The 40718-nt window shown below is 47.9% G+C and carries 29 protein-coding genes and 1 tRNA gene; 26 read left to right on the forward strand and 4 right to left on the reverse strand.

Annotated elements, in window-relative coordinates; all coding sequences use genetic code 11:
* The first annotated feature begins 229 nt into the window (after positions 1-229).
* The 5 genes from ACFRAM_RS28125 (at position 230) to nspC (ending at position 8735) form a co-directional block, all read left to right on the forward strand.
* The gene (locus ACFRAM_RS28125; protein WP_379470311.1) at positions 230-3817 is read left to right on the forward strand and encodes a M14 family metallopeptidase; all 3588 of its coding nucleotides are present in this window, start codon (positions 230-232) and stop codon (positions 3815-3817) included.
* 495 nt (positions 3818-4312) lie between these two features.
* The gene (locus tag ACFRAM_RS28130) at positions 4313-4708 is read left to right on the forward strand and encodes a GntR family transcriptional regulator (RefSeq protein ID WP_175370422.1); all 396 of its coding nucleotides are present in this window, start codon (positions 4313-4315) and stop codon (positions 4706-4708) included.
* 10 nt (positions 4709-4718) lie between these two features.
* On the forward strand, positions 4719-6092 hold the full coding sequence (locus ACFRAM_RS28135; RefSeq protein ID WP_379470313.1) for a DUF5808 domain-containing protein: 1374 nt from the start codon (positions 4719-4721) through the stop codon (positions 6090-6092).
* A 292-nt stretch (positions 6093-6384) separates the two neighbouring features.
* Entirely contained in the window at positions 6385-7584 is a 1200-nt protein-coding gene (locus ACFRAM_RS28140) for a saccharopine dehydrogenase family protein (RefSeq protein ID WP_175370424.1), read from the forward strand.
* Positions 7585-7598: 14 nt separating this feature from the next.
* Positions 7599-8735 (forward strand): carboxynorspermidine decarboxylase, encoded by a 1137-nt coding sequence (gene nspC / locus ACFRAM_RS28145; protein WP_175370468.1) that lies wholly within the window; start codon positions 7599-7601, stop codon positions 8733-8735.
* A 197-nt stretch (positions 8736-8932) separates the two neighbouring features.
* Here nspC and ACFRAM_RS28150 read toward each other — a convergent pair whose 3' ends face one another.
* Positions 8933-10414 carry a stalk domain-containing protein gene (locus ACFRAM_RS28150; RefSeq protein WP_379470317.1) on the reverse strand — a complete coding sequence of 494 codons (1482 nt, stop codon included), beginning with the start codon at positions 10412-10414 and terminating at the stop codon, positions 8933-8935.
* Between the two features lie 256 nt (positions 10415-10670).
* On the opposite strand from ACFRAM_RS28150, the gene ACFRAM_RS28155 reads away from it, so the two are divergent.
* The 9 genes from ACFRAM_RS28155 to ACFRAM_RS28195 all read left to right on the forward strand — a co-directional run bounded on the left by ACFRAM_RS28155 (position 10671) and on the right by ACFRAM_RS28195 (position 22405).
* Positions 10671-11294, forward strand: a complete 624-nt coding sequence (locus tag ACFRAM_RS28155; protein WP_379470319.1) for a deoxynucleoside kinase — start codon at positions 10671-10673, stop codon at positions 11292-11294.
* Positions 11291-11944, forward strand: coding sequence for a deoxynucleoside kinase (locus tag ACFRAM_RS28160; RefSeq protein ID WP_175370427.1), 654 nt, complete (start codon positions 11291-11293; stop codon positions 11942-11944). The genes ACFRAM_RS28155 and ACFRAM_RS28160 overlap by 4 nt, the downstream gene beginning before the upstream one ends.
* A gap of 119 nt (positions 11945-12063) precedes the next feature.
* Complete coding sequence (locus ACFRAM_RS28165; protein ID WP_379470323.1) at positions 12064-13245, forward strand: MalY/PatB family protein; 1182 nt, start codon at positions 12064-12066, stop codon at positions 13243-13245.
* Between the two features lie 30 nt (positions 13246-13275).
* Positions 13276-14226, forward strand: coding sequence for a nucleoside hydrolase (locus tag ACFRAM_RS28170; RefSeq protein WP_379470325.1), 951 nt, complete (start codon positions 13276-13278; stop codon positions 14224-14226).
* 113 nt (positions 14227-14339) lie between these two features.
* Entirely contained in the window at positions 14340-15590 is a 1251-nt protein-coding gene (locus ACFRAM_RS28175) for a stalk domain-containing protein (RefSeq protein ID WP_379470327.1), read from the forward strand.
* Between the two features lie 71 nt (positions 15591-15661).
* Complete coding sequence (locus ACFRAM_RS28180; protein ID WP_379470329.1) at positions 15662-16513, forward strand: MBL fold metallo-hydrolase; 852 nt, start codon at positions 15662-15664, stop codon at positions 16511-16513.
* 277 nt (positions 16514-16790) lie between these two features.
* Positions 16791-17738: a radical SAM protein gene (locus tag ACFRAM_RS28185; RefSeq protein ID WP_379470331.1), complete on the forward strand. Its 948-nt coding sequence runs from the start codon at positions 16791-16793 to the stop codon at positions 17736-17738.
* 264 nt (positions 17739-18002) lie between these two features.
* Positions 18003-20036: a methyl-accepting chemotaxis protein gene (locus ACFRAM_RS28190; RefSeq protein ID WP_379470333.1), complete on the forward strand. Its 2034-nt coding sequence runs from the start codon at positions 18003-18005 to the stop codon at positions 20034-20036.
* 740 nt (positions 20037-20776) lie between these two features.
* Positions 20777-22405: a response regulator transcription factor gene (locus ACFRAM_RS28195; RefSeq protein ID WP_379470335.1), complete on the forward strand. Its 1629-nt coding sequence runs from the start codon at positions 20777-20779 to the stop codon at positions 22403-22405.
* A 282-nt stretch (positions 22406-22687) separates the two neighbouring features.
* Here the strand turns inward: ACFRAM_RS28195 and ACFRAM_RS28200 are convergent, their stop codons facing one another.
* The gene (locus ACFRAM_RS28200) at positions 22688-23965 is read right to left on the reverse strand and encodes a histidine--tRNA ligase (RefSeq protein ID WP_379470337.1); all 1278 of its coding nucleotides are present in this window, start codon (positions 23963-23965) and stop codon (positions 22688-22690) included.
* Between the two features lie 445 nt (positions 23966-24410).
* On the opposite strand from ACFRAM_RS28200, the gene ACFRAM_RS28205 reads away from it, so the two are divergent.
* Together ACFRAM_RS28205 and ACFRAM_RS28210 are read left to right on the forward strand one after the other, a co-directional pair.
* Positions 24411-25061, forward strand: coding sequence for an HD domain-containing protein (locus ACFRAM_RS28205; RefSeq protein ID WP_379470339.1), 651 nt, complete (start codon positions 24411-24413; stop codon positions 25059-25061).
* A 30-nt stretch (positions 25062-25091) separates the two neighbouring features.
* Positions 25092-26537 (forward strand): DEAD/DEAH box helicase, encoded by a 1446-nt coding sequence (locus ACFRAM_RS28210; RefSeq protein ID WP_379470341.1) that lies wholly within the window; start codon positions 25092-25094, stop codon positions 26535-26537.
* 239 nt (positions 26538-26776) lie between these two features.
* On the opposite strand, the gene ACFRAM_RS28215 is transcribed toward ACFRAM_RS28210, so the two are convergent.
* Complete coding sequence (locus tag ACFRAM_RS28215; RefSeq protein ID WP_379470343.1) at positions 26777-28492, reverse strand: ABC transporter ATP-binding protein; 1716 nt, start codon at positions 28490-28492, stop codon at positions 26777-26779.
* A 431-nt stretch (positions 28493-28923) separates the two neighbouring features.
* Here ACFRAM_RS28215 and ACFRAM_RS28220 point away from each other — a divergent pair, with 431 nt between their 5' ends.
* Entirely contained in the window at positions 28924-30174 is a 1251-nt protein-coding gene (locus ACFRAM_RS28220; RefSeq protein WP_379470345.1) for a CynX/NimT family MFS transporter, read from the forward strand.
* Between the two features lie 210 nt (positions 30175-30384).
* Here the strand turns inward: ACFRAM_RS28220 and ACFRAM_RS28225 are convergent, their stop codons facing one another.
* Positions 30385-31143, reverse strand: coding sequence for a class I SAM-dependent methyltransferase (locus tag ACFRAM_RS28225; protein WP_379470348.1), 759 nt, complete (start codon positions 31141-31143; stop codon positions 30385-30387).
* Positions 31144-31387: 244 nt separating this feature from the next.
* Here ACFRAM_RS28225 and ACFRAM_RS28230 point away from each other — a divergent pair.
* The 9 genes from ACFRAM_RS28230 to ACFRAM_RS28270 all read left to right on the forward strand — a co-directional run bounded on the left by ACFRAM_RS28230 (position 31388) and on the right by ACFRAM_RS28270 (position 40578).
* Positions 31388-31471 (forward strand) — tRNA-Leu (locus ACFRAM_RS28230).
* A 195-nt stretch (positions 31472-31666) separates the two neighbouring features.
* A complete protein-coding gene (locus ACFRAM_RS28235; RefSeq protein ID WP_379470353.1) occupies positions 31667-32902 on the forward strand; it encodes an MFS transporter in 1236 nt (411 codons plus the stop codon).
* 61 nt (positions 32903-32963) lie between these two features.
* Positions 32964-34286: an LLM class flavin-dependent oxidoreductase gene (locus ACFRAM_RS28240; protein ID WP_379470355.1), complete on the forward strand. Its 1323-nt coding sequence runs from the start codon at positions 32964-32966 to the stop codon at positions 34284-34286.
* Positions 34287-34429: 143 nt separating this feature from the next.
* A complete protein-coding gene (locus ACFRAM_RS28245; protein ID WP_175370443.1) occupies positions 34430-35134 on the forward strand; it encodes a response regulator transcription factor in 705 nt (234 codons plus the stop codon).
* Between the two features lie 4 nt (positions 35135-35138).
* On the forward strand, positions 35139-36515 hold the full coding sequence (locus ACFRAM_RS28250; protein WP_379470358.1) for a sensor histidine kinase: 1377 nt from the start codon (positions 35139-35141) through the stop codon (positions 36513-36515).
* A 93-nt stretch (positions 36516-36608) separates the two neighbouring features.
* On the forward strand, positions 36609-37142 hold the full coding sequence (locus tag ACFRAM_RS28255; protein ID WP_175370445.1) for a hypothetical protein: 534 nt from the start codon (positions 36609-36611) through the stop codon (positions 37140-37142).
* 31 nt (positions 37143-37173) lie between these two features.
* Positions 37174-38316, forward strand: a complete 1143-nt coding sequence (gene ftsW, locus ACFRAM_RS28260; RefSeq protein ID WP_379470361.1) for a putative lipid II flippase FtsW — start codon at positions 37174-37176, stop codon at positions 38314-38316.
* A 10-nt stretch (positions 38317-38326) separates the two neighbouring features.
* A complete protein-coding gene (locus tag ACFRAM_RS28265; protein ID WP_379470363.1) occupies positions 38327-39463 on the forward strand; it encodes an FtsW/RodA/SpoVE family cell cycle protein in 1137 nt (378 codons plus the stop codon).
* 65 nt (positions 39464-39528) lie between these two features.
* Positions 39529-40578 carry an LCP family protein gene (locus ACFRAM_RS28270; protein WP_379470365.1) on the forward strand — a complete coding sequence of 350 codons (1050 nt, stop codon included), beginning with the start codon at positions 39529-39531 and terminating at the stop codon, positions 40576-40578.
* Positions 40579-40718: the final 140 nt, after the last annotated feature.

Below are 40718 nucleotides of genomic sequence, written 5' to 3' on the forward strand. Positions count from 1 at the left end.
ATTTTAATAAAAGTGCTTCCGAAATTGAAACAAATGCTATATTATAGTATCTCATATGAATAATAATAGTTTATTCTGCATATTAATCCGGTTCTTACATGGGAGTGTCAGTTTTCCGGATGGTTTAGAAGATATGCCGGAATGGAGGAATGCAAGGATCACAGCTTCATAGAGCCGAGATGATACTTCGGCCAGAAATCTATCAACATGAACATACAGGGGGTTTACCATGTCTAAAAGATTATTATCCTTATTAATTGCGTTTACCCTGGTGTTGTCAGGACTGCTTCCCGCAGCCTATGCCGCACCAGAAGTAAGTGAGATTGCACCGCAATCTGTAACAGCACCTGCAGCAGCTGACATAGCAGGATCTTCCGAAGGGACATCCCAGCCATCGGTAACATCGGAAGTCTATACGCCACCTACAATATCTACTGAGGTATACCAAGCTTCCATGACGGAAGCCAGAACACTGGAAATCACGTTCGATCTTCCGCAAGGCACAACCACTGACCAAATCATCTGGAACTTCGGCAGAAATGCAGAAGAGATGAAGCCGCTGGCTGCTTGGAAGAAATGGAATAATGACTCTAAAGTTAGAGATTATACGGGAGACCCATTCATTAAGGTGACTTATGAGCCTGTCTCTGGTTCTACTGTCAAAGCACTGGTTCATTTTGACCTTTTGTATGGTGTCAATTTGTCGCTCTCCGGGATCCGTGCAGAGTATGTGAAGCGTGCAGGTATTTACAACCTGGAAGCCTCCATCCCGTCCGGACATGTTGTGGCAGTGCAGCAAGTGAAGCTGAACCCGTATGATACCTATCATACATACGATGAGATTAAACCGGCGATTGACCGTATCACTGCGCCGAGCAACAATAAATATAACCGCTACGTAGAGTATCAACAAATTGGTACCTCAACCCAAGGCCGTGCGATCCACTTCTCCATCGTGGGCAAAGACAAGGCTTCTGTGGACCAATATTTGAATGAAACCTTGCCACTGATGATGAATGACCCTGCCGCATTGCAGGCGAAGATCAGAAGCGGTGAACTGAAAGACTATAAAGTACCTATCTGGCTGAACAACATTCATGCTGATGAAGCTAACGGGGTAGACGTGATCATCAAGTTCCTCGACACCCTGATGACACAAAAAGTAGTATCGTATGACACAACTGACGATAAAGGCAATGCCAAAAAAGTATCATTGGATATTGATACGGCATTAGATAACGTAATCTTCCTTCTGGATTATGTAGAAAATCCGGATGGCCGTGCGTTGAACACACGCGCAACATCTACATTGCTAGACCCGAACCGGGATAACTCTTACCAGACTCAACCTGAAACACAAGCTGTAACGGCTCAAATCGCCAAATGGACGCCACTTAGCTTCCTGGATATGCACGGATTTGTCAGTGGTTTCTTGATCGAGCCTTGCACTCCGCCACATGATCCAAACATCGAGTATGACCTGGTACTGGACAACATGGTTGATCAGGCCAAAGCGATGGGGAATGCAGCGATTGCGAATACAAAATATGATTCCTATCATATTCCTTACTTGGAAAGTGAAGATAAAAAGAATGATCCGAATTACAAAGATAAATCCGGCACTTATGCCACTGGATGGGATGATGCTTCCCCAGCGTATACAGCAGTATATGCAATGCACCAAGGTGCAATGGGACACACGCTTGAAGTTCCTGAGCTGAACGAAGATTCACTGGATGCTTTCTACTACGCTACTCTTGGAGCAACAAGCTATGTAGTGGACAACAAGGAGAAGCTGTTCCTGAATCAGCTGGAAATTTTCAAACGCGGCATCAATAATGAAGATAACAGAGCAGTTGATAAAAACTTGATCAATGCGAAATACGAGCCGATCGGCCGTCCGCGGGGCGAGAATGCAAACTTCTTCCCTGAGTATTACGTGTTGCCAGTTGACAAGAACCTGCAAAAAAATGAGCTGGAAACGTACAAAATGGTACAATACCTGCTTCGTAACAACATCAAGGTAGAGCAGACCACCACTAGTGTTACTGTGGGTTCTGTCACTTACCCAGCAGGAACCTATGTCGTGAACATGCATCAGGCCAAACGCGGATTTGCGAACCTGGTTCTGTATGATGGACTCAACGTATCCGACTTCAATGAAATGTATTCCGATACTGTACAGAATTTCGCGGACATGCGCGGTTTCGACCGCCACATTATCCGCACTGCTGATGCTTTTAAGGGAATAACAAAGCAAGTTACCAGTATTGCAATTCCTAGCACCAACCTAGATAGCTATCCATTCGAGCAAAGCTACGTAATCCGTAACAGTAACAATGATGCGATCAAAGCAGTAAATGAGCTGCTGGCGAACAAAAAAGCTGTAACTCTGCTCGAAAAAGACGGATATGGATATGAAAAAGGAAGCTTCCTCGTCTCCAGATCAAACTTAAGAACCGTTGCTTCCAAATATCTGCTGGATCTTGTGCCATTCAATCCGGATGCAGATAAGACAGGTAAGCTCTTGAAGGCTCCAAGTGTCGCCATTGGCGGTGCACCTGGCTTTATTGTGGCTGATCTTGGATTTAAAGTAACAACAGATACCGCAGCAGCCGACGTTCTTGTGAACTCGGGAACCAATCTGATTACTTCCGGTAAACCGTTTATCGGTTATGGTAGAAGTATTCTGAGTACAGTCAAAAATCTTAAGGTTCTGCCTGGTCTGGATTATTCTAACCCAGTCAACGCAGCTGGCAGAGCTGACGCTCATGAAGGATTGTTCAAGGCGGTTATCTCCCAAGATAACGTAATTACAGCGCCTTACGCAGCTTCTGAATACCTGTACACTGTGTCGGCGGCTTACATCACTGCCGTTCCAGAGGGTGCAGAAGTGCTGGCTAAATACGGCAACGGCGATGATTTCTTCAAAGCCGGCTGGTGGCCGAACAGCAGTGCTGCTAAGGACCAAGTATTGGCTCTGAGCTACAAGCAGAACAACCTGAATGTAACATTGTTTGCTAACGACCTACTGAACAAATATCACCCGCAGAACCAGTTCCGTTTGCTGGCTAATGCGATCTATGCTTCTTCTCCGGCTGCGACTGAAGCAGACGGTATGGACAATGGTGGTTTGGAGACTCCACCGCCAGTGTCATCGGGTGGCAACGGACCTGTTGCAACACCAGCACCATCAGCAACGCCTGCACCAACCGCAACACCAGCTCCAACAGTTCAACCGTCTGCGCCTGCAGCAACACCTGTGCCAAGCTTCACTGATCTTGGTAAAGTGGTTTGGGCAACAGATGCCATTAAGGAACTGACGGAAAAAGGCATTATCAAAGGTGTAAGCGACAATTCATTCGCACCACTGAAAGAAGTTACACGTGCCGAATTCATCACCATGATCGTTCGTGCTTTTGACCTGCTGGATGAGAATGCCGCTGCTTCCTTCAGTGATGTCAAAGCAACGGATTGGTCTTACAGCTACATCGCTTCCGGGGTCAACAACGGCCTGATTAACGGTGTAGGTGGAGGCAAGTTCGATCCGAAGCGTGCGATTACACGTGAAGAAATGGCGATCATTGCCGCCAATGCCCTGAAGAAATTCAAAGGCAAGTCTGTAAACGACGCTGACGCGACCCTGGCAACCTTTAAAGATAAAGGAAGCATTGCTTCTTACGGTAAAGAAGCGGTAGCGCTGCTTGCCCAAGAAGGTATCGTTAAAGGTTTGACAGCCGACACGTTCGGACCGAAAGGTGTTGCCAACCGTGCCCAGGCTGCGGTTATCATTAGCAATCTGATTAACCTGAAGTAATAGAATCAACAGATAAGAATGAAGGATGTCCCAAAGCCGATTATGGCTTTAGGGGCATCCTTTTGCTTTGTATAAGTGTAATTAACAGCATTTTTGTACCCTAAATACTCTGCAGCTAAGGATTAGTGGGAATTAAGGACAATATTGTACGTTAATTTCCCTTGAATAGTCCTTTTAAGGTTATTTTAGGAGAATAAGATACAATAATGTCCTTATTTTCTTTTTTTGCCTCTTTTAAAGAAATTTAAGGTACAAAAATGCTCTTAGTTGGGGAGCTAGAGTCATTTTCCATTGTTAAGAAGACTGCTGCGGGGCATCGGAGTGTTGCGGCTAAAAGTTAAAGCCCGAACTTCACCAGAATAACGCCTGATCTTCTGTTTGAATCTTAATGTCACTTAATACAATAGAAAAATTTTACTTTAAGTATTATTTGTATTAGAGTATATGATACAAATACCCAATTAACAGCTATAACGGCTATAACAGGGAGGCTCTATGATCATTACTCTGGATTTTAAAAGCGAGCTTCCGATCTATGTCCAACTCCGCAACGAAATCGTAATCGGGATAGGTTCGGGAGCACTGGCTTACGGCGAAAAATTGCCAACCGTCAGGCAAATGGCCCAAGACCTTGGTGTGAACGCGATGACGGTGAACAAGGCCTATGCCATTTTGAAGAATGAAGGATTTATCTCCATTGATCGCAGGCACGGGGCTACGGTCATGCCGCTGGCGGCGGGACAGGCGGAATTTAAAGCGAAGCTTGAGAATGAGCTGCGGCTGGTCATCTCAGAAGCAAGCTTGAAGGGAATCCCCCGCGACGAGTTTATGCAGATGTGTACTTCCATATTTAGTGCGGTGACGTTTAAACCAAATTCTATTTCAGAATAGGGGGACTTCAATGCAGATTCTCTTTTTGTTCATAGGACTTTTAATCTTCACGATTATTCTGGTCACTTATGCAAGTCAACTTAAGCCCAGAGAAAGCCTGTGGTTTGGTGTGAGCCTACCGGCTGAAGCGATGGAGGATGAAGAACTGACGCGTCTGCAGGTGACAAGTAAAAAAAGGTTCGCTGCCTATAGTGTATGGCTATTGCTTGCTTTGCTGCCGCTCCTGTTCCTGACTAAGTACGTCTCACTAGCTTATATCTACACGATGGTCTGGGGAGCTGTCATGATGTATGTACTTCGGATTCCCTTTCTGAAAGCGCACCGGGCAGCCAAGGAGATCAAAGTGAGAAACGGATGGTTTGTCGGAGAGAAAAGGGTTGTCCGTGTGGATACCAAGCTCTCGCTGCTTAAGGAGCGGATGATGATTTCCCCTTTTTGGTTTATAGTGCCTGCGCTCATTGGTGCTGTTCCATTTATTATAGGGGGGCAGGGAGACGGCGATAACCGGGTGATCGGAGCGGTTGCATTGGCGACGGTGGCGCTGATGCTTATCGTATTTCGGGCTTTTGGCAAAATGAAACCAAAGGTGTTCAGCGTGGACAATGAACTTAATGTGAAACTCAACAGGATCGTCCTGAGGTACTGGTCACTGCTGTGGCTTGGCCTCGCCGTTCTAAACAGCGTTAGCGCTGTTTCGCTTGCCTATGCTCTTCAGAGGGAGGTCTCCCCGGGGAATGCAATATGGATAGCGGGCGCTCTGATCATTAGCGTTCTGCCTGTGGCCGGTATTTTGCTGGTACACCACAAAGTGCAGACGTTATCGGCGGACATCGCTGGGCAGGGAGAAGGCGCGGTCTTTGTTACCGATGATGATGAGTATTGGATTAATGGGACTACATATAATAACCCGAACGACAGCTCACTTATGGTACCAAAGCGGATAGGGATCGGCACAACGATTAACACGGGGACAAAAGTGGGTAAAAGCATATATCGCAGTCTGTTTGTATTTTTGCCAGTTGTCCTTATCGGGACGGGCTGGATGACTGTTCAGGCAGAATTTTCAACTCCACACTTTGCGTTGGGCGAGAACCAACAGGTGAGTATTGAGTATCCGCTGTACAACTATAGCTTCAATCTAAAGGATGCTGAGGAGATAAAACTTGTGGATGCTTTGCCGCGCGCACGACGCACAAATGGGATCTGGGTGGATACAGTAGCTATAGGCAACTTCAAGCTTGACACCTACGGGAAAACTAAAATGTACACGTATAGAAATTCTCCGCCGTATATTGTGATCAAATTGCCGGATATCTATGTGGTGTACAATACCAAAGATCCTTCCCAGACGAAGAAGATTTTTGCCGATCTGCAGGATAGGTGAGTTATATCATTGAATTATGAAAAATTCGTATCCACTGGTGGGTTACTGTGATACAATAGTCTAGTTGTCTAATTTTAGTTCTCGCCGTATGGATTTTTTGAATTTAAAAGTAATAATCACAGGAAAACAGAGCATTTCAGTGTATTTCGGTGAATTGTAGAGTATTAACAGTGAAACTCAAAGATTTTACTCAAAAGATATCATTTTTTGTCGGTTTTTATTGATTATTTGGGAACTATTCTGTATAATCAGCCTTGTTGATTTTGCATATGGAATTTAGGAGGTTATTAATTTGGGAAAAGCGTTAATTATTGGCGCTGGCGGTGTTTCCAGTGTTGTTGTTCATAAATGCTGCCAGAATCCGGATGTGTTCGAAGAGATTTGTATTGCAAGCAGAACGGTTGCGAAGTGCGACGCGCTGAAAGATAAATTAGATGGTGGCCGTACGAAGATTCAGACGGCACAAGTTGATGCGGACAATACGGAGGAAGTTATCGAGCTTATCAAGAGCTTCGGGCCGGATGTTGTCATTAATGTGGCTCTCCCTTATCAGGACCTGACCATTATGGATGCCTGCCTGGCAACCGGTGTTCACTATGTCGATACTGCAAACTACGAACCACAGGATACTGCGAAGTTCGAGTACTCCTGGCAATGGGCTTACAAGGAAAGATTCGAGAAAGCTGGCCTTACAGCGCTGCTGGGCAGCGGCTTTGACCCAGGCGTGACAGGCGTGTTCACAGCCTATGCACAAAAGCACTACTTTGATGAAATTCATACGATTGATATTGTGGATGCCAATGCAGGTGATCACGGTTACCCGTTCGCAACCAACTTCAATCCTGAAATAAATATTCGTGAAATTACCGCAAACGGACGTTACTTCGAGGATGGCAAATGGATCGAAACTCCACCGTTGTCTGAGAAAAAAGTATATGACCTTCCGGAAATCGGTCCAAAGGACATTTACCTGTTGTACCATGAGGAATTGGAATCCCTCGCAGTTAACATCAAGGGCGTGAAGAAGATCCGTTTCTGGATGACCTTCTCGCAGAACTACCTGAATCACCTGAAGGTGCTTGAGAATGTAGGTATGACTTCCATCGAGCCGATTGTATATGAAGGCAAAGAAATCATTCCTTTGCAGTTCTTGAAGGCGATTCTGCCAGACCCGGCTTCCCTGGGACCAAGAACTAAGGGTAAAACAAACATTGGCTGTATCATCCAAGGTACTAAAGACGGCCAACCTAAGACTTACTATGTATACAACGTATGCGATCACCAAGAGTGCTACGCAGAAGTAGGCTCCCAAGCGATCTCCTACACAACAGGCGTACCGGCGATGATCGGTGCAATGATGATCCTGAAAGGCATCTGGAACAAACCAGGCGTATACAACGTTGAAGAGTTCGATCCAGACCCATTCATGGAGCAACTGAACAAACAAGGATTGCCTTGGCAAGAAGATTTCTCGCCAACGCTGCTTGACTAAGGCCAATGAAGGAAATCGGTATTGACATCAGCAGCCTGCCGTCGCCCAGCTATCTTGTGGATGAGAGATTGCTGGTACGCAACCTTGAAGTTTTGAATTCTGTGCAGGAACGTTCTGGCGCCAAGATCCTCTTGGCCCAGAAGGGTTTCTCTATGCACTCCATGTATCCGCTCGTTGGCAAGTACCTGCATGGCGTGACTTCCAGCTCCTTGTTCGAGGCCAGACTTGGCTATGAGAAAATGGGCAAAGAAGTTCATGTCTACGCTCCGGCTTACATGGACCGTGAGTTCGACGAAATCATGAGCTACAGTGATCATATTGTGTTTAACTCCTTCGATCAATGGAACCGGTTCAAGGACCGGGTACAAAATGCACCGAAGAAGATCAGCTGCGGTATTCGCGTTAATCCGGAATATTCGGAGCTTGAAATTCCGCTATATGATCCGTGCTACAACTTCTCGAGAATGGGTGTAACCCTGCCGAACTTCCGTCCGGAAGAGCTGGAAGGTATTGATGGACTGCATTTCCACACGATGTGTGAGCAGAACTCCGATACCTTGGAGCGGACGCTGAAGGTCGTTGAAGAGAAGTTCGGTGAATACCTGCATGGTATGAAATGGCTGAACTTCGGCGGCGGACATCATATTACCCGTCCGGACTATGATCTGGATACCCTAGTTCGCTGTATTGTGTACATGAAAGAGAAGTATGATCTGGAGATTTATCTGGAGCCGGGCGAAGCAGTTGCTCTGAACACCGGATATCTGGTGGCTACTGTTCTCGACGTGATGCACAATGGAATGGATATTGCCATTCTGGATACCTCCGCAGAGTGTCATATGCCAGACGTTCTGGCTATGCCTTACCGTCCTGGTATTATTGGAGCTGGTGAGCCGGGTGAGCATCCGTATACGTACAGATTGGGCGGCATGACTTGTCTCGCAGGAGACGTCATTGGCGACTACTCCTTCAAGGAGCCTTTGAAGTACGGTGATAAGCTGGTGTTCCTGGATATGGCACACTACTCCATGGTGAAGAATCACATGTTCAACGGTGTGAATTTGCCGGCCATTGCTTCCTATAACGAAGAAGAGGGCATCAAGGTTATCCGCGAATTCCAATTCGAGGATTTCAGCGGCCGTCTGTCCTAATCCTATACGTAATTAAAGGGAGCTTCCAATAGCCGGTTTACGGCTTGAGGAAGCTCCTTTGTTGTTTTGTGGCTTAAGTAATTGCCTTATGGAGTGAACTTAAGAAGCCAACGATGAAGCGATAAAACTCTAATAGACAGAGTTTGTTCAGTTCGGGATGCTTAATTCTTAAGCTCAGCTAATATTCGTTGCTCTGCTTACTTCATGGTGATGGCAATCCGATCTTCCTGGGAGATCCATTCTACGGTTGCACCCAGCTTTTCACTGATAAACCGCAGCGGCAGATACAGGATGCCATTCACATTGAACGGTTTATTCTGGAGTGTAACTAACTCATCATTCACCCTAGTCTGTCCACTCGTAGCACTGACATTGATGGTAATGGCAGGCTTGCCGTCTTCGGTGCGGGCCACAGTTGCTAATTTGTTCATCTGATCAAAGGTCACTTTGGCACCCAGCTTCTCGAACACTGAACGTAGGGGAATGAAATTCTGACCATTCCTTGTAATGACTCCGCTGGTCAGCGCTACATTCTCACCGTTTAGCGAGACCGAGATCGGATTCTGTACAGGTACTGGCTTATAATGGCTGAAATCATAGTCACCATAACCCAATTCAGCATGCTTGTTCACACCCCAGCCCCAGAGTGTGCCGTCCTGCTTCTGCATAATGATATGGCGCGGACCACTGCGGATGGATTGTACATCCGAGAAAATCTGTTCAAATTCGGCATCCGCAGGCATGGAGGTGCGGTAGGTGGAGGCGGCGAAGAGCTTGCCGTCCGTGGTCAGGGCAAGAAGAGAGTTCTCCACGACAAAAGCATCCTGCACATGCTTGATCCCGCTCAGGAGAACAGGTACCGGATTATCGTTCCGTGTAGTTCCATCCGATACACCCGTGATGGTCGCCCCCCAGAACCAGAGACGGGAGCCCCCATCAATCGCAGTGTTGGAGTAGCTATTATGCCTGATGGCTTTAATGTTGGATAGCGGTTGAAGCTGCACCGGGGTCATGGCCTTTGGTTTTGCACTCTTCCGTTCAAAGGTGGCGGGCCAGGTCCAGACAGTGCCGTCCCCCTTAAGGGCCATATTATGCGCAATCTGCACCACGTTGTTCAGCCCCTGAACCGGCTCAAAGGTCTGTAATCGGTTATTATCCTTCCAGACAGACCCGTCTTTCTTCAAAAAGATGTACTGTTCCTCTTCAAAAGCATAATATCCTTGTATATCCGCTACATTATCGATCCCAGTTACTGGAGTAAAGGTTGCGGGGTCCCATTCCTCCTGATTTGGAATGGAGGCGAATACGTCGCCCTGCTCATTCAGGGCCAGTGTGGTGTGTCCATAGCGAAAGACATCAATAATCCGTTCCAATCCTTTGACAGGGACCAGTTCAATGATCAGATCACGGCCTTTCCGTTCCCACAGCCAGACGGAGCCATCCTTCTTCAGTACATATCCGTCGTCAAACATGGCCTGCACATCGGATAAACCAGCGATTTGGGTTGGCACAGGCTGATTGTAGCTCCATACCCACAGACTGCCATCGCTTTTGATGAGGGAGTCTTGACTGTAGGACGTGATTTTACTGGCGGGAGCAGATTCAGCACTGACGATAGAAGCGCTTGCGGCCAGCGTGAGGCCCAACATGAGACTGAGAAACAATGTTTTTTTATTCATTTGTTTTGCACCTCGAATGTTCTAATTGGGAAAATATAGGATGTTTTTCTCCTAGAGTTAGACGCATTTTTGCTCAAAAAGTTTCCTTCTGGACAGCTAGAAACTCATACGTATCTTAGAAGGCCATGCAGGGAAGATTACGGTCTGAAGCTATCATTTTAAATTTTTATTATGCGAAAATAGATGCTGCTGTGATACAATAAATCAGTCTATTTTTAGAGCAGGGGTCCGTATTTGGAGGAGGAATTCAGCATCAATGAGACAAGCGCCATTTATTGCCGTGGAAGGTCCGATCGGAGCAGGGAAAACAACGCTGTCTTCGATGCTTGCAGAGACATTACACCTTCCTATTATTAAGGAAATTGTTGAAGAGAATCCGTTCCTAGACAAGTTCTATCAGAACATGGACGATTGGAGCTTTCAACTGGAGATGTTCTTTCTCTGCAATCGGTACAAGCAGTTAGAGGATACGATTACCCAGTACATAGAGAAGGGCAAACCGGTGATTTCGGATTACCATATTTATAAGAATCTGATTTTTAGCGAGCGGACGCTGAAGGGGACGAAGCGGGACAAGTACCGCCAAATCTATCATGTGCTTACTGATGATCTGCCAAAGCCGGATATCATTATATATATAAGAGCAGATCTTGATACCCTGCTGGCTAGAATTGCTAAGCGCGGCCGTTCTTTTGAAGAAGGGATGGACAAGGCCTATCTGCAGCAGCTGATCGAGGATTACGATGATGCGATGAGTTCCCTGGCTGCCCGTGAGCCGTCCACTATTATTATGACCATAGATGGCAATACGGTCGATTTCGTGGAGAATCGGATGCATTATGAAGAAATTGCCGCAAAAGTAAAGGAGCTTATGGAATGAACCAATATCAAATCCCGGAGAACGCAATCATAACGGTGGCCGGAACCGTGGGTGTAGGAAAATCGACATTGACAGGTGCGCTGGCGAGCCGGCTTGGCTTCCAGACCTCACTGGAGCAGGTGGATCATAACCCTTACCTGGAGAAGTTCTATCATGATTTTGAGCGGTGGAGCTTCCACCTGCAAATCTATTTTCTGGCTGAACGCTTCAAGGAGCAGAAGAAGATGTTCGAGATGGGCGGAGGGTTCGTGCAGGACCGTTCCATTTATGAGGACACTGGTATTTTTGCCAAAATGCATGCTGATCAAGGGACGATGTCCAAGACGGATTATGAGACCTATACCAGTCTTTATGAAGCCATGGTAATGACTCCGTACTTCCCGCACCCGGATGTGCTGATCTACATTGAGGGCAGTCTGCCATCCATCCTAACCCGGATTAATGAACGTGGCCGTGAGATGGAGATTCAGACAGATGTTTCTTACTGGGAGCAGATGCACCGCCGGTATTCGATATGGATTGATGAATTCAAGGCTTGTCCGGTGCTGCGCCTGAACATTGATGACTATGACGTGCATGATCCGGCGTCCCTCTCCGATATCCTGGAGCAGGTGGGTCGGACCATTGCGGGCTCGGGAGCAAAAATATAATTTCTGGAAAAGGCGGCACGCTTAGATGCCGTCTTTTTGCTGTCAGCAGAGGGATGCATGTTTAATTTGCCCGGCCCATGTTACAATATTTGAACAACAAGATGATGAGGTGACGATAGTTGAAGTATGATTTTGAACGTATAATTAACCGCCGCAATACGGGTTCCGTCAAATGGGATGAATGCGGAAAGCTGTTTGGGAATGAGGATATTCTGCCTTTGTGGGTAGCTGATATGGACTTTGAAAGCCCGCCTGCCGTGAAGGAGGCGCTGCTGCGTCGTGCGGAGCAGGGACTTTATGGATATAGCATCAGTGATGACTCCTATCAGGAAGCGATTATCTCCTGGTTTGGGAGAAGGCATGACTGGGCACTGAAGCCGGAGTGGATTGTAAATTCACCGGGTGTCGTAGTCAGCTTGGGATTGTGTGTGGAACTATTCAGCGGGCCAGGGGATGGAGTGATTATTCAGACACCTGTGTATCACCCATTCTACGATGTGATCGAAATGAATGGCCGGACGCTGGTTAAGAATCCGCTTTTGCAGTGCGATGGCCGTTATGAGATGGATTATGAAGGTCTGGAGAAATTAATGCAGGACGGAGCAAAACTGATGATTCTGTGTAGTCCGCATAATCCTGTAGGCCGGATATGGGAACGTGATGAATTGCTGCGTCTAGGTGAGTTATGTCTGCGGTATGGAGTGACGGTTATCTCGGATGGTATTCATTGCGATATGGAGTTTCAGGGTCATAAATACCTCTCGTTTGCCGGGTTGTCTCCGGAACTGGCGGACATCACGGTGACAGCACTGTCTGTGACTAAGACCTTCAATCTGCCGGGACTGCAAACCTCTATTATCGTGGCTTCTAACCCAGTGCTGCGGCGAAAATTCAAGCGTAGACTGGATGCGCTGGGGCTTAACAATCTTGGTTATTTTGCCGCTGAGGTCGTTAAGGCTGCTTACAATGAAAGCGAAGATTGGCTGGAGGAGCTAATTCAATACATTGCCGGCAATGTAGAATATGCAACCGATTATTTGAAACGTCATCTGCCGCAGATCGGCATTACCCGTCCGGATGGGACATACCTGCTATGGATTGACTGCCGTGCACTTGGACTAGATGTTCCGGGCCTCAAGAAGTTAATGTACAAGGAAGCCCAAATCGCCTTCAATGAAGGCTCGATCTTCGGCACCGAGGGCGAAGGTTATCTGCGGATCAATCTCGCCTGTCCCCGTTCCACGCTGCAGGAAGCGCTGGAGCGCTTTGTCAGAGCTGCCGGTACCATAAACGCACAATAACATTATGTATTTTATAAGGAGGCAACAGCGATGAATCAAACTAGACTCATTTTAGATGTAGACACAGGGATAGACGATGCATTGGCGATTTTATATGCCTTGAAGGCACCGAATGTAGTGATCGAGGGGATTACGACTATTTTTGGAAATGTGGATGTGGAGCAGGCTACGGAGAATACGCTCCGACTGCTGACACTGGCACAGCCTGGGTATGAGATTCCGGTTGCCGTTGGTGCAGGCACAGCATTAGCGAAAAAGACCGCAGGATATGCCACCGGCGTTCATGGTGAGAACGGGATCGGCGGGGTGGAACTGGCTTCCTCCAGCCAGCAACCGGTTCAAGAAACAGCAGCGGAGTTTATCGTTCGCATCGCCAAGGAGAATCCCGGGGAGATCGTACTGGTCACGCTGGCCCATCTGACTAACCTGTCTCATGCTTTGGAGCTGGAACCGAATCTGAAGAATCTGTTGAAGAAGGTTGTTGTGATGGGGGGCACAGTCTTCAGACCGGGGAACAAAACGCCAGTGGCGGAAGCCAATATATGGGGAGATCCTGAGGCAGCCGATCATGTATTCACCTCGGGTCTGCCACTGACGATGGTAGGACTGGATGTTACTCAGAAAACGGTTATTACGCGGGAGCACCTGAATCTCCTACAGCGTCAGGGACGGGAAGAGAATCGGGAGATCATCGCGTTCATGGAAGAGTCGCTATCTCACTATTTCAAATTCTATCAGGAAGTGAACTATTTCATCGAAAGCGCGCCGCTGCATGATCCTTTAGCATTGATGGTGGCTTTGCAACCGGACCTAGTCACAACTCGTCAGATGAAAGTACGGGTGGAGTGCAAGGGAGAACATACTGCTGGTATGGTCGTTGCAGATCTGCGTCCTCAGCCTAAAGTTGGAGAGTTCATCGAGGTAGCAGTTGAGGTTGATACGGAGCGTGCGGTGGGCGTGTTCCTCAGCGCCTTCATATAAACGTGCACTTTGTCTTCTTTAATTTGCTATATATATCATATTTGGTAAAATGATAGGGAGAAAAATAGAATAGCAAACTGAAAATTCATATTCTCTTAGATTGGAGACTCCTTATGAAACGGTTCAGCAAACTCTTATTATGCCTCGCTATCACCTTGGGCAGTGCCTCAGCCCTGCAGGCAAGTACTACCGAGGCCGCCAGAGCATCTGATGGGGTAAAGATCATCCTGGACGGATATCCCTTACCCTTCCCGGTGGAGCCAGCTATGATGAATGGAACGACCATGGTGCCCTTCCGGGCGATATCTGAGGCTCTGGGTATCAAGGTAGAGTGGAATCAGGGTGCCAAGCAGATCACAGCCACCAAGGTGGATGCTGCTGACGCCAAGGTAGTTGTGCTTACACTCGGCAGCAAGGATGCCACCGTTAATGGCGGGACGGTCAAGCTAGCCGTCGCTCCGCAAAATGTGCGTGGTACCACGATGATTCCGCTGAGCTTCTTCAGCGGGCAGTTCGGTGCGGTGGTGACCTGGGATCAGGCCACCAAGACGGTCTCTATCACTTCGCCGAAGACAGACATGTATAAGCTTGGCTTCTACGCACAGGGAGCTTATGGCGAGGTGTCGCTGATCCCGAGCTTCGACGCCGTAGCTTTCGGCTGGAGCCGGATTGACCGCAGCGGGAATTTTACAACCACAGGTGATGATTTCAGATGGCCGAAGCCAGCGGGAGATGTGACACCGGAATCTCTTGTTCTGGATGCGGCTGCCGGAGGAACCGAGCCTTACCTGATGGTCTATTCAGTGGATGGGAAGCTTGAGCTGACTAAGAACCTGGAAGACAAGGTGCTTCAGGAGCAGACTATAACCAGTATTGTGGATACCGCGTCCCAAAAAGGGTTTAAAGGTATTGCACTTGATTTAGAGGGTCTCGGACTTACTGGGGACAAGGCCAAGGTTCAGGGAGAGTACAATGCTTTTGTGAAGAACCTGTCCACCAAAGCCAAGGCAGCAGGCTTGAAGCTTACCGTTATTCTTCACCCGCTTAATAGCTCTTATAAAGGTTATGATTACAAGACACTCGGAAGCGTAGCGGATGACCTGATCATTATGGCTTATGCCTATGAGGATGAATCCCGGCCTGAACCGATTAACAAGGTCGATGAGGGTATCCGGCTAGCCCTGCAGCAGGTCAACAAGGACAAGCTGATTCTCGGTATTTCCGTATATAGCGAGAATGAGAGCTCAGTTAATGCCAAGATCGGGTTGGCTAAGCGATATGGTCTCAAAGGCATTGCTATCTGGCGGATCGGCATTATCGGGCAACCGGCCTTGGCTGAAATGAGCAAATCCGTGGAATTCTAGGGATATGCATCCGAAAAACGTCTGTTGAACAGGATAGCAGCAGGCTTCAAGCAGAAAGGCAGGAGACAGCTATGAATACACAGAACTCGCGTAAAGGTCAAACAATTATCCAGGAAGTAAATGAAACAGAGGTTCCTTACGGTACTCTGGCGGTATGGTTTCTTGGGCAGGAAAGTGTCATTATCAAAGGAGACGGCCTTACCGTCTACATAGATCCGTATGTATCCGAGAATCCGCATCGTACGTATCCCGCGCCGATCGGACCTGAAGATATCACGAACGCTGATATCTGCTTGATTACACATGATCATCTTGACCATCTGGATACAGGTTCGATTCCTTCCATCGTGAAGAACAATGCCGATGTCCGCTTTATGGCTCCGGCCGTATGCGCAGCGCCGCTGCACGAACTGGGTGTGCAGGAAGAACAACTGCTGACTGCGAATCCGGAGAACTGGATAGAACTCGGACCTAAACTGAAGGTATTGCCTGTCACAGCCTCGCATGAGCAGTTGGACAGAGACAGCGAAGGACTTCCGCATTATGTCGGATACATTCTTCAGCTGAATGGAGTCACGCTCTATCATGCCGGGGACACCGTGTTATTCCCAGAGTTAATTGAGACAGTCAGCCGTCAGCCCATCGATTTGGCAATGCTGCCAATCAACGGGCGTGATTATTTCCGCAACCAACGCGATATTGCCGGCAATATGGATTACCGGGAGGCTGCCGAGTTCGCGGCCGTAGCGGGATTCGAGACGGTTATCCCGCTGCACTATGATATTTTTGCTGGAAATGCCGAGAATCCGGGCTACTTTGTGGATTATCTCTACCGTCATTTCCCGGAGCAGAAATTCCATGTGATGGCCCGGGCGGAACGGTTCATCTATGTGTCGCCTAAGGCTTTTCTGAACAGCAAATAGAACGATCATATGTAATAGATAAGATAATGAAGCGGAACCCCCTCGAAGTAGTGAGGGGGTTTTTGCTATGGTTGTTTTTGTATTTATAAGAAGAACAAAAGAATGTAACAAAAAGCGAGGAGGAACGAAGGGGGAAGATTGGAACTGTAGCAGCGCTATCTAATTTGGTTTCGATCTACATAGAATAAAAGTCACATAAACCTGCGCTGCAAACCTTTATAATCACTAAGGTTGAATTCATTTACCATACTTACTATTTGCAGGAGGACTTGTGAACATGAAATATAAATCTCTGGAGCTGGATAAACCGTTAACATACGAACTGGAGGGGCTGGAAGTTGGGGTCACCTCTAACTGCAATTTCCGCTGCGATTACTGCTGTGCCTACAACCGGAATGATGGGCAAAGCATCGATGGCAAGGAAGTGATTCGTATTCTGGAAGAATTGCCCGGTCTCAAAAGAGTACGTCTGTCCGGCGGTGAAGTAACGTTGAAATATCAGGATTGCGTAGAAATTGTAGCTTACTGTGCCTCACGCGGCATTCAGACGCAGTTGAACTCCAATGGCAGTCTGCTTAGCGCCGAACGAATCGATAAATTGGTGGAAGCTGGATTGACCACTATACATATCTCCTTCAACTTCACTACGGCGGAGGCCTTTTCCAAGTATTATAATATTCACCCAAGTATCTATAAGAAGATCAGAGAAAATATCAGCCTTTTCGCGGCGACCCCGGTGGACACCGTACTGGAGACGCTGCTGTTCAGCGAAACCCAGGATAACATGAAGGAAATTAGCGATCACGTCTATGATATGGGTGTCCGTACTCATGAGATTCAGAACAGTATCATCATGGGACATACCGGTTGGAAAGCCATTGCCGCCCGGGAGCAGCTTAAGCAGGCTGTGAACGATTTGATTTCGCGTAAAAAGGACGATACCACACTCTACTTTACTTGCATGGACCGCTTTATGGAGGAGATGGGCTTTCAGGAACAGCCGGGAGTGTATTTCCCGCATTGCATCGAAGGTAAGAAACAGCTCCATTTGCATGGCAACGGTGATATCCTGATCTCTGAACTGTGTCATCCTGTTATCATCGGCAACATTTATAATGGAACTTCTCTTAAAGATCTGTACAGCAACATGCCAGGACCACTGGCTCAATTTCTGGATAAGCAGCCTTGTCCAGCGAGGGATGCTTTGTTTCCGCAAAAGGTCTAAAGAACCGGATACTACTTCCTAAAGTAGGATGTAAAGTAGGATGAAAAACCAGGCAGGGCGGTGGGAACACCGCCTTATTTTTCATTCATTTAAACTTTTAAAACATTAAAATTTACATTTCGACAAAATATGATCTATTTTATTGTTTTTCGACTTTTCATATTCATTAACCTGGACCCGCATCCGATAGTAATGGTAATAAAAATGATTGCAATAATTGAATTCCTGACAAGATTAGATCATGCCGGAAGGGTGTCGAGTACGATGAAGATTCGAATGAAATTATCGGTTATGCTGATTGCAGTAACGCTGTTTTCCACTGCAGTAATGGGTATATTTACCTACAAAAAGTCAACCCACACGATACTCAATCTTACAGAATCTTCAATGGAGCAAGTTACGGACAACAAAGCAGAGAATATTAAAGCCATGATCGACAAGGAAAAGAGAAGTATTGCACTGGTTGCCGGGCAGACAGAGATCGCCGAACTGCTCCACAAAGCGGGTAAAGGAGCCATTCAGGCTGGCGACCCTTTGCAAAACGAGGTGAACAATAGGCTGCAGGGCCTGGTGAAAGACGCCGGCAATCTGGAGCATATGTTTGTGGTTGATATGAATGGGACGATCGTCGGAGACAGCGACACGAAATTACTGGGAGTTAGCGTAGGGGATAGAGCCTATACGAAAAGCGTGCTGGCCTCCGGGGCGCCGGTGATCAGCGAGACGCTAAAATCGAAATCGACGGGTGCGTTCATAATTGCTTTTGTCAACCCGGTGAAAAGTGACGGCAAGATGGTCGGATTCATAGCCTCTGCCGTAACGGCCAATAGTATCACACAATATTTGGATAATACCAAAGCAGTTAATGCCCCATCTTCCTATGCCTACCTTGTGGATGAGACAGGAATTATTCTCTATCATCCCGATGAAAGTAAAGTAGGAACCGCTGTGGAGAACGCACAAATCAAGTCTGTCGTAGAGCAGGTTAAAGCTGGGGTTATGCCAAAGGACGCTTCTGTGGAATATGTTTATAAAGGTTCGGAGAAGAAAGCCTCTTACACGGTGCTTCCGGATACGAAATGGACACTGGTATTGACCGGCGATATTCACGAAATCAAGAAACCGGCTGAAGAGATGACGAAGTTTATTTTGTTGTTGGGTCTGGGGATTCTGTTGGTTACTTTAATCACCGGATTATGGCTGGCAGGTAGAATCTCGTCTCCGATTGTTAAGCTGACGGAGATGATTAATCGGACGGCCAAGCTGGACCTGAAGTATGATGCACAGTACGAGTATTTGAAAAAGAATAGGGATGAGACAGGCACCATTGCCAAGGCAATGTTCGAGACACGTGTAGTGCTTCGGGAGATGGCTGGCAGCCTGCTTGCGATCTCGACCAAGGTGCTGGGCAATGCCGAAACGCTGGAAAAGCTATCAATAGAGGTACGCGAGAATGCCCATGACAACTCGACCACAGCAGAGCAGCTATCAGCGGGTATGGAGGAGACGGCGGCTTCCACTGAGGAAATGACAGCAGCCATCCATGAGATTGAGACCCATGTACATATGATCTCCGGTAGGGCCAGGGAGGGTGCAGAAGTGTCCAGCCAGATTACGCAGCGGGCACTGGCACTCCAGCATGATGCGATGTTATCTACGGATAAGGCCAAAGCGATCTATGAAAGCGTACGTACAGATATGGAAAAAGCAATCGAGCGCTCCCATGCCATTGCGGAGATCAATGTACTGACCGATACGATTCTCTCGATTACGAGTCAGACGAATCTTCTGGCCTTGAATGCGGCGATCGAGGCTGCGCGGGCGGGAGAAGCAGGCAGGGGATTCGCGGTAGTAGCCGGGGAGATTCGTAAGCTGGCTGAGAAATCCTCTGCGACAGCGGCTGGTATTCAGGGCGTTGTGCAGAATGTACATTCTTCTGTTGAGCAGATGAAAGACAACTCCGAGGCGATCCTTGATTTTATCGACCAAAATGTACTGGGAGACTACGGGCGACTGGTAGAAGTCAGTGAGCACTATAATACGGATGCTCAGATGGTCAATGCACTGATGCATCAGTTCGAATCCGCCGCGGATCACTTGAGTGAGGGTGTAACGAGCATTACCGTTGCTGTAAATCAAGTGGCGGCAACAGTGAATGAAGGCGCCGTTGGTGTGCAGGATATTGCAGTGAAAACAGCGGATATCGTGGAAAAGAGCTTTGAAGAAGCCGCGATGGCAGATGCTAACACACAGAGTGCCAAGGAAATGCTGGCACTTGTTGAGAAATTTAAAATTTAGAACAAGCTGCTATAAGGCGAATGCAAGAAGGTAACAGATAGCGACAAGGAGCGAAAGTTGTTCTTATAGCATGTGTTGGGGCGGTCCCACAACTTGGGTATATTCTTTGTTGAGAACAGCCCATTTGCATAAAAATAATGCTTAAAAAGAACATGGCGGTACTCAGGAAGAGTCCTGAACCCGCCATGTTCTTTTTGTGGTCGACCCTCTTGAGCAAGGGAGCGGCAAACGAAAGGCTAACGAAAGGCTAACGAATTGCCTCAGAAGGTTGAAGCTCATGCATGGGGGCTAACGGACCCTATCGTCGTTATTTGCACATCAAGCAGCATCTGGAACATGTAACGGACTCAGGGGACGCTATTTCCTCCCAAACAGTGGATTTCATACAGGATTTCTGCTCATAACGTCTTTGGAGTCCGTTATTTTCTGAAATGGTCGGGTTATTTGGAGATAACGTCTCTGGAGTCCGTTACCAGACAGAACAAGAAGCAAGCTGGCTCTACCACATCACGTTTTTGAATTAGTATGATAAAGCCACTCTCTCGTAGCAGGGTGTATGATTATTTTTTTCTACATGAAGGGGACCGTGCACTTTTGGGACAACCCTTTTTAATAAAGATGCCTGTATTCGTCTGGTTTCCTGTTGTTTGGAACATACTGTTAATTATAAATGAGCACGTGGGCTGCTTTCCCTGAACGGCAGACAGCGTGTACGTCGTTCTGAACAAGGGGCTGAAAGAATGTACGGGGTAATGCTAGTTGACGATGAGAAGAGTGTTCGCAGCAGCATCAAGTCCAAGATTGACTGGAAGGCTGCGGGGTTCGAGATTGTGTCAGAGGCGGGGAGCGCGAGCGAAGCGTTGAAGCTATTGAAGCGAAAGCCCTTGCCCCAGGTAATCATTTCGGATATGCGGATGCCGCAGATGGAAGGAATCGAATTCATCCGGATATGCAAGGAAAAGTATCCCGGTCTGCGGACAGTGGCGCTGTCGGGATACTCTGACTTTGAGGATCTGCGCGAAGCCGTCAGGCTTGGCGTGAAGGATTACTTGCTGAAGCCTGTTGCGCGAGAGGAACTGAATGCACTGCTTGCCAAACTTGCCGCTGATCTTCGCGAAGGACAGGCCTCTGCTCAGCCTTCCAGGTTGAAAGCGAAAACGGCTGTACGAAGCGAGCAGCTGTGGCTTCTACAGGAGGATTATCTGCTGCAACTGGTGAAGGGGGAGTGGTACAGCACCAGAGCTGTAAGAGAACGGCTTGCGCAGCTGGGATTGGTCCCACTTGCCGGGAATGACCTGCGGGGGCAGTTTGTGGCAGTGGAGATGCATCTGCCGCCTGCATGGGCGACTGAGCGGCAGGAACGGCGCGAATTGCTGTATCAGGGTTTTCAGAGTCTATGCCGTGAGATGGCGGCCAGATGGAAAGGCGTTTATCCGTTCAGCGATTTCGGGAACCCGGCGATGATGTATTTCCTGATCTCTTTTAAGAAGGAGGCCGTACAAGAGAATAAGAGCAGCCGGTTCTTACAGGAACTACAAAAGGCTGCTGGCGCAGAATTGATGCTGGACAGTGCAGTAGGAGTCGGGATGGAATTCAGGGGACTTAAGAACTTGAAGAACGGATTTGCTTCTGCTCTTTGGAATTGGTGCCGCAGCAGGGAGGGCGATGCTGATAATAGCACGGAGCTTCAGACCCTGCCCCCATTCTCCCCAGGTATGGAACGAAAATTGGCCAAAAGTATTGAACTATGCGAGATGCAGGCTGTCCGTGAACAACTGGAAGGTATTTTTACAAATGAGCGTGTAGAAGATCATTCTGCCGCTGAGTACAACTTTCTGGCGCTGCGAGTCCTGCTGCTCTTGGTGGCTCTGGCCGGGAAGTATGCTTCCGGTGGTTCCTCGCTTCAGAAGTATCTTTGGAATGGACAATCACTACTTGCCGGTCATCGCTCTCGTGAATGGTTGTTAGAAGACCTCAGCGAAAGAGCCCAGCATGTGATAGAGGAAGTACAGAAGACTGAAGGTCTGGATGGAGTGCTGTTGGTTCTGGCGCTCAGAAAGTACGTGGAGGTCAATTATGGTTACGAATTGAGTCTTCCAATACTGGCGAACAAATTCCATATGACTGAAGCAGACTTGTCGCGGTTGTTCAAGCAGCATGTTGGTTCCAGTTTGAGTGGCTATTTGGGTGGTGTGAGGGCAGCAAAGGCTGAGCCATTCCTTCAGGAGAACATTCTGAAGCTCTCCGATATTGCTGTGGTCGTCGGTTATGCAGGACCAGATGAGTTCAGTGCTGCTTTCAAGAAGCACTACGGCAAGACCCCCAAAGAGTATCGGGAGCGCTATAACAAGATGCGTTCAGAGGCATAGGAAAACACCTCCAAGGATGTCTTCCTACCATAAGACAAGCTTCCATTCTCTTGAAGGTGTTTTGATTTGTCTCAAGTTATGGGGGCAATCCCAAGGACAGGTGAGGCTCCTGTACCTTTGGACTGCTGTGGCTTGCTCTGAGCAGCGGAACAACAAGAGAACCCCAAAGCAGCAAGCAACCCAAGTCAGCGGTCTTGGGTTGCCGTGCAGTCATTTATACCGGAAGAAGCTCCGCAGGGATTTCTTGAGGCGCCAGCTCACTTTTTGATCCGCTAAGCTCAACTACTTGGTGATCAGGTAGATAGCTTCATCTGGAACGACTGCATATTCGCATTGCTCCCGCATATCCTTCAGCCGTACAATCCCTTCACTAGCTTCATTCTCACCGATCATGACCACATATCGGATGCCCTTGGTGGAGGCAGAGGCCAACACTTTTTTGAGCTTCCGCTTCCCGGTCTCAATAGAGGTACGGATACCTTCCTTACGAAGCTGGGCGGCGGTCATCAGAGCCTGCGCTAGTGTATCGTCGCCTATTGGGACAATCATGACGGAGGCGTCATTCTCCTCCACCTTGCGTTCACCCAGGAGTGCCATAATCGATTCCATGCCAAAAGACAATCCAACCGTCGGGTACGCCATATCCTCCCGTTCAACGAGCTTCCCAATGATGGCGTCATATCTTCCGCCACCGCCGAGACTGGAAGTGAAAGTGCCGGAGGCATCGAAAATCTCATATACCGTACCGGTGTAGAAGGAGAGGCCCCGCGACAGGAACGGATCGAATTGACAGATCTCCTGCAGCCCGATTTTTGAGATCAGGGTCTGAAGGGCCAGTACCTCCACAGCCCCAGGTTGTCCGGTCAGGTTGTACTTACTACACAGTTGTTCAAAACCGGGATTCTCCAGCCCGATCAGTTCGAGAATGGCGGCGGTTGTATCGCTGTTAAGTCCCTTAGCCGTCAGCTCACTTTTCACGCCAGCGACACCGACTTTTTGCAGCTTATCCAGAGTTAGCATTACCGATAAGCTGTCGGCGGCTGGGACGCCAAGAGCTTCAAGAATCTCGCCCAGAAAGCGCCGGTTGTTCCATTTCATCACGACAGGGATCTCCAGCTTACGGAAGACCTCATCTGCGAGCTGCATCAGCTCGGCTTCTGCCTCAGGGCCGGAAATGCCGACGACATCGGCATCACATTGCAGGAATTCCCGCAGCCGTCCCCGTTTGACCGGACCGTCACGGAACACTTTTCCGATCTCATAACGCTTGAACGGCAGCTCAATCCCGGGATTCAGAGCAATCACCTTGGCAAAAGGAATGGTTAGATCATAACGAAGTCCCAATCTGCGTTCTCCCTGATCGCTGAGCTGGTACATTTCCTTCAGGATCTCATCGCCTCCGGCGTACTTTGAGGTCAGTAGTTCCAATTCGTTCAGCAATGTGGTGTCCATAGATTCATAATCATATAGCGCGAATTGTTCTTCGAGGAGGGTTTGAACCTTTTTCCGTAGACGTTGCTCTTTTCCGAAGTAATCGTAGGTTCCTTTAACATTTTGCATGGTTGGCAGCTCCTTTAAATTGGCATGGTAGTAGATAAAAAAGAACAAAAAAACGCGCAGGACCTCTTGGTCCTGCGCGTTCTCATATGCCGCAGGGAGGCCAAACGCGAAAGCGTTAGCCCACCCTGAATAGTTACAGGGGTGCTAACGCTGTTTGTAGTAATGATGGAGTTGATTCAATATAAGGGTCGTTGTAGTAAGACACATGGTGAATCAGCTCCTTTTTCTTCATGGTTACAGCAGATTATAACGGATAATGTTAGGTCTTGCAAGCCAATACTTTTCATGTAGTCTCAAATAAGGTAGGCGAATGGCTGTGTGTAGGCTATAATGAGACGTCCATGTGAATCCACTTCATAATGCGGATTTCAATCCGAATGCTCACTTATGGATTTATGAAATGGATTCATTGTACTATTATTTATCGCGAAAAGGGAGCAAACCCATGAACACCTCACACATTATTTCCCGCACAGAGGATTTTGTACAGGAGCAACTGGGCCAGGATACGACGGGCCATGATTGGTGGCATTCCGATAGAGTCAGAAATACCGCCTGTGCCATTGCGGCGCAGGAACAGGCAGACCCCTTCATCTGTGCCATGGCGGCGCTGCTGCATGATGTCGCCGACGAGAAATTGAACCCCTCTAAGGAAGCTGGAATGGAGAAGGTCCGCAATTGGCTTCTGTCCTGTCTGGAGGACCATAGTCAGATTGATCATATCCTCGAGATCATTGATACTATGTCTTACAGCGGTGGTGGAGGAAAACCGATGAAGACGCTGGAAGGACAGGTAGTGCAGGATGCGGATCGTCTGGATGCACTTGGTGCGATCGGTATTGCCCGCACGTTCGTATTCTCGGGAGCGAAAGGACGCCCAATGCATGATCCCGGCCTGCCGCCGCGCGAGGAGTCACTGAAAGCGGAATACCGGGATTACAGTAAAGGAACGGCGGTCAATCATTTTTATGAAAAGCTGCTGAAGCTGAAAGATCTGATGAATACGTCTTACGGGCGTAAGCTGGCCGAGGAACGGCATGGGTTTATGCTTCATTTTCTAGAGGAGTTCTACAAGGAATGGAATGCGGGCAGCTAGCTGCTACTTGGGTAAAGAAGAGGTTGAATAATGAGCGGATTACAATTTAAGGATTATGGACTACAAGAAGATATTTTAAAAGCATTGGAGGCACTCTCTTATGCAACACCTACAGAAGTACAGAGTAAGGTTATTCCCACGGCGCTGACAGGGCAGGATCTAATCGTAAAATCACAAACCGGCAGCGGAAAAACAGCGGCCTTCGGCATTCCGGTCTGTCAGCTGGTGGATTGGGCAGAGAATAAGCCGCAGGCGCTGATCCTGACGCCTACACGGGAGCTTGCTGCGCAGGTGCAGAGTGATATTACTAACATCGGGCGCCTTAAGCGGATCAAAGCGGTAGCCTTGGTCGGCAAATCGCCTTTTGCCCCGCAGAAAATAGAGCTTACACAAAAAACACATGTCGTGGTGGGGACACCCGGACGCGTGTTTGACCATATCGAACGAGGCACATTGCCGCTGAATCGACTGAAATATCTCATTATTGACGAAGCGGATGAGATGCTCAACATGGGCTTCATTGAGCAAGTGGAGGCAATTATCAAGAAGCTGCCGAGTGATCGGGTGACCCTGTTATTCTCCGCAACGTTGCCGGACAAGGTCAAGAATCTGTGCCGCAAGTACATGAATGACCCTGTGGATATTGAGATCCAGGCCAGCGGTATCACCACGGCGACTATCGATCATGCTCTTATTGAAGTAAGACAGGCAGCCAAATTCTCGCTGCTGAGCGATCTTCTCACGGTGGAGAATCCAGACAGCTGCATTATCTTCTGCCGGACCCAAGAGCAGGTGAACGATTTGTTCCGAGGCCTGGCCGATCTGGAATATCCGTGCGACAAGATCCATGGCGGCATGATGCAGGATGAACGGTTTGAGGTCATGAATGCTTTTAAAAGAGGGCAGTTCCGTTATTTGATTGCCACCGACGTAGCCGCGCGAGGGATCGATATCGACAATATCACCCATGTGATCAACTACGATATCCCGCTGGAGAAAGAAAGTTATGTTCACCGGACGGGGAGAACCGCACGCGGGGGCAAATCGGGTAAAGCTATCACTTTTGTGACACCGAATGAGCATAAATGGGTCAAGGAAATTGAAGATTATATTGGCTTCAGTATCCCTGTGATGCCGGTTCCTTCTGAGGATGATGTGGCGGTGGCGCAGGAAGCATTCGGGCAGAAGATCAACAGACAGCCAGTGCGCAAGAAGGACCGGAGCGAAGGGCTGAGCAAGGATATCATGAAGCTGTACTTTAACGGGGGCAAGAAGAAGAAACTTCGGGCGGTGGATTTTGTCGGTACCCTGGCTAAGCTCGATGGGGTGACGGCAGAAGATATCGGAATCATCACGATACAGGATAATGTATCCTATGTGGATATTCTGAACGGCAAAGGCCCACAGGTGCTTCAGGCGATGCGGGAGACTACCGTGAAGGGCAAGCTGCTGAAAGTGCATATCGCGAAAAAATAAGCGCTGTACTGGTATTCCATAAGGTCAAGCTGGTCCTGGGCAATAGCCAGGACATCGTAATTTGACATCTGCGGAGGCTGTCTGTCTCCAGTTCATTGTACACAAAAAAATAGGCCAACCAGAAAGCTCTGGTTAACCTATTAAACCGAAGCTGTCCCGCGTTCATGAAGATAACGCTGGGACAGCTTTTCTTTTGAGTAAAAGTTAATACTCTGTTACATCTACTGAGTTATTGAACATTAGGCGTTGAACTGCACCTGATGCAGACGGCTGTAAATTCCACCGGCATGAACCAGTTCATCATGACGTCCTTGCTCAGCAATACCATCTTCGTTAACAACAATAATTCGGTCCGCATTCTTGATGGTCGTCAGGCGGTGGGCGATAACCAGGGTGGTCCGGCCCACGGACAACTCGCTCAGTGACTGCTGGATCGCGGCTTCTGTCTCCGTATCAAGCGCCGAGGTCGCTTCGTCGAGAATCAGAATCGGTGGATTCTTCAAGAACATTCTCGCGATAGCTAGGCGCTGCTTCTGACCGCCGGACAGCTTCACGCCACGCTCGCCGATTACAGTCTCCATCCCCTCTGGCAGGTTCTGGATCAGTTCTTCCAGATGGGCCCGCCGGGCGGCTTCCCAGATCTCGGGCAGCTGGGCATCCAGCTTGCCATAAGCAATGTTCTCACGGATCGTGCCGGAGAACAGGAACACATCCTGCTGAACAATACCGATCTGCTTGCGCAGCGAAGTCAGCTTCAAGTCACGAATATCGATGCCGTCGACTGTAATCGCTCCTCCAGTGACATCATAGAAGCGGGGCAGCAGGCTGCAGATGGTTGTCTTCCCTGCACCGGAAGGACCGACGAAGGCAACAGTCTCACCGGCCTTGACGTTCAGGTTGATGCCCTTCAGCACCGGCCGCTGGCTCTCATAACCGAAAGTGACATTCTGGAAGGCGATATCGCCGCGTAATGCACTGACGTCTACGGCGTCCGGCTTGTCGCTGATCTCAGGTTCGGTGTCTATGATTTCCAGGTATCGTCTGAAACCGGCGATGCCTTTAGGATAGCTCTCGATTACGGCGTTGATCTTCTCAATTGGGCGGAAGAAGACATTGGACAGCAGGATGAAGGCAACAAACTCACCGATGGCGAGCTCGCCCTGGATAAAGAACCATGCGCCGCTGATCATCACCAGGACGGTAATAAGGCGGGTCATCATATAGGTAACGGACAAGCTTTTTGCCATGATTTTATAGGCCAGCAGCTTCGTACGACGGAACATTTGGTTATCTACTGCGAACAGCTCTTTTTCATGATCTTCATTGGCAAAGGATTGTACCACACGGATACCCCCCACATTGTCTTCAATACGGGCATTGAAGTTGCCGACGTTGCCGAAGAGCTGGCGATAGGTCGTAGTCATATTGCGCCCAAAGTAAATAATGACCCATGCCATGATAGGAACGATGACGAAGGTAATGATGGCGAGCTTGAGGTTGATGTCTGCCATTAGGATAAAGGCACCGACCAAGGTCATGACCGCGATGAAAATATCTTCCGGCCCATGGTGCGCCATCTCGCCGATATCATTCAGGTCGTTGGTAATCCGGCCGATCAGGTGGCCGGTTTTGTTATTATCGAAGAAACGGAACGATAATTTCTGAATGTGGTCGAACATTTTTTTGCGCATATCCGTCTCGATGTTAATTCCCAGCATGTGGCCCCAGTAGGTCACGATATACTGCATCACAGTATTGAGGGCGTAGATCGCCAGCAGCGCAACACAGGCAATGAGGATGAGCGGCCAATCCTGGCCTGGGAGCAGGTCGTCTATAAATTTGTTAACGGCCACTGGAAACGCAAGCTCGAGCAGCCCCGCGCCGACTGCGCAGGAGAAGTCGATGATAAACAGCTTTCTGTAGGGCCGATAATAGGATGCAAACCGACGGATCATCTTACTTCACTCATTTCTTTTATTTAATATATATAAGACGAACTTAAGATTTGAACGTATGGCTCGGTCGTCACTACGGTGGAATGTTTGGACTTCCGGTCGCTGTTATCCCCAGATTTCTTCTTTATAACCGCCTCTAGCGGTTGAAATCTGGCGATAAAGGCGAGCGCTTCGCTCCTCCAGTTCCAAACTTCCCCCTTCGTTCCTTCTCGCTTTTTGTTCTTTATCTTTTATTCATCTTATATAGGTGGGTTTATAACTGGATTAGCAGGTATAATCTCCATTATTAGGATACTAAAGAGGCATCTTTGATTTGTCAATGCTGTGTTTGCCGTGCACAAAGCGTATAATAGGTTGGGTTATAGCATGTTCAATTCCTGTCAGGTATTTGGCCTGCGGGTATTTTTTGGTCCCAAGGAGGAAATAACATCATGAACACAAGACAAGGACAAGTAGCCGCAGGCGGTGAAAAATCCACATCCCGGTCCAGAATGGACAACTGGCTGCTTATTCTGGGAATTATAATTGTAGCGGCGGCCCTGCGGGCTCCGTTTACTTCCGTTGGACCGCTGGTCAAGACGATCCGCGATGATTTGGGCTTATCCAATACAGCAGCAGGGGCGATCACTACGCTGCCGCTGTTAGCCTTCGCGCTGCTGTCCCCGTTTGCCCCCAAGCTGGCTCGCCGGTTCGGCCTGGCTAATGTGTTGGTCGCATCTATGTTGCTGCTGTCGATAGGCATCCTGATCCGCTCTGCTGCGGGGACGGGGATGCTCTTTCTTGGCACGGCTATTCTTGGGCTTTCCATCGCGGTCTGTAATGTGCTGCTGCCCGGGCTTATCAAAGGTAAATTTCCACAGAATACCGGCCTGATGACCGGGATCTACTCTGTATCCATGAATCTGTGCGCCGCTGTCGCTTCAGGCATCAGTGTCCCTCTGGCTACCCAGACCGGACTCGGCTGGAAAGGGACGCTGGCCGTCTGGTTTGTCATTGCTGCCCTGTCCACACTGCTCTGGATTCCGCAAATCCGCAATCTCGAGCAGCGTTCCCCGGGAGCCGCTCGCGCTACCGGAGGGAATCTGTGGCGTTCCAGATTGGCGTGGCAGGTTACAATTTTTATGGGCCTGCAATCGCTGCTCTACTATGTCATGATCGCCTGGTTTTCCGTTATTCTGGTGGAACGGGGGATGACTCTGAGTCATGCGGGCTGGATTTTGTCCATTATGCAGCTTGCACAGCTTCCGTTCACCTTTTTTATCCCTCTTCTGGCCGGACGGATGAAAAATCAGCGCAGTTTCGTTATCGGCATCGTTGTGCTCTATATAGTAGGCATTGGAGGCGTATGGCTGGGCAGTACGTCATGGATGCTGCTGTGGGCGTGTTCTATCGGGATTGCCGGCGGTTCTTCCTTCGGACTGGTGATGATGTTCTTCAGCCTGCGGACACGGAGCACACAGCAAGCCGCCGAGCTGTCAGGCATGGCTCAATCCATCGGCTATATGCTGGCGGCAGCGGGACCTGCTTTGTTCGGGTTATTGCATGACCTGACCGGCAGCTGGAGACTGCCGCTAATCCTGCTGCTTGGCGCCAGCGTAGTGTTGCTTCTCGTGGGACTTGGCGCGGGAAGCAACAGATATGTTGGCGACCAGGGACTGCGCGTCGTGGACAAGCAGTCCTAATGCCTCATCTATAAACAGGGTAAAGCCGCCGGAACTACCGGCGGCTTTGCTGTACGTATAGTGATATCAGAAGCGATCTAATACAGGTAGCATGCTCCATCGTAATCCCAGTATTGCAGCATTCCTTGGACCGGTCCGTTTCCGTTCAATCTCTATTGTGGGGCAAACTATCGGCAACAGCAAGGTAATGATTGTATAAAAGAGTTTTGTCTACCGCTTGTAAGCCGCGACCCGAATTCTCCGGTAATCCATAACCCAGCGCCCTTCTGGGAACAATGTCGGTTTGAGCTCCTCTTCCATCCAAGAAGTCACCTCTGCACGTTCAGAAGGGGAGAGGACCGTCAGAATTCCATTGGCAAAAATATTCAGCCATGTCGCAAAGCCCTGCTCCGCGCCCTCCAGCGGTGTCGGGCGGTCGAAGCACAGGGCGAAGTCCACGGTGAACCCGTGGCGCTCCAGCAGGGAGGCATACTGCCCCGTGCTGGGAAAATACCAGGGCAGGCGCAGCTTGTCGCTCTGGCCAATTGCAGCAAAGGCGCGGGGCAGCCCGGCGACAATGGACGCAATATTGCCCAGCGCGCCGAATTCTGCGACCAGACGTCCGCCCGGCCTGAGGCTGGCGGCCATGGAAGCCGCCGCACCATCAGCATCCAGCAGCCAGTGGAGGGCTGCATTGCTGAAAATGGCGTCTGCCGCTGGCTCCGCCACGTAGTTCTGACCGTCTGCTTCAATAAAGGTCAGCTCAGGATGCTTGCTGCGTGCCGTTCTGATCATTTCGGCAGAAGCATCGATGCCAGTGACGACTGCGCCATGGGAAGCGATCGTTGCTGCGAGATCACCAGTGCCGCAGCCCCAGTCGATAATCTGCTCGCCCGGCCGGGGCTGAAGCAGGTCAATCAGTGACTCCCCAAACTGTGAGACAAACGCCATATCTTTATCATAGGTACCGGTATGCCATAACTGATTCATAAGTAATGCTCCCTTCGTTGTGAACTCTTTCTTATGTTGTAACACACTGAAGTCTTATAAGTGAAATATATAGATTGGATAGAGGTGATTGGTTATGCCTATATTCATTCTATGAATCTAAAAGATGAAATAGATTTTTTGAAATAATGCTTGCAATTCATTCGGAATAGGAGTATATTCTTAATTACGGTGATTGATTCGCTGGTTGAGAGAAACCAGTTATGAATCAAACTATACATAATATGCGGTCGTGGCGGAATTGGCAGACGCGCACGGTTCAGGTCCGTGTGGTAGCAATACTGTGGAGGTTCGAGTCCTCTCGACCGCATCACGTTTTAACAACAAAGGTTTGTGAATTGCTCATGTAGCAATTCACGAACCTTTTTGCATTGGGAGAACTCAGGGGATTGAAGTGATTCAATTCTTGAATGAACCTATTGAACTTTTCAATTATACATTATGCCTGAGGTATTCTAATATGGATAATACCTACTTATTTTATAGGAATTATATATTATGAGGAATGATGATGCTGCACTGGAAGCGAAATCTGTATATTTTGTGGCTGGGACTATTCTTCAATCATATGGCCTATACCCTGTCTGTTCCGTTTTTTCCTCTGTTTCTGCAAGAAGATCTGGGCATTCAAAATGGACTGGAGGTTTGGTCTGGCGTTTCGATTTCCATCAGCTTTCTGATTAGCGGATTATGTGCCCCCTTTTGGGGATCGCTGGCTGACAAATACGGCAGCAAGTCGATGCTGATTCGTTCAGGCGTAGGACTGGCTATCGCCCATATGGCGAATTACTTTGTCCATGATCCCTATATGTTCATTGCGGTGCGGATTTTTCAGGGACTTATGGCCGGCTTCACGCCAGCTTCCATCACTTTGGTCGGTACGAATACGCCTGAAAAACATGTGGGATATGCACTGGGTGTCATCTCGACCTCTACCGCTGCCGGGGGGATTCTTGGACCGCTTGTAGGTGGTGTGCTGAGCCATTGGATCGGACTACGGGGCTGTTTCATTGCATCAGGAGTGATTACACTTTTGTCTGCTCTTATGGTTCTATGGGTAAAAGAATCGCGCGAGCACCGCACTGTAGTGCAATCAAGCATCCTGGGTGATTTGAAGAAAGCGGCGTCCAACCCTGGTTTAATGCGGATTTATGGTCTGATTTTACTCGTCTCGACTTCCGTGCTCATTATCGAACCTGTGCTAACGATTTACGTTGTTCAGATTGGCGGAGATATCAGTAATGCCACACTTAGTGCAGGAATCGTCTTCTCAGCGATTGGCGTTGCTACGGTGATCATGGGACCTCGTTGGGGTAGAATTGGCGGTCGGATCGGATACGAGAAAACATTGTTTATCGGTCTGCTGGGCGGCGGGATTGGCAGTCTCCTGCAACTGACAGCTTTTAACCTGATTTATTTTGGAAGTCTGCGATTTATTTATGGGTTGTTCTTCGCCGCCGTGTACCCGGCTATGAATGCACTGATTATCAAATATGCCGACAACGATTTTCGGGGCAGAGCTGTCAGTCTGAGCCAGACCGCAAATCAATTCGGAATTGTGCTTGGGCCGTTAATTGGCGGTTTTCTGGGCGGTTGGGTTGGAATCCCTGTTGTTTTTCTCCTTACGGGTATTACGCTGCTGGGAGCGGCATGGGCTGTTAGGGTGAAGGAATTTAAGCAGGTGGATCGAACAAAGCTGGGCATTGCGGGAGAACCCGCTCGCAGCAGCTTGAACAAATGAGAACGTTATCTGTCTTCAAGGATGATCAATATAGATATCACAATATGAGGAGGATTTAAACATGGCGAAAAGACAATTGAAGTTAGGAGCAAACTTGAACGGGGTGGGCAACAGTATCTCCTTTTGGCGCCACCCTAATATTCCGATCAACGCGAGCGTAAGTCTGGATTTCTACAAAGAGCAGGCGCTCAAGGCAGAGGAAGGGAAGTTCGACCTGCTATTCATCGCCGACGGTCTTTTTATCAACGAGAAGTCCAATCCTCATTTTCTCAATCGTTTTGAACCTCTGACCCTTCTATCTGCGTTGGCGGGCTTCACTTCTAACATCGGACTGGTTGCTACATTATCTACTTCATATAGTGAACCGTTCACGGTTGCAAGACAATTCGCTTCTCTGGACCAAATAAACGGCGGAAGAAGCGGATGGAATGTGGTGACTTCACCACTGGAAGGATCGGCGCTGAATTTTGGTAAAGGTGAGCATCCGAACCATTCTTTGCGCTACGAAATTGCGGAAGAGCATCTGGAGGTAGTCAAAGGCTTGTGGGATTCGTGGGAGGACGATGCATTTACCGGAGATAAGGAGAACGACGTTTTCTTTGACCGGACCAAGCTGCACACGCTGAATCATAAAGGAACACACTTTTCTGTGCAGGGGCCGCTTAATGTAGCGCGTTCCAAGCAGGGGTATCCGGTCATATTTCAGGCAGGCTCTTCCGAATCCGGCAAGGATTTGGCGGCAAGATCAGCCGATGCCGTCTATACGGGCCATGAGACACTGGAAGAAGCAAGAGAGTTTTATAGTGACGTTAAGGAAAAAGCGATAGCGTATGGACGCAGAGCAGAGGATATTCTGATTTTTCCGGGTATCGGTCCAATCGTTGGCAGAACAGAAGAAGAAGCCGAGCAAAAATATCAGGAAATCGCTGAATTAGTCAGTATCGATCAGGCGCTAAATTATTTGGGCCGTTACTTTGAACATTTCGATTTCACCCAATTCCCGCTGGATGAACCTTTCCCTGAGATCGGTGATCTTGGGAGCAATAGTTTCCGTAGTACGACGGACAAGATCAAGCAGCAGGCCAGAGAGCAAGGACTAACGTTGCGCCAGGTAGCATTACAGGCCTCTACGCCAAGAACCTCGTTCATTGGTACACCGGATCAGATTGCTGATCAGATACAGGAATGGTTTGAAGGCGGGGCTGCAGATGGCTTCAATATTCGTACCGTTGTACCGGGCGGACTGGCGGACTTCGTGGATCTGGTCGTTCCGGTCCTGCAGCAGCGGGGTCTTTTCCGTACAGAATACGAGGATGACACGCTGAGGGGCAATCTGGGACTTAAGGTTCCGGCCAACCGCTATACACTGGAGACGGTACAATAAATCAGCTATTTTTGACAAGCCCCTCAATATAGAGTAATATCCACATGTGATTTAATATGCCTCTGCACCCAAGACTCTCTCTTTATAGGGAGAGCTTTTTTTGTATTTACTTATCAGGAAACCGGTTAATAGGGGTGGAAATCGTGGATACTGCTGTTCGTAATCATGTACTGATTGTTGAAGATGATGATAATATTAGACGTTTTATATCGATTAATTTAATCAATAACGGCTTTGTGGTGAGTGAGGCGGCAAATCAAGGAGAAGCTTTACAGAGCTTCACTACGAATCATCCCGATGTTATCGTTCTGGATATTATGCTGCCGGATGGTAACGGCTTTGAAATCTGCCAGAAGCTAAGAGCGCAGGACCCTGGGGTCATTATTGTTTTTTTAACCGCACGTGGACAGGATCTGGACAAAATTAAAGGACTTGAAATCGGCGCTGATGATTATATCGTCAAGCCCTTTAATCCATTAGAGCTGGTGGCACGTATCAAGGCCATCTTACGCCGTACAGAAGCCGTTGCAAAACCGCAGAGGCTTGTCCTGCAAGCCGGACCGATCCGGATGGACCTTAATGCCAATAAGGTGTTTAAACATGATGTCTTAATTGAATTAACGCCGAAGGAATTCCAAATGATCAGAACGTTCCTGGAACATCCTGATACTGCACTCTCCAGGAATGAATTGATGAATCTCGTATGGGGTGAGGATTATATTGGCGATCCTAAAACGGTAGATGTTCATGTACGCAAATTGCGGGAGAAGATCGAAGATGACGATTCTAATCCGTATTGGATCGAGACCGTATGGGGAGTAGGTTATCGTTTTAGGAAGGACGGCTAAAGGGATGGGAATTCAGAAAAGATTAGTAGGCAGTTATCTGGTAGTCATTTGCCTGACAGTTCTCATACTTGAGATTTTTCTTAATGTATCCGTGAGATATTATTATTTTCACAATATAGAGCGAATCCTGATGAATCAAGCGGAGCTATCCGCTTCTTTTTTTCAGCAGTATTTTGCCGAAGAAGATTTGGAGAAGGAATCGGAGCGCCTGTTGAAAGGATTTGCTAACCATTCCGACGCGCAGGTGCAGATTATTAGTTCATCGGGTCGGCTTTTGCAGGATTCGAATGGACTTCAAGGCGATAAGGTTATAACTGCGGATGTGCAGTCAGCGATTCATGGTCAGCCTGGCACCTGGAGAGGGAAGGACCCTGTGACCGGGGAGTCCATTTTAGCAGTCGCCTATCCGTTACAAGCAAATGAGGTCATCGTCGGGGAAGTCAGGTTCATCACATCCTTAACAGAGACGATACATACAGTGGATCAAATTACAATTTTACTAATCGGTGTCGGATTGCTGGTGATTGTGATTGTGACAATTCTTGGCTTATTGCTATCTTGGACCATTACCAGATCCATCAAAGACCTTAAACAAGCCGCAGATAAAATGACTGAAGGGGATTTCAGCATAAGAGTGCACAAGCGCTATCAGGATGAGCTGGGTTCCTTGGCAGATACTTTGAATATGATGGCGAGTCGAATTTCCAAGAGTGAACAGCTTAAGAATGATTTTATCTCATCGGTATCCCATGAACTGCGCACCCCGTTAACCTCCATAAAAGGCTGGGCCATCACATTGAAGGCCAATGGGGGCGAGAAGCGGCCTCTGCTTCAAGATGGACTTGAAATTATTGAATCAGAAAGTGACAGATTAACTCATATGGTGGACGAGCTGCTCGATTTCTCCAAGCTGGATAACGGTAGAATAGCCATTCATCCCGCACCAGTGGATCTGACGGAATTGCTGCAGCATATCGGGAGGCAACTGGCCCCAAGAGCGACCCGGCAAGGTATCTCACTCGAAGTAAGCGTCAAGGAACCCCTGCCTGTCATTCAAGCAGATGAGAATCGTCTCAAGCAAATCATGATTAATCTTATTGATAATTCACTCAAATTCACTCCACCTTCAGGCCATATTCTGATTGAAGCCCACACCATTCCGGGAAAAGTAGTGATTACGGTAGAAGATACCGGCTCAGGGATCGCAGAGGCTGATCTAGAGAATGTACTGCACAAATTTTATAAAGGTGATCCACATGCTTCTGGCAGCGGACTCGGTCTGTCCATATCGGATCAGATCATTAAGCTGCATCATGGAGTATTGAGAATAGACAGTGTGCCAGGAGAGGGAACACGGGTTCAAATAGAACTTCCAGTATAAGTGATCCGCAAATTTAACTATTTCATAACCACTTTAATCCCTTCCGCAGATAAAATATGTAAAGAGCGGATAAGCGAGGAGTCGATGATCCCAATGTCCAGCAAATTCATAAAAATAGGTGTCATGCTGACAACGCTATGGTTGCTTGGCGGATGCCGGGTTCCGGCAACACCTATAGATATGATAAAGCCTCCCTTATCCGAAGCGAGCAAACAGCGCTATGATACCAGTCAGGAGCTGATCAAGCTGTTGCCGGATAAGGCGCAACTGGTCGCCCCTTTACAGGGACAAGAGGGTCATGATATTTCTTTCGGAGATATGGATGGAGACGGAATTGATGAAGCTGTCGTTGTCTATGAAGACAACAAAGAGGCGGGGAAGCCGTTAAAAGCCGCACTTTTCAAGCAACAAAACGAAGAATGGAAAGTGGTTTCAGAGATCCAGGGTTTTGGATATGGTCTGGAGTATGCCGGATTTCTGGATTTAGATCATGACGGCTTTAACGAGCTTGCCCTAGGCTGGTCATTGGGTGAGGCTGGCAATGGTCTGGACGTTTATAAGTTAAGTCAGGATAAGCTAAAGCTATTTTCTAAGAAGGCTTATCACGGGGAACTCAATCTGAAGTAATCCTTTCGTGAATGGTGCTGGCATGGTGGAGGTGATCTATGATTTGAAACTTAAAATAAGAGGTCGCCCCGATTTTTCCCTGTTTTTCTTGACGCTGTTACTGGTCGGATTTGGTTTGATTATGATTTTTAGCGCCAGTTATCCTGCTGCTTTCATAAAACATGATAGTCCGTGGCACTACGTCATGAAACAAGGCGTATTTGCGCTCACCGGATTATTTGTGATGCTCATTTTTATGTGTATACCTTTTTCTGTATGGAAAAAAGCTTCGCCGATCCTGCTTACGTTCTCCTTAGTCATGCTCGTTCTCGTCTTAATAGGAGGAGCGGACATTAATGGTGCAAGACGATGGTTTGTTCTGGGTGGTTTTAATTTGCAGCCGTCGGAGTTTAGTAAGTTAACCGTTATCGTATATTTGTCGGCCATCATTAGCAGAAAAGGGGAGCGAATCCGCAATTTCCGGAATGGCTTACTGCCCATTATCTTGGTCATTGGCACGATCCTGCTGCTGATCATGAGACAACCGGATTTCGGAACCGTGTTGATTCTATTCTTTATTGCAGTAACGATCCTCTGGGTCGGTGATGTTGACCTCCGTCATATGTTGTTGCTTAGCATGGCTCTCGTGCCTATGTTTGTTTATCTTGCGGTTAGTAAAAGTTATCGTCTTGATCGCGTCAGCGCTTTTCTGAATCCGCTGGATGATCTGCAAGGCTCGGGCTATCAGCTTACACAGTCATTATATGCTTTGGGCAATGGAGGCCTCACTGGAACCGGGATTGGCCAAGGTGTGCAGAAGCTGTTTTATTTGCCGGAAGCTCATACCGATTTTATCTTTGCTGTGGTTGGCGAAGAATTGGGGTTTGTCGGTACATTTATGCTCTTCGTCGTATTTTTTCTGTTCATCTGGCGAGGGTTTATTACTGCAATAAGGAGTAGTGATCCATTCGGTCTCATGCTGGGAATGGGTATTGTGATGATGATATTTATTCAATTCCTGCTGAATGTTGGATCTGTAATTGGCAGTCTGCCGATTACGGGAGTACCGCTCCCTTTTATTAGCTATGGTGGATCATCGCTCATTCTATGTTTGGCCAGTACCGGGATTCTCCTTAGCATTTCACGAGATAACCATAGAAGACGTCAAGAAAACTCCAGAAATTCAACAAAATAGAGGTAGTCATATGTTTATCACCAGCAAGTTTGCAAAACTGGATCTATCCACACTTATTCTTGTGACGTGTCTCGTTTCCATTGGAACCCTCGCTATTCATGGAGCAACAGCAGATACACATCTAGCGGGACTTCAAATTAATTATCTATATCTCTTTGGTGCATTTTGTATTCCGATGTTAATGATCGCATTGATCGATTACAAAGTTCTATTGGGCAAGCTGGCTTACCTTCTCTATGGAATGAGTATTGGGATGCTCGTGTTGGTCAAGTTTGTTGGAGAACACATTAATGGTGCCTCCCGGTGGCTTAGTATCGGAAGCTTTCAGCTTCAGCCCTCGGAGTTGGCGAAAATCTCCACAGTGCTGCTAATTGCCCATGTGCTCGGAAAACGAGAGGGGAGAGAGCTCCGCTTCATTCAAGATTTATTACCGGTCTGCGGAATTTTTGTTCTCCCTTTCGTCTTAATCTTGCAACAACCGGATTTGGGTACGGCGCTAGTTTTTGTAGGGATACTACTTAGCATGCTTTGGGTTGGCAATATCCGGGCAATTTATATGATTCTGATTCTTGGCACAGTAATCGCTTCGATTGGTACTATATTATGGTTATTTAATGCCGACTTCGAATTGTTATCCAAGATTGTAAAGCCCCATCAAATGTCCAGGATTCAAGTCTTTCTAGATCCAACCAGTGATCCTGATAAATCTTGGCATGTTAAAAATGCAATGACAGCAATAGGAGCCGGAGGCTTGTCCGGAAGTGAGGGGGTTTATGTTCGTAGAGGATTTATTCCTTATGCATATTCTGATTCAATTTATGTCGTGATCGGGGAGAATTATGGTTTTATAGGTTCTGCTGTGCTGCTGCTCCTGTATTTACTGCTCGTGTATCGGATGATCTTTATCGCTATGGACAGTAGAGAACGTGCAGGGTCTTATTTGGTTGTCGGTTTTATCGCCATGTTAATCTTTCAGGTTTCCGTAAATATCGGAATGCATATCGGTTTGCTGCCCCTGACTGGAATTTCATTACCATTCATCAGTTATGGCGGCAGTTCACTGCTCAGTAATATCCTGGCGATTGGTTTGGTGCTAAGTGTTAAAGTTCATAAGGATGAAATTTTCATTGAACCATCTGAGAAGTAGAAGGCAGGTTATGGACATTGGATATATACAGTATTGAACGCTAATGAAGTGGAGTGGAGAGAATCATGTCTAGAAAGAGCAAAAGTAAGAGTAAAAGTAAGTGGAGCACGACCCGCAAAGTTGTGACGGGTATAAGTCTTGTCATCGCTGCTCTCCTAGTTGGAGTGGGGCTGTATGTGGGGTATTTGTATCAAAAGACAGACACGGCCATTCAGCGCATGGCGGCCCCGGCGGCAGTCGTTCAACCTTTGGCTCTTCCAATGGAGACCGATAACAATAATAAAAAGGAGAACATTGAGCCGATGATCTTTCTGCTCGCCGGTGTAGATAGCCGGGATGGGGGCGGCGGGGTGATGAATACGGATGTGCTGATGCTCGTCAGCTATAATCCGCAAACCAGGTCCACCAGTCTATTATCGCTGCCGCGTGATTTACTGCTTAAACCGAAATCTTTGCCTTCCCGCAAAGCCAATTACTATTATGCTTACCACTATATTAAAGATAAGTCGCAGGCCATTCCTAATACGAAACAATTTTTTAGCGATCTACTAAGCATTCCAATTGATCATATGGTCGTGGTGAATTTTGATGTGTTAAGGCAGACGGTAGACTTGCTGGGCGGACTGGACATTGATGTCGACATGGATATGAAATACATTGATACTGCAGATGGGACGAATATCGATTTGAAAAAAGGTCTGCAGAAACTAAATGGCAAACAGGTGCTGGACTTTGTCCGGTATCGCAAATCGAATCAAGGCACCGGCGAGTCCTCTGACTTTGCACGTAATGATCGGCAGCAGCAAGTTATCAAGCAGATCGTTGACAAGCTGGGTGCTTTTCAAGGGATTTCGCAATGGGGAAGAGTGCTTGACATTATCGGCAATAATGTAAAGTCAGATATTCCTGGAGAGGAGCTCCAGCAATGGGTGTTCAATTTCCCTAAGATCAAACCGGAGCATATTCGTTCATTACATATGGAGACCCTTTGGAAAAGCCCTTATGTTTACGTGAAAAAAGAGGATTTACAAACGGCGCTCACTACCCTGCGAGATGAAGCCGGCATTAGTACAAGCAGTTCGTTCAACCTGAAAGCAGTGGGGACGATGGATTGATGTTAAGTTGATGCTTTACAGCTTTTTGTGTATCGAGAAACCCGGTCATTTTGATGATCTCGGGTTTCTTTTTTTTGTTAGTGAAAAAAAGTAATTGACTTACGATAATTATCCTAATATTATTATAAATATCTTTAAGA

Origin of the sequence: Paenibacillus sp. NPDC056722, assembly GCF_042790635.1 — a bacterium.
GTDB lineage: Bacteria > Bacillota > Bacilli > Paenibacillales > Paenibacillaceae > Paenibacillus_AQ > Paenibacillus_AQ agri.

What these genes read in the sequence shown, in the direction of transcription:
- ACFRAM_RS28125 (WP_379470311.1), top strand. Translation starts at nt 230, where the DNA reads ATGTCTAAAAGATTATTATCCTTATTAATTGCGTTTACCCTGGTGTTG.
- ACFRAM_RS28235 (WP_379470353.1), top strand. Translation starts at nt 31,667, where the DNA reads ATGATGATGCTGCACTGGAAGCGAAATCTGTATATTTTGTGGCTGGGA.
- ACFRAM_RS28185 (WP_379470331.1), top strand. Translation starts at nt 16,791, where the DNA reads ATGAAATATAAATCTCTGGAGCTGGATAAACCGTTAACATACGAACTG.
- ACFRAM_RS28155 (WP_379470319.1), top strand. Translation starts at nt 10,671, where the DNA reads ATGAGACAAGCGCCATTTATTGCCGTGGAAGGTCCGATCGGAGCAGGG.
- ACFRAM_RS28270 (WP_379470365.1), top strand. Translation starts at nt 39,529, where the DNA reads ATGTCTAGAAAGAGCAAAAGTAAGAGTAAAAGTAAGTGGAGCACGACC.
- ACFRAM_RS28255 (WP_175370445.1), top strand. Translation starts at nt 36,609, where the DNA reads ATGTCCAGCAAATTCATAAAAATAGGTGTCATGCTGACAACGCTATGG.
- ACFRAM_RS28220 (WP_379470345.1), top strand. Translation starts at nt 28,924, where the DNA reads ATGAACACAAGACAAGGACAAGTAGCCGCAGGCGGTGAAAAATCCACA.
- ACFRAM_RS28210 (WP_379470341.1), top strand. Translation starts at nt 25,092, where the DNA reads ATGAGCGGATTACAATTTAAGGATTATGGACTACAAGAAGATATTTTA.
- ACFRAM_RS28190 (WP_379470333.1), top strand. Translation starts at nt 18,003, where the DNA reads ATGAAGATTCGAATGAAATTATCGGTTATGCTGATTGCAGTAACGCTG.
- ACFRAM_RS28200 (WP_379470337.1), bottom strand. Translation starts at nt 23,965, where the DNA reads ATGCAAAATGTTAAAGGAACCTACGATTACTTCGGAAAAGAGCAACGT.
- ACFRAM_RS28180 (WP_379470329.1), top strand. Translation starts at nt 15,662, where the DNA reads ATGAATACACAGAACTCGCGTAAAGGTCAAACAATTATCCAGGAAGTA.
- ACFRAM_RS28225 (WP_379470348.1), bottom strand. Translation starts at nt 31,143, where the DNA reads ATGAATCAGTTATGGCATACCGGTACCTATGATAAAGATATGGCGTTT.
- ACFRAM_RS28150 (WP_379470317.1), bottom strand. Translation starts at nt 10,414, where the DNA reads ATGAATAAAAAAACATTGTTTCTCAGTCTCATGTTGGGCCTCACGCTG.
- ACFRAM_RS28265 (WP_379470363.1), top strand. Translation starts at nt 38,327, where the DNA reads ATGTTTATCACCAGCAAGTTTGCAAAACTGGATCTATCCACACTTATT.
- ACFRAM_RS28215 (WP_379470343.1), bottom strand. Translation starts at nt 28,492, where the DNA reads ATGATCCGTCGGTTTGCATCCTATTATCGGCCCTACAGAAAGCTGTTT.
- ACFRAM_RS28135 (WP_379470313.1), top strand. Translation starts at nt 4,719, where the DNA reads ATGCAGATTCTCTTTTTGTTCATAGGACTTTTAATCTTCACGATTATT.
- ACFRAM_RS28170 (WP_379470325.1), top strand. Translation starts at nt 13,276, where the DNA reads ATGAATCAAACTAGACTCATTTTAGATGTAGACACAGGGATAGACGAT.
- ACFRAM_RS28205 (WP_379470339.1), top strand. Translation starts at nt 24,411, where the DNA reads ATGAACACCTCACACATTATTTCCCGCACAGAGGATTTTGTACAGGAG.
- ACFRAM_RS28175 (WP_379470327.1), top strand. Translation starts at nt 14,340, where the DNA reads ATGAAACGGTTCAGCAAACTCTTATTATGCCTCGCTATCACCTTGGGC.
- ACFRAM_RS28240 (WP_379470355.1), top strand. Translation starts at nt 32,964, where the DNA reads ATGGCGAAAAGACAATTGAAGTTAGGAGCAAACTTGAACGGGGTGGGC.
- ACFRAM_RS28195 (WP_379470335.1), top strand. Translation starts at nt 20,777, where the DNA reads ATGTACGGGGTAATGCTAGTTGACGATGAGAAGAGTGTTCGCAGCAGC.
- ACFRAM_RS28160 (WP_175370427.1), top strand. Translation starts at nt 11,291, where the DNA reads ATGAACCAATATCAAATCCCGGAGAACGCAATCATAACGGTGGCCGGA.
- ACFRAM_RS28250 (WP_379470358.1), top strand. Translation starts at nt 35,139, where the DNA reads ATGGGAATTCAGAAAAGATTAGTAGGCAGTTATCTGGTAGTCATTTGC.
- ACFRAM_RS28130 (WP_175370422.1), top strand. Translation starts at nt 4,313, where the DNA reads ATGATCATTACTCTGGATTTTAAAAGCGAGCTTCCGATCTATGTCCAA.